The organism is Corynebacterium sp. BF-R-2, from assembly GCF_024586525.1.
Taxonomy (GTDB): domain Bacteria; phylum Actinomycetota; class Actinomycetes; order Mycobacteriales; family Mycobacteriaceae; genus Corynebacterium; species Corynebacterium singulare.
In genome coordinates this window covers 1-56263 of record NZ_JAMFTP010000008.1, presented here as the reverse complement: position 1 = coordinate 56263, position 56263 = coordinate 1, and the positions used below count along the sequence as shown (strand labels likewise).

General features: G+C 60.1%; 56 protein-coding genes, 2 tRNA genes and 1 pseudogene (1 of these 59 cut by a window edge). 38 read left to right on the top strand and 21 right to left on the bottom strand.

Annotated features, from left to right (window positions below):
• Both M5J09_RS06890 and M5J09_RS06885 read right to left on the bottom strand, forming a co-directional pair.
• Positions 1–634, bottom strand: the 5' portion of a protein-coding gene (locus tag M5J09_RS06890) for an MFS transporter (protein ID WP_257157378.1). 596 nt of this gene lie to the left of the window's left edge; 634 of the gene's 1230 nt are visible here — the first part of the coding sequence; it begins with the start codon at positions 632–634; its stop codon lies off the left edge, out of view.
• Positions 628–993, bottom strand: coding sequence for a VOC family protein (locus M5J09_RS06885; RefSeq protein WP_257157377.1), 366 nt, complete (start codon positions 991–993; stop codon positions 628–630). The genes M5J09_RS06890 and M5J09_RS06885 overlap by 7 nt, the downstream gene beginning before the upstream one ends.
• A gap of 167 nt (positions 994–1160) precedes the next feature.
• On the opposite strand from M5J09_RS06885, the pseudogene M5J09_RS06880 reads away from it, so the two are divergent.
• Positions 1161–1391, top strand: a pseudogene (locus M5J09_RS06880) (transposase); the annotation flags it as partial.
• 982 nt (positions 1392–2373) lie between these two features.
• On the opposite strand, the gene M5J09_RS06875 reads toward M5J09_RS06880, so the two are convergent.
• A tRNA-Gly gene (locus M5J09_RS06875) sits at positions 2374–2448 on the bottom strand.
• A gap of 155 nt (positions 2449–2603) precedes the next feature.
• Between M5J09_RS06875 and M5J09_RS06870 the strand changes: the two genes are divergently transcribed.
• From M5J09_RS06870 to tig, 3 genes are all read left to right on the top strand, one after another.
• The gene (locus M5J09_RS06870; protein WP_257157376.1) at positions 2604–3404 is read left to right on the top strand and encodes a DUF1542 domain-containing protein; all 801 of its coding nucleotides are present in this window, start codon (positions 2604–2606) and stop codon (positions 3402–3404) included.
• 156 nt (positions 3405–3560) lie between these two features.
• Positions 3561–3634: transfer RNA gene (locus tag M5J09_RS06865), tRNA-Pro, on the top strand.
• Positions 3635–3708: 74 nt separating this feature from the next.
• On the top strand, positions 3709–5067 hold the full coding sequence (tig, locus tag M5J09_RS06860) for a trigger factor (protein ID WP_042532001.1): 1359 nt from the start codon (positions 3709–3711) through the stop codon (positions 5065–5067).
• Positions 5068–5240: 173 nt separating this feature from the next.
• On the opposite strand, the gene M5J09_RS06855 is transcribed toward tig, so the two are convergent.
• The 6 genes from M5J09_RS06855 to M5J09_RS06830 all read right to left on the bottom strand — a co-directional run bounded on the left by M5J09_RS06855 (position 5241) and on the right by M5J09_RS06830 (position 10705).
• Positions 5241–5822 carry an NADPH-dependent FMN reductase gene (locus M5J09_RS06855; protein ID WP_005324045.1) on the bottom strand — a complete coding sequence of 194 codons (582 nt, stop codon included), beginning with the start codon at positions 5820–5822 and terminating at the stop codon, positions 5241–5243.
• 39 nt (positions 5823–5861) lie between these two features.
• Positions 5862–6134, bottom strand: a complete 273-nt coding sequence (locus tag M5J09_RS06850) for a hypothetical protein (protein ID WP_034655492.1) — start codon at positions 6132–6134, stop codon at positions 5862–5864.
• On the bottom strand, positions 6118–7143 hold the full coding sequence (nrdF, locus tag M5J09_RS06845) for a class 1b ribonucleoside-diphosphate reductase subunit beta (RefSeq protein ID WP_023020918.1): 1026 nt from the start codon (positions 7141–7143) through the stop codon (positions 6118–6120). Before nrdF ends, M5J09_RS06850 begins: the two co-directional genes overlap by 17 nt.
• Positions 7144–7195: 52 nt before the next feature.
• Entirely contained in the window at positions 7196–9391 is a 2196-nt protein-coding gene (gene nrdE / locus M5J09_RS06840; RefSeq protein ID WP_042531998.1) for a class 1b ribonucleoside-diphosphate reductase subunit alpha, read from the bottom strand.
• Positions 9392–9441: 50 nt separating this feature from the next.
• Entirely contained in the window at positions 9442–9909 is a 468-nt protein-coding gene (gene nrdI, locus M5J09_RS06835; protein ID WP_257157375.1) for a class Ib ribonucleoside-diphosphate reductase assembly flavoprotein NrdI, read from the bottom strand.
• Between the two features lie 115 nt (positions 9910–10024).
• Positions 10025–10705, bottom strand: a complete 681-nt coding sequence (locus M5J09_RS06830; protein ID WP_042531996.1) for a metal-dependent transcriptional regulator — start codon at positions 10703–10705, stop codon at positions 10025–10027.
• Positions 10706–10843: 138 nt separating this feature from the next.
• Between M5J09_RS06830 and M5J09_RS06825 the strand changes: the two genes are divergently transcribed.
• Together M5J09_RS06825 and M5J09_RS06820 are read left to right on the top strand one after the other, a co-directional pair.
• Positions 10844–11443, top strand: coding sequence for an ATP-dependent Clp protease proteolytic subunit (locus tag M5J09_RS06825; protein WP_042531994.1), 600 nt, complete (start codon positions 10844–10846; stop codon positions 11441–11443).
• Between the two features lie 21 nt (positions 11444–11464).
• Complete coding sequence (locus tag M5J09_RS06820; protein WP_257157374.1) at positions 11465–12088, top strand: ATP-dependent Clp protease proteolytic subunit; 624 nt, start codon at positions 11465–11467, stop codon at positions 12086–12088.
• A gap of 64 nt (positions 12089–12152) precedes the next feature.
• Here M5J09_RS06820 and fabG read toward each other — a convergent pair whose 3' ends face one another.
• Both fabG and M5J09_RS06810 read right to left on the bottom strand, forming a co-directional pair.
• Positions 12153–12923: a 3-oxoacyl-ACP reductase FabG gene (fabG, locus tag M5J09_RS06815; protein ID WP_257157373.1), complete on the bottom strand. Its 771-nt coding sequence runs from the start codon at positions 12921–12923 to the stop codon at positions 12153–12155.
• 42 nt (positions 12924–12965) lie between these two features.
• Positions 12966–14270 (bottom strand): MFS transporter, encoded by a 1305-nt coding sequence (locus M5J09_RS06810; RefSeq protein WP_257157372.1) that lies wholly within the window; start codon positions 14268–14270, stop codon positions 12966–12968.
• Positions 14271–14484: 214 nt separating this feature from the next.
• Here M5J09_RS06810 and clpX point away from each other — a divergent pair, with 214 nt between their 5' ends.
• Positions 14485–15780 carry an ATP-dependent Clp protease ATP-binding subunit ClpX gene (clpX, locus tag M5J09_RS06805; RefSeq protein WP_042531987.1) on the top strand — a complete coding sequence of 432 codons (1296 nt, stop codon included), beginning with the start codon at positions 14485–14487 and terminating at the stop codon, positions 15778–15780.
• Positions 15781–16026: 246 nt separating this feature from the next.
• Here the strand turns inward: clpX and M5J09_RS06800 are convergent, their stop codons facing one another.
• Positions 16027–16779 (bottom strand): TetR/AcrR family transcriptional regulator, encoded by a 753-nt coding sequence (locus tag M5J09_RS06800; RefSeq protein ID WP_070538244.1) that lies wholly within the window; start codon positions 16777–16779, stop codon positions 16027–16029.
• 192 nt (positions 16780–16971) lie between these two features.
• On the opposite strand from M5J09_RS06800, the gene M5J09_RS06795 reads away from it, so the two are divergent.
• Positions 16972–17934, top strand: a complete 963-nt coding sequence (locus tag M5J09_RS06795; protein ID WP_257157371.1) for a malate dehydrogenase — start codon at positions 16972–16974, stop codon at positions 17932–17934.
• Here the strand turns inward: M5J09_RS06795 and panC are convergent.
• Positions 17931–18752 (bottom strand): pantoate--beta-alanine ligase, encoded by an 822-nt coding sequence (gene panC / locus M5J09_RS06790; RefSeq protein ID WP_257157370.1) that lies wholly within the window; start codon positions 18750–18752, stop codon positions 17931–17933. The genes M5J09_RS06795 and panC overlap by 4 nt on opposite strands.
• 11 nt (positions 18753–18763) lie before the next feature.
• Positions 18764–19573, bottom strand: coding sequence for a 3-methyl-2-oxobutanoate hydroxymethyltransferase (gene panB, locus M5J09_RS06785; RefSeq protein WP_257157369.1), 810 nt, complete (start codon positions 19571–19573; stop codon positions 18764–18766).
• A 57-nt stretch (positions 19574–19630) separates the two neighbouring features.
• On the opposite strand from panB, the gene M5J09_RS06780 reads away from it, so the two are divergent.
• The 6 genes from M5J09_RS06780 to ndk are packed head-to-tail and all read left to right on the top strand — an operon-like array spanning position 19631 to position 26013.
• Positions 19631–22369, top strand: a complete 2739-nt coding sequence (locus tag M5J09_RS06780) for a valine--tRNA ligase (protein WP_257157368.1) — start codon at positions 19631–19633, stop codon at positions 22367–22369.
• Positions 22369–23898 (top strand): folylpolyglutamate synthase/dihydrofolate synthase family protein, encoded by a 1530-nt coding sequence (locus M5J09_RS06775; RefSeq protein WP_308937011.1) that lies wholly within the window; start codon positions 22369–22371, stop codon positions 23896–23898. The genes M5J09_RS06780 and M5J09_RS06775 overlap by 1 nt, the downstream gene beginning before the upstream one ends.
• Positions 23895–24341 (top strand): DUF4233 domain-containing protein, encoded by a 447-nt coding sequence (locus M5J09_RS06770; RefSeq protein WP_144790982.1) that lies wholly within the window; start codon positions 23895–23897, stop codon positions 24339–24341. Before M5J09_RS06775 ends, M5J09_RS06770 begins: the two co-directional genes overlap by 4 nt.
• A 50-nt stretch (positions 24342–24391) precedes the next feature.
• Positions 24392–25237, top strand: coding sequence for an alpha/beta hydrolase (locus tag M5J09_RS06765; protein ID WP_257157367.1), 846 nt, complete (start codon positions 24392–24394; stop codon positions 25235–25237).
• Between the two features lie 5 nt (positions 25238–25242).
• Positions 25243–25554, top strand: coding sequence for a hypothetical protein (locus M5J09_RS06760; RefSeq protein ID WP_042531971.1), 312 nt, complete (start codon positions 25243–25245; stop codon positions 25552–25554).
• A 48-nt stretch (positions 25555–25602) separates the two neighbouring features.
• Positions 25603–26013, top strand: a complete 411-nt coding sequence (ndk, locus tag M5J09_RS06755; RefSeq protein WP_039676402.1) for a nucleoside-diphosphate kinase — start codon at positions 25603–25605, stop codon at positions 26011–26013.
• 119 nt (positions 26014–26132) lie between these two features.
• Here the strand turns inward: ndk and M5J09_RS06750 are convergent, their stop codons facing one another.
• Positions 26133–26483 carry a metalloregulator ArsR/SmtB family transcription factor gene (locus tag M5J09_RS06750; protein ID WP_070538260.1) on the bottom strand — a complete coding sequence of 117 codons (351 nt, stop codon included), beginning with the start codon at positions 26481–26483 and terminating at the stop codon, positions 26133–26135.
• A gap of 112 nt (positions 26484–26595) precedes the next feature.
• Here M5J09_RS06750 and arsB point away from each other — a divergent pair, with 112 nt between their 5' ends.
• Positions 26596–27660 carry an ACR3 family arsenite efflux transporter gene (gene arsB, locus M5J09_RS06745; RefSeq protein ID WP_257157366.1) on the top strand — a complete coding sequence of 355 codons (1065 nt, stop codon included), beginning with the start codon at positions 26596–26598 and terminating at the stop codon, positions 27658–27660.
• Here arsB and M5J09_RS06740 read toward each other — a convergent pair.
• A complete protein-coding gene (locus M5J09_RS06740; protein WP_257157365.1) occupies positions 27657–28460 on the bottom strand; it encodes a hypothetical protein in 804 nt (267 codons plus the stop codon). The two genes, arsB and M5J09_RS06740, sit on opposite strands and share 4 nt — an antisense overlap.
• A gap of 162 nt (positions 28461–28622) precedes the next feature.
• Here M5J09_RS06740 and M5J09_RS06735 point away from each other — a divergent pair, with 162 nt between their 5' ends.
• The 22 genes from M5J09_RS06735 to M5J09_RS06630 all read left to right on the top strand — a co-directional run bounded on the left by M5J09_RS06735 (position 28623) and on the right by M5J09_RS06630 (position 49453).
• Positions 28623–31838, top strand: coding sequence for a translation initiation factor IF-2 N-terminal domain-containing protein (locus tag M5J09_RS06735; protein WP_257157364.1), 3216 nt, complete (start codon positions 28623–28625; stop codon positions 31836–31838).
• A gap of 201 nt (positions 31839–32039) precedes the next feature.
• Complete coding sequence (rplU, locus tag M5J09_RS06730; RefSeq protein WP_042531962.1) at positions 32040–32345, top strand: 50S ribosomal protein L21; 306 nt, start codon at positions 32040–32042, stop codon at positions 32343–32345.
• A gap of 43 nt (positions 32346–32388) precedes the next feature.
• Complete coding sequence (rpmA, locus tag M5J09_RS06725; RefSeq protein WP_042531960.1) at positions 32389–32667, top strand: 50S ribosomal protein L27; 279 nt, start codon at positions 32389–32391, stop codon at positions 32665–32667.
• 121 nt (positions 32668–32788) lie between these two features.
• The gene (gene obgE / locus M5J09_RS06720) at positions 32789–34315 is read left to right on the top strand and encodes a GTPase ObgE (RefSeq protein ID WP_257157363.1); all 1527 of its coding nucleotides are present in this window, start codon (positions 32789–32791) and stop codon (positions 34313–34315) included.
• A gap of 19 nt (positions 34316–34334) precedes the next feature.
• Positions 34335–35567, top strand: a complete 1233-nt coding sequence (gene proB, locus M5J09_RS06715; RefSeq protein ID WP_257157362.1) for a glutamate 5-kinase — start codon at positions 34335–34337, stop codon at positions 35565–35567.
• Complete coding sequence (locus M5J09_RS06710) at positions 35567–36496, top strand: D-isomer specific 2-hydroxyacid dehydrogenase family protein (RefSeq protein ID WP_257157361.1); 930 nt, start codon at positions 35567–35569, stop codon at positions 36494–36496. The genes proB and M5J09_RS06710 overlap by 1 nt, the downstream gene beginning before the upstream one ends.
• 13 nt (positions 36497–36509) lie before the next feature.
• Positions 36510–37415 (top strand): D-isomer specific 2-hydroxyacid dehydrogenase family protein, encoded by a 906-nt coding sequence (locus M5J09_RS06705; protein ID WP_257157360.1) that lies wholly within the window; start codon positions 36510–36512, stop codon positions 37413–37415.
• Positions 37415–37921 (top strand): DUF1707 domain-containing protein, encoded by a 507-nt coding sequence (locus M5J09_RS06700; RefSeq protein WP_257157359.1) that lies wholly within the window; start codon positions 37415–37417, stop codon positions 37919–37921. The genes M5J09_RS06705 and M5J09_RS06700 overlap by 1 nt, the downstream gene beginning before the upstream one ends.
• A 48-nt stretch (positions 37922–37969) precedes the next feature.
• A complete protein-coding gene (locus tag M5J09_RS06695; RefSeq protein WP_168162218.1) occupies positions 37970–38128 on the top strand; it encodes a hypothetical protein in 159 nt (52 codons plus the stop codon).
• Between the two features lie 33 nt (positions 38129–38161).
• The gene (locus M5J09_RS06690; RefSeq protein ID WP_257157358.1) at positions 38162–39430 is read left to right on the top strand and encodes a glutamate-5-semialdehyde dehydrogenase; all 1269 of its coding nucleotides are present in this window, start codon (positions 38162–38164) and stop codon (positions 39428–39430) included.
• Between the two features lie 103 nt (positions 39431–39533).
• A complete protein-coding gene (locus M5J09_RS06685) occupies positions 39534–40925 on the top strand; it encodes an ATP-binding protein (RefSeq protein WP_257157357.1) in 1392 nt (463 codons plus the stop codon).
• 190 nt (positions 40926–41115) lie between these two features.
• Positions 41116–42021 carry a cutinase family protein gene (locus M5J09_RS06680; RefSeq protein ID WP_239179411.1) on the top strand — a complete coding sequence of 302 codons (906 nt, stop codon included), beginning with the start codon at positions 41116–41118 and terminating at the stop codon, positions 42019–42021.
• Between the two features lie 10 nt (positions 42022–42031).
• Positions 42032–42877 carry a cutinase family protein gene (locus M5J09_RS06675; protein WP_257157356.1) on the top strand — a complete coding sequence of 282 codons (846 nt, stop codon included), beginning with the start codon at positions 42032–42034 and terminating at the stop codon, positions 42875–42877.
• A complete protein-coding gene (gene nadD / locus M5J09_RS06670) occupies positions 42870–43487 on the top strand; it encodes a nicotinate-nucleotide adenylyltransferase (RefSeq protein WP_239179415.1) in 618 nt (205 codons plus the stop codon). Before M5J09_RS06675 ends, nadD begins: the two co-directional genes overlap by 8 nt.
• Before the next feature lie 106 nt (positions 43488–43593).
• Positions 43594–44061: a ribosome silencing factor gene (gene rsfS / locus M5J09_RS06665; protein WP_042531948.1), complete on the top strand. Its 468-nt coding sequence runs from the start codon at positions 43594–43596 to the stop codon at positions 44059–44061.
• Complete coding sequence (locus M5J09_RS06660; RefSeq protein WP_257157355.1) at positions 44058–44756, top strand: histidine phosphatase family protein; 699 nt, start codon at positions 44058–44060, stop codon at positions 44754–44756. The genes rsfS and M5J09_RS06660 overlap by 4 nt, the downstream gene beginning before the upstream one ends.
• Complete coding sequence (locus M5J09_RS06655) at positions 44756–45544, top strand: DegV family protein (RefSeq protein WP_257157354.1); 789 nt, start codon at positions 44756–44758, stop codon at positions 45542–45544. Before M5J09_RS06660 ends, M5J09_RS06655 begins: the two co-directional genes overlap by 1 nt.
• Positions 45545–45626: 82 nt before the next feature.
• Entirely contained in the window at positions 45627–46253 is a 627-nt protein-coding gene (locus tag M5J09_RS06650) for a ComEA family DNA-binding protein (protein WP_257157353.1), read from the top strand.
• On the top strand, positions 46250–47500 hold the full coding sequence (locus M5J09_RS06645; protein WP_257157352.1) for a ComEC/Rec2 family competence protein: 1251 nt from the start codon (positions 46250–46252) through the stop codon (positions 47498–47500). Before M5J09_RS06650 ends, M5J09_RS06645 begins: the two co-directional genes overlap by 4 nt.
• Positions 47497–48435 carry a DNA polymerase III subunit delta gene (holA, locus tag M5J09_RS06640; protein WP_257157351.1) on the top strand — a complete coding sequence of 313 codons (939 nt, stop codon included), beginning with the start codon at positions 47497–47499 and terminating at the stop codon, positions 48433–48435. The genes M5J09_RS06645 and holA overlap by 4 nt, the downstream gene beginning before the upstream one ends.
• Before the next feature lie 11 nt (positions 48436–48446).
• On the top strand, positions 48447–48815 hold the full coding sequence (locus M5J09_RS06635) for an ankyrin repeat domain-containing protein (protein WP_257157350.1): 369 nt from the start codon (positions 48447–48449) through the stop codon (positions 48813–48815).
• Positions 48812–49453, top strand: a complete 642-nt coding sequence (locus M5J09_RS06630) for a LysE family translocator (protein ID WP_042531934.1) — start codon at positions 48812–48814, stop codon at positions 49451–49453. Before M5J09_RS06635 ends, M5J09_RS06630 begins: the two co-directional genes overlap by 4 nt.
• Here the strand turns inward: M5J09_RS06630 and M5J09_RS06625 are convergent.
• The 4 genes from M5J09_RS06625 to M5J09_RS06610 form a co-directional block, all read right to left on the bottom strand.
• The gene (locus M5J09_RS06625; RefSeq protein WP_257157349.1) at positions 49450–50634 is read right to left on the bottom strand and encodes a type II restriction enzyme; all 1185 of its coding nucleotides are present in this window, start codon (positions 50632–50634) and stop codon (positions 49450–49452) included. The genes M5J09_RS06630 and M5J09_RS06625 overlap by 4 nt on opposite strands.
• Positions 50627–51436 (bottom strand): DNA adenine methylase, encoded by an 810-nt coding sequence (locus tag M5J09_RS06620; RefSeq protein ID WP_257157348.1) that lies wholly within the window; start codon positions 51434–51436, stop codon positions 50627–50629. The genes M5J09_RS06625 and M5J09_RS06620 overlap by 8 nt, the downstream gene beginning before the upstream one ends.
• A complete protein-coding gene (rpsT, locus tag M5J09_RS06615; RefSeq protein ID WP_042531928.1) occupies positions 51437–51700 on the bottom strand; it encodes a 30S ribosomal protein S20 in 264 nt (87 codons plus the stop codon).
• A gap of 119 nt (positions 51701–51819) precedes the next feature.
• Positions 51820–52341 carry a type II toxin-antitoxin system PemK/MazF family toxin gene (locus M5J09_RS06610; RefSeq protein ID WP_070538294.1) on the bottom strand — a complete coding sequence of 174 codons (522 nt, stop codon included), beginning with the start codon at positions 52339–52341 and terminating at the stop codon, positions 51820–51822.
• Between the two features lie 18 nt (positions 52342–52359).
• On the opposite strand from M5J09_RS06610, the gene lepA reads away from it, so the two are divergent.
• Positions 52360–54207 (top strand): translation elongation factor 4, encoded by a 1848-nt coding sequence (lepA, locus tag M5J09_RS06605; RefSeq protein ID WP_257157347.1) that lies wholly within the window; start codon positions 52360–52362, stop codon positions 54205–54207.
• A 6-nt stretch (positions 54208–54213) separates the two neighbouring features.
• Here lepA and M5J09_RS06600 read toward each other — a convergent pair whose 3' ends face one another.
• Entirely contained in the window at positions 54214–55854 is a 1641-nt protein-coding gene (locus M5J09_RS06600) for an ABC transporter ATP-binding protein (protein ID WP_257157346.1), read from the bottom strand.
• Positions 55855–56263: the final 409 nt, after the last annotated feature.

Sequence of the window (56263 nt, the reverse complement as noted above, 5' to 3'; positions counted from 1 at the left end):
TGCTTTTTGGCATCGACTGCAGGGTGTGTCTCATTTTTTCATTGGAGGAACTATCTTTCGGCAAGGAAAAGAGCAGAAAAGTTGATACCAAAAACGTTGCCGAATTAACGAAAAGAACGAAAACAAGGCCAAACTGCGTGTAAAGAAACCCTGCTATAACAGGTCCTAGTAGAGAGATGACCGTTTTATTTCCGTAAAGTAGTCCATTCGCCTGCCCCAGGCGTTCTTTGGGGACAAGCTCAGGAAGAAGTCCGAAGCTACACGCATCGAAAAAGACGGCAAATATCGACAGTAGTGTGACCGATATGAGTAATACCGGTGAAAAAAATCCTAGCGAAAGGAGGATTACGGCAAGTAAGGCCGTAATGACTGCCGAGGCAAGTTCAGCAGCTTTCATAATGGGTACTCGTGATCGATGATCTGCAATGGCGCCGGCGGGTATTCCAAAAATCAGTATTGGTGCTAAGGCTACCGTTGTAACGAGGGCTGATAGGCTGGCAGATTCTGTAATCCTAAGGACTTCAAGCGGAATTGCAATCCGCGTTGATGTTGAACCCACAACAGATATAAGCCGCGAAAGCCAAAATCTGAAAAACAATGGGTTTTCACGGAGTAGAGAGTTCTTTTTTACCACTTGTAGAACTCCAATATGTTGCCGTCTGGATCGGAGATATATCCGGAGTAGGAGTGCCAGGGCATTTTTCGGGGCGATGATCCACTTTGCTGGTGTGCGGCCGGTAATTTATTCCAATATTCATCCACATCCTCAACCAAAAATTGAATAATCGCACCACCAGATTTAACGGGACAAGTTTTCGTAGTTTCGGCGAACTGTTCCAACTGAAATACCCCGATTACACTTTCATGGAAAGAAACTTCAAAATATCCTTCATTATTTGGTGAACTCACCTTGGCTTCCGGTAAAGTCCGATAAAAGTCCCAGGATTCTTTGAAATTAGTTGTCAAGATAGTGAGGTGATCGAAACGTATCATTGGTTGCGTCCTTTAGTGTGGTGTACCGGTTGCTGATGGTGGGCCCGGGAAATAGTGGGGCGGTCACCGTCAGGTAACCCTTCGACTCAACTACCACGTCTCACCGAAATGCACTTGACGATGATTGTGTATCGCATTCTATCGACTCGGCGACCTATTAGGATGATCTGCTTGCCCATGCTTCTCCGGATTTGATGCGCCAGATGCTGCAAGGGTTTATCAACCAGATCCTCTCTGCTCAGGTTGACGTCGTCTGCGGCACCGAATATGGCATCGCCTGCACTGAAAGGGTCAACCACCACGACTTTGACACCCGTGTCGGCACGATCGATGTGGCAGTACCGGTGCTGCGCCACGGCGCGTTCTTTCCAGACTGGCTGCTCGAATGCCGTACGCAAGGCCGTTGCCTACTGGATTGAAGTCGTCTACAACCGTCGACGCCGACACTGGAGCCCTCGGTATGGTCAGCCCTGTCGACTTTGAGAACTACACCAGTTCAACCACTAACAGAAAAGAAATCGCAGCCTAACCACTAGGTAGCTCCACTACGTGTCCACGATTTTCCGGGGGGTCAGGCCCCTTCCGTGTAGAAGTAGAGAAACAGAGGCAATAGGAAAAAGTGTCTCCAATGCCCCGGAAGAGACCGGATAAATACGGGAAGGGCGGTCGACTTTGTGATACACACCACCTATATGGTGGGGTTGTCAATATTCTTTAATGTTTGATTGTGAGGCTGGAGTACCTTCCTTATACTGAAAGCCAATATCAATTGAACCTTGCTTGATACGTCCGAAGATAGGGAGAGAACTATGCTGAGGGTTAAAGCATTATCGGTCGCACTTTTGTCGGCGGTGACAGCTTGAGGGATTGTGGCGCGTTAGCGCAGACGCCGGGCCCGGCTTTCAGGCACATTACGCGCAGGCAGGGTGGCGGGGCTTTTGTGATCCAAAATCTCCTTGCCCCCATAAACGGGAAAACTTCTCCCTGGGCGTGCATTGAGATGAAACCATAGGAGGGGAAATGAGCTTTGGCATATTTGAGCTATTGCCATTAATCATTCTGTTGGTAATAGTAGGGATCGTGTTCTTTATTTTTCTGCGTCATAAGGGGGATAAGAACGAGAAGCGTAGCTTCGACGCTTAAGTAGCCGAAAGAGGTATTGAAACCCGCGTTTCTATCTTGCTGGGACATGCTCTTTGGTGCTTCCTTGGGGAATCGTTTGAGAGTTTCGTCGTTTCAGTACTACCCCCCATCGTTACACTGGACGGTGGTAAATTCACACGACGCGGTCATCCAGACAGGCGAGCAGCCGGCATGCGAATTAAAAAATGAGCAAAGCCGCACTGATACCTAAAATAGGTGGTCAGTGCGGCTTTTTCTTGGAGGGAATGACGGGAATCGAACCCGCGTCTTCAGCTTGGAAGGCTGAGGTATTAGCCACTATACGACATTCCCACAACCCCGAAACTCGACGCGCTGGGCGCGTGAATCGGTGCGGAACCTACTTTAGCGCACACCCGCCAGTATGCGAAAACGGGAACTAGAGCAGGGGCTGAGGCGTTAATGTGGGTGAGAATACAAACCAATTTTGTGATGGAAGTGATGCACACGTGAGCCCCTTGTTGCTCCTCATCATCGTCGTCGGTGGCGGTGCCTGGTTCCTGTCCTCGCGAAACGGAAAGAAACAGCAGGAGCTGCGAGAATCCCAGCGCTTTGAGGACGCGATAGCCGATGCGCGCCGCTGGACTGAGCGCCTCGGCGGCCAGGTGATGAACGTCAGCGGAACGGATACCGCTTCTCAGCAAGCTATGGCGGATGCATCTGAGCGCTTTACTGCCGCAAACTCCGCGATTTCTCAGGCCACTACCGCAAAACAGGCGCATCTGGCACGCGAATCCGCGCTGGAAGGCCTGTACTATGTGGCGGCCGCGCGCGAAATCATGGGCATGGATCCGGGCCCCGAGCTGCCACCGCTGGAAGGCCAGCGGCAGGCAGGCAAGGTGACGGAGACTCGGACGGTGGAGGCCAATGGGGAGACACTGACGGCGTCGCCAAGCGCCTCGGCGCAGACTCCGAACTACTACCCAGGCGGTGTCGTTGCAGGACGCCCGGTTCCGGCCGGCTGGTACTCGCGCCCGTGGTGGGCTGACGCGCTGACCACCGGCGTGTGGATGGTGGGCTACTCCATGATGTTTAACGCCATGTTCGCCGGCATGGCCGGCGTGGGTTACTCCGCCGCAGCGGCCGAAAGTGGCGACTGGGGCGGCGACATGGGGGATGCTGGCGGCGACATGGCCGATGCTGGCGGCGATATGGGGGATGCTGGCGGCGACGACGGTGGTCTCTTCGATGGCCTCTTTGGCGGCGATGGGGGAGATGGTGGCATGTTTGATTTCGACTTCGACTTCTAACATGCAAGTGCCCTCTGAACTGGGGGAATACAGTTAAATTGGGGCCGGTGTTGGGATAGTAAAGCGCCTATCGGTACACTAGCCCCAGTATGAAGCGCAGCTGCGTGCGGCGGGCTCCACACCATAGAGTCATGGCGAACGTAGAGGCTTTCCATACGGGGCGTGGCGCAGCTTGGTAGCGCACCTGCTTTGGGAGCAGGGGGTCGCAGGTTCAAATCCTGTCGCCCCGACGTATGGGGGCCTGGACATACATCCAGGCCCCTTAATTACATTTTTAGACGATTCACAATCAGGAGAGTTTCTCGTGAAGACCACCGTAGACAAGCTGAGCGATACCCGCGTCAAGCTCACCGTCAACGTTCCGTTCGCTGAGCTGGACAAGGAAATTGCACAGGCCTACGCGGCGATCGCGCAGCAGGTTTCCATCCCTGGTTTCCGTAAGGGCAAGGCGCCGCGCCAGCTTATCGACGCCCGCTTCGGCCGCGGCCCCATCCTCGAGCAGGTTGTCAACGACATGCTGCCCTCCCGCTACGAGCAGGCCGTTGAGGAAAATGAACTCAAGGTTATCGGTCAGCCGGAAATTGACATCGCCAAGCTGGAGGACAACGACTTCGTCGAGTTCACCGCTGAGGTAGACGTTCGTCCGGAGTTTGAGGTTCCGGACTTCTCCAAGATTGCTGTAAAGGTTCCGGCCCTCGAGATCTCCGATGAGGACGTCGACAAGGCGCTCGAGGATCTTGCTGAGCGCTTCGGTGAGCTCAAGGACACCAAGCGCAAGATGAAGACCGGTGACTTCGCTGTCATCGACATCACCACCGAGGTTGACGGCACCAAGCTGGAGGAAGCATCCCACGAGGGCATGACCTACCGCATCGGTGATGACAACCTCATCAAGGGCCTCGACACCGCTCTGCGCGGCATGAAGACCGATGAGGACAACGAGTTCACCACCACCATCCAGTCCGGTGAGCACGAGGGCGACGAAGCCACCGTCAAGGTCCACGTCCAGCAGACCAAGGAGCGCAAGCTTCCGGAACTCGACGACGAGTTTGCTCAGATGGCGTCCGAGTTCGACACCATGGACGAGCTGCGTGAGAACACCAAGACTCGCGTCGAGGAGACCAAGAAGTCCGAGCAGGCTGCCAACATTCGCGATGAGGTCCTGAAGGCCGCTCTCGACGAGGTGTCCTTCGAGCTGCCGACCTCCATCGTTGATGAGCAGGTCCACGCCCAGCTGCACCAGGTCATGGGCCAGATGGCTCACGACGAGAAGGCTCTGGCACAGCTGCTCGAGGCACAGGGCACCACCCGTGAGGAGTTCGACGCTGAGGCCCGCAAGTCCGCTGAAGAGTCCGTGCGTACTCAGCTCTTCCTCGACTCCCTGGCTGAGGTTGAGGAGCCGGAGGTGTCCCAGCAGGAGCTGACCGACCACATCCTGTTCACCGCCCAGTCCTACGGCATGGACCCGAACCAGTTCATCCAGCAGCTGCAGTCCAGCAACCAGCTGGGCAACCTGTTCTCTGACGTTCGCCGCGGCAAGGCCCTGGCTATGGCCATCTGCCGTGCCGAGGTCACCGATGAAGAGGGCAACAAGGTTGACGTTGACCAGTACTTCGGTGAAATCGAAGAAGAGGACGCTGCAGAAGCTTCCGAGGAGAAGTAATCTCCCGCTTGTAACGCGCTGCTGCCACATGTGTGGTGGCGAGCGCGCATGAAACCCCGGATTCAGGTAACTCAAGGATGAGCCTGAATCCGGGGTTTGTGTCATTGTGAACGCCCTCTAGGAGTCTTTGAGTACTTCGTAGAGGGCGTGATGTGTGTTGGCTGGGGATACCGCTAGCCGTTCTTGGCTCTAAAGGCCTCGTCGGTCAACTGCAGGAAGCGCATAACGTAATCCTTGACAAAGTCTGCGGTACGTTGATTGAGATGTCCGGACTCTTCGAAAAGGGTGGGGGATTGGCCCAGAAATACTTCGGGCTGACCAGGGAGCGGCATATCGAAGTAGGACAGGGCGAGGCGAAGGTTCTTCTGTGAACTGTAGCCGCCCATGCGGCCTACAGAGTGGCTAATGATACCTGCGGGAAGGTTCTTCCACGCCACATCTGAGTTGGGCTTAGAGCCGATGTCCACTGCGTTTTTGAGGCAGGCAGGGATAGTGCGGTTGTTCTCTGGCGTAATGAAGAGGATCCCGCTCGAGTTCTTGATGGTCTCGCGAAAGGTGGTGTACTCAGCCGGAGTGGGCTTGTCCGTGACGGCGGGGTCATCGTAGTCGAAGTCATAGAGCGGCAAGTCACGGATTTCCACGATGTTTGCCTCGTAGCCTTCAGGGATCATCGTGAGCACCTCGTGTGCAATCTTGCGTGCAAATGACTCTCGGCGCAGGCTGCCGACGATAACGCTGATACGTGGGGTGGTCATGGTAAACCTTCTTTCTTAGTTGGGTGTAGGGAGACGTGGTCAAGGGAGAAAAGGCTTGCAGCCAAAGGCCGGTGGTGGGCCGGCAGCGTGGGCGGCGGTGAGGAAGCCATCTACTTTGTCTCCTTCTTCATGGCGGAAGTACAGTTCGATGAGTCCTAGAAGCCCCCCGAGGACGGCCTCTCGTGCGGCGGATGTATTCAACAGCCGCATGGCTGCGGGTTGGTTTCCTTCGCGGATGGCTTCAAAAAGCGCGATGGTCTCAAGCCAGCTTCCTTGGTCTGGTCGCGGAAAAGGTTTAGAAATCCCAGTCATCATCACTCGTTTCTTCAGCAGTACCAATGACATAGGAGGAACCAGATCCGGAGAAGAAGTCATGGTTCTCATCTGCTCCGGGGGCTAGGGCCGCGAGGATTTCTGGGTTCACTTCCGTTTCTTCGGGCGGGAAATAATCCGGGTAGCCCAAATTCATGAGTGCCTTATTGGCGTTATAGCGAACGAACACGGCTACATCATCCATGAGTCCCAAAGGCTCATATAGCTCGCCGGAATAGTCCAGCTCTAGTGCATAAAGCTCTTCGAGCAAAGAAATGGTGAAATCATGCATCTCCTTCTGCCGTAGCGGGGTCGTGGATTCCAGACCGCGCTGATATTTGTAACCCGAGTAGTAGCCGTGCACTGCCTTGTCACGCAGAATGAGGCGAATCATGTCTGCCGTATTTGTCAGGGTGGCGTGGACAGAAAAGTGCAAGGGAAGATAGAAACCCGCGTAGAGAAGCAGCGAGGAAAGCAGCGTCGATGACACCTTGCGTTTGAGTGGATCCGGCCCAAAATAGTGCGCGAGCACTTTCTTGGCGCGTGCCTGGAGAAGGTCGTTATTCACCGCCCAGCGGTATGCTTCATCAATTTCCTTTGTACTGCTCAGGGTAGAAAACACTGAAGAGTATGAACGGGCATGGACTGACTGCATGAAGGCGATATTGGTATACACGGCCTCCTCGTGTTCGGTGCGGGCATCTTGAATCTGACAGATTTCACCCACGGTGGCCTGGACAGTATCCAGGGTGGTGAGTCCCGTGAACACCCGCATGGTGAGGTTGCGTTCCTCGGGTGTCATCTTCTGCCACGCCGGGAGATCATTAGAAAGCGGGACCTTCTCTGGCAACCAAAAGTTGGCGGTGAGACGGTTCCACACTTCAAGATCCTTGTCATCGCTCACGCGGTTCCAATTGATGGCGCGGATGCGGGCTGAAGGATCATGCCGGTAGCTCGGCGGAGTAACTGAAATGCTAGTTAGTTCAGCACTATTCGATGTTGAAGACATAGCTTCTTTCTTTCTGAGTGAATGGTTGTGGACAAGGGGGAGGACCGTGCTCCTACAAAGCACAGGAGACGCAGCCTTCGACCTCGGTTCCTTGGAGCGCGGATTGGCGTAAACGGATGTAGTAGAGGGTCTTGATTCCGGCTTTCCAGGCATAGATTTGTGCCTTGTTGATGTCCCGCGTGGTGGTATCAGCGGTAAAGAACAAGGTCAGGGAAAGCCCTTGGTCCACGTGTTGGGTGGCCATGGCGTAGGTGTCGATGATTTTTTCGTATCCCACGGCGTAGGAGTCATCGAAATACTCCAGGTTGTCGTTGGTCATTTCCGGCGCGGGGTAGTACACGCGCCCCAAGCGGCCCTCCTTGCGTATTTCAATTTTGGAGGCAATTGGGTGGATGGACGCGGTGGAGTCATTGATGTAGGAAATTGATCCAGTGGGTGGAACTGCCTGCAAGTAGGCGTTGTAGATGCCGTCGCGCATCACTTGATTCTTGAGCCGTAGCCAATCCTCGCGTTGAGGAATCTGCACGCCTGCTTCATGGAAGAGCTGTTTTACGTGTTCAGTGGCTGGCGCCCAGTCTTGGTCGATGTATTTGTCAAAGTAGGCGCCAGTGGCATAGGTGGATTCTTCAAAGCCTGTGAATCGTTGACCTTTTTCAACCGCGAGTGCATGGGATGCGCGGAGCGCATGGTAGGTCACCGTGAGGAAATAGATATTTGTAAAGTCCAGTGCCTCGGCGCAGCCATAAGGAATACGCTGTGAAGCAAGAAAGCCGTGGAGATTCATTTGGCCCAGACCAATGGCATGCATGGAAGCATTTCCGTGAGCGATGGAGGGAACAGCTTCGATATTCGTCAGGTCTGACACCTTCGTGAGGGCACGCACTGCGGTTTCGACGGTCTCCCCGAAGTCCGGCGATTCAAAAGCCTTCGCAATGTTAAGCGAACCTAGATTGCAGGAAATATCCTGGCCAACGGTGGTGTAGTCACCCGAAGCTCCGTAGGTCGATGGCGTGTTGACCTGGAGGATTTCGCTACACAGGTTGGACATATTGATATGTCCTTTGAGGGGATTAGCGCGGTTGACCGTATCTTCAAAGAGGATGTAGGGGTATCCGGATTCAAACTGAAGCTCAGCCAGCGTGGTGAAAAACTCGCGGGCCTTAATGGTCGTGTGAGAGATTCGCGGATTGGCAACCAGCTCGTCGTAGTACTCGGTGATGGACATGTCAGACATGGCTACGCCGTACTCGCGAGCGATGTCATACGGGCTAAAAAGATGCATATCCTTGTTCTCTTTGGCCAGCCGGAAGGTTATATCTGGAATAACAACCCCCAGCGAAAGAGTCTTGATGCGGACTTTCTCATCGGCATTTTCCCGCTTGGTATCCAGGAAGCGAAGAATATCTGGATGGTGCGCATGCAGGTAGACGGCTCCAGCGCCCTGCCGGGCGCCCAATTGGTTGGCATAGCTGAAGCTATCTTCGAGAATCTTCATGACTGGGACTACGCCGGAAGCCTGGTTCTCAATCTTTTTGATCGGGGCTCCGGATTCGCGCAGATTGCTCAGCAACAGGGCCACTCCACCACCGCGCTTTGATAGTTGCAGTGCAGAGTTCACGCAGCGGCCAATGCTCTCCAAATTGTCTTCGATTCGCAGGAGGAAGCAGGAGACCATTTCGCCGCGCTGGGCTTTGCCTGCGTTGAGAAAAGTAGGGGTGGCGGGCTGGAAGCGTCCGGTCATGATGTCATCCACCAGCTTTTCTGCGAGCTCTTCGTCGCCCTGTGCAAGGTATAAAGCTGTGGTGGCGACGCGTTCTTCGTAGCCTTCTAGGAATCGGGAGCCATCAAAGGTTTTCAGTGCATATGAAGTGAAGAACTTAAATGCGCCGAGGAAGGTGCGGAACTGGTGCTTAGCTCGATGAGCTCTGTCATACATGGCGCACAGAAAGGCGTCATCATAAAGCTCAAGGAAATCCCGCTCGTAGTACTCATTATCAACCAACCATTCCAAGCGTTGCTTGGTGGAATCGAACTGATGCATGCGGGGAGCGACATGGTGCGTGACATAGTCTTGTGCTGCCTGAATGTCCTTGTCAAACTGGATTTTTCCAGAAGCGTCGAACAAGTTCAGCTGCGCGTTGAGTGCGTGGTAGCTCTTGCGCTTGCCGACACCGCCGGCATTGTCTGCTGAAGCGGTGCGGGGCGTAGCGCCATTAGTCTGTGTGGGGGTGGCATCGAGAGGCCACATTGTGTTTTCCAATCTGTGTGATGCGGATGTGTTCTTCATCTTGTGGGGGATTAATGGGGTGTCATCGTTAGCTGCTTTTGCTGCTCCCAAAACTTGTGAAGGCCCTGCTTTACGGCGGCAATGTCTCTCTGGGTGCCGAGAAGCTCGAAGTGATACAGCTCCGGTACGTGGCACTTGGCGGAAATGATGCGTCCGGCGACGCAGTAAGCACTTCCGAAGTTGGTATTCCCTGAGGTAATAACGCCCCGGATAAAGGAGCGGTTGATTGGGTCATTGAGGAAGTCGATGACCTGTTTGGGGACTGCGCGTTTGAGCGAGCCGCCGCCGTAGGTGGGAACGATGAGTACGTACGGGTGTGATACCTGGATCATCCCGGTTTTCTTGGGGCGCAGTGGAATGCGCACCGCGGGTCTATCTAAGCGTTCGACGAATCTTTTCGTGTTTTCTGAAACGCTGGAAAAGTACACCAAATCTGGTGAGTCTGACATGGCAATCCTGCTCATCCTGGCCTTAGCCATAAGTGGGATAGGTGATATTCGAAAAGACTAACTACGCAATGCCGTAGTTGCAACTACGGTCTAACGTAGTTTTGAAAAGGGCAGGTGAGAGCAGGATTAATGCAAAGGGGAAGGTCTAAAGGTTGTGGTGTGCTACAAACACTGCGTCGGTAGCTGGGCGTCCAAGTACTACCCACTGAGTGCTGCCGGCCACCTGTATTTCGAGAGAATCTGAAAAGGGCGCTCCCTCGCGCGTGCTAAGAACAGCCCCAGTGACAATGCCGCGCTCTTCAAGGAACTTCAGCAGTTGTGGGTCGGAATCAGAAATGCGTTCCACGGTCACCTGCGATTGTGCACCGCTGTCGGTGAGGCGATGCGCACTGGGGATTGTGATCTGTCCGTCAACCGTAGGGATAGGATCGCCGTGCGGATCCCTAGTGGGGTAATCAAGGAACTTATCCACACGTTCTATGAGCATGTCAGACACCGCGTGTTCGAGATTTTCGGCTTCATCATGGACTTCGTCCCAGGTGTAGCCCAATGCTTGAACCAAAAAAGACTCAAGCAATCGGTGACGGCGCACCATGACCAATGCGTACTGCCTGCCAAGTTCGGTTAACTCCACAGAGCCATAGGGCGTGTGTGACACGAGCCCTTGCTTCGCCATTTTGCGCACTGCATCGGAAACCGAGGAGAGCTTGAGTCCCAGCTGTTTCGCTATAAGTGTGGCGGTAACGGGCTCGGATGACCATTCCTTTAGCCCCCAGATAGCTTTCAAATAGTTCTGGGTACTGGTGGACAGCTCAGAAACAGACATGAGTAAATGTTAACCCAGCTTCCGTATGTGCCTTTGGCGCTGTGCCCCAACGCTCATAGCGAACAGAGGCCAAGTTTGAGAGGAATGCCGGTAAGGTGGGGCCAGTTAAAGCATTCTTCACTTGAAGGAGAACCACTAATGTCTGAGAAGATTTCAATGAACTCGTCGTCTACGGGTATGAATCTGAGCGATAGCGTGTACGAGCGGCTGTTGCGCGAGCGCATTATCTTCCTGGGAACCCAGGTCGATGATGAGATTGCGAACAAGCTTTGCGCCCAGATCCTCCTGCTGTCTGCCGAGGACCCCACTCGCGACATTTCGCTTTATATCAATTCGCCGGGTGGCTCTGTCACTGCGGGCATGGCCATCTACGACACGATGAAGTACTCGCCGTGCGATGTGGCTACGTATGGCATGGGCCTGGCTGCCTCCATGGGTCAGTTCCTTCTCTCCGGCGGCACCAAGGGCAAGCGCTACGCTCTGCCGCACGCGCGCATCATGATGCACCAGCCTTCCGCTGGTGTCGGTGGTACCGCAGCTGACATCGCCATCCAGGCTGAGCAGTTCGCGCAGACCAAGCGTGAGATGGCTGAGCTCATCGCTGAGCACACCGGCCAGACCTTCGAGCAGATCACCAAGGACTCTGACCGTGACCGCTGGTTCACCGCCCAGCAGGCCAAGGAGTATGGAATCGTCGACCACGTCATCGAGTCCGTCAACGGTCCTATCAGCAACTAGGGAACAAGGAGCCTTATTACAATGTCTAACCTTCAGATGCCTTCTTCCCGCTACGTTCTGCCGGAGTTTATTGAGCAGAACGCGCAGGGATCCAAGACCACCAACCCGTACTCCAAGCTGTTTGAGGAGCGCATCATCTTCCTGGGCACCCAGGTCGATGACACCTCCGCCAACGACATCATGGCGCAGCTGCTGGTTCTGGAGTCTCAGGACCCGGACCGCGATATCACGATGTACATTAATTCCCCGGGTGGTTCTTTCACCGCCCTGATGGCCATCTATGACACCATGCGCTACGTTCGCCCGGACGTGCAGACCGTGTGCCTGGGCCAGGCGGCCTCGGCTGCCGCAGTGTTGCTGGCCGCTGGTGCTCCGGGCAAGCGTGCTGCCCTTCCGAACTCCCGCGTGCTGATTCACCAGCCGCGCACCCAGGGCACCCAAGGCCAGGTCTCGGACCTTGAGATCGAGGCTAACGAGATCGAGCGTATGCGCCGTCTCATGGAGCAGACCTTGGCTGAGCACACCGGCAAGACCGCAGAGCAGGTCCGCATCGATACCGACCGTGACAAGATCCTCACCGCCCAGGAGGCAGTGGAGTATGGTCTCATCGATACCGTCTTTGATTACCGCAAGCTCAACGCCTAATTGCCAGCGCTAAGCCCCGCCTTCCGGAGGATTCCGGGGGCGGGGCTTCGTCGTGCGGGGAGGCTTAGTCCTCGTAGGGCGGCAGGATAGCCTCGGGGGATTCGGGGAGGATTTGGCCGCCGTCGATGATGAGCGTTTGACCAGTGATGTAGCCAGCTTCGCGGGAGGCGAGGAAGGCTGCGGCGTTACCGATGTCACGCGGGGAGCCCAGACGGTGCATGGGGACCGAGCGCGACATCTGGTCGAGGTACTCCTGGCCTTGGTCCTCAAGGCCTTCGGTGAGGATATTGCCGGGTAGCACTCCGTTGATGGTGATGCCATCGCGGGCAACTTCTAATGCCGCGGAGCGCATGAAGCCCTGCTGCGCGGCCTTGGAAGCGCCGTAGTGTGCCCAGCCGGGGTAGCCGGTGTGGGAGCCGGTAATGGAGGTCGTGATGACGATGCGCCCGTATCCTGCCTTCTTCATGTACGGCAGCGCCTCTTGCACCACGGTGAAGGTGCCGTGCGTGTTGATGGCAAACATGGCATCCCACTGTTCATCCGTCATATCCTCGAGCGGGCAGTTGGGGAAGACGCCGGCGTTGGAGCAGACGATGTCGATGTGGCCATATCGCTTGACGACGTCCCGGTAGAGGGTGCGGATGGAGTCGCGCGAGGTGACGTCGGCAAGCAGGGCGTCCGCACCCAAGTCCTCGGCAGTTTTCTGTGCGGCCTCGAGGTTGAGGTCCGCGATGACAACGGTGGCGCCCGCCTCACGCAGCGCGCTGACAATCCCCCGGCCAATGCCGGCCGCGCCGCCGGTGACGATGGCTACCTGATCCTGAAGGTCAAACATGGTGCTGCTCCTATGAGGTGGCTACGGAATCTACCTCCCAGTCTAGGCAGCGACAGGCTGGGGTGCAGTTGCTGTAGCGGAGGCCGTGTAAGCGCGCACGCCGATGAGCGAGACGGCCGCTAGGAGCGCTGTGACGCCGGCCAGGGTGTACAGCCCGGTTGGGGTCCAGCCGCTTTCGAGCAGGTAGCCGGCCAGGATGGGCGCGAGGGTAGCACCCACACGGGCGATGCCGATGGCAGCACCGGTTCCAGTGGTGCGCAGCGCCGAAGGATAAGCCTCCGGGGCGACAGTGTAGAGGCCGGAAATGCAGGCATTCAGGGTAAGGCCAACCCCCACGCCGAGGGCAAACATGAGGGAAGGAGCGGAGGAGGAATAAATGAATCCCACGAGTACGCCGGAGGAGACGACGCAGAAAGCGATGAGGAGGGGACGGGCGTCGATGCGCGTGGTGAAAAGGCCATAGATAACGGCGCCGATGGCACCGCCGAAGGAGAGCATGATGCCGCCCAGGATGCCCTGCTGTGCGGTGAGGCCCTCAGCTGTGAGCAGCTTCGGGGTCCACTGCGAGGTGAAATTGAACGCAAACATGATAAGACTAAACGCCAGCCACAGCTTGATGGACGTGCGGAGGAACTGCGGCGACACCAGCTCCTTGTAGGAAGTCGTGTGCTCAGTGCGTGGGCGCACGCTGACGTCGCCCTGCAGACCGAGGGCAGCGGCGATGCTGCGGACTTTGTCCATGCGGCCGCGAGCGGCGAGGAAATCAGCGGATTCCGGAACCGCAGCGATGGTGAGAACCAGCGCAAGGACAGTGAGCGCTGCACCGACCCAGAAGATGGGTTGCCAGGTGTCGAAGGAGGAAGCGATAACACCGCAGAAGGAAGCACCCAGTCCATAGCCGGAGGCATAAATAGCCACGGCGAGGCCGCGGAATCGATTGTTGGAGTATTCGCTCACCAACACGGTGACGCAGACGAGTACGCCGCCGACGCCAATACCGGTGATGAGGCGGAAAAGGATGAGCAGGCCAAAGGTAGGCGCGAGGGCGGTGAGGACGAGACCTGCGAGATCAATGATGAGGGAGACGGTGATGAGCTTGGTGCGGCCAAGGCGGTCAGCAAGCGGAGCGAGAAACAGGGAGCCCAGGCCGATGCCGATGAGTGTGGAGGAGAGAAGCCAGCCCAGCGCGGAATCAGACAGCGCAAAGTCTTGCGCGACAGACCCTGCGCCGAAGGCCATCGCCACCATGTCGTAGCCGTCGAGGGCATTGAGGTAGAGCGCGATGGCAATGATGAACCATTGGCGTGCGCTCATGGGGGAGTGGTCAATAAGTTCGCGGATGTCCATGTAAAACTTTCTGGTGTTGGGGAATCCCGAAGTAAGTTAATGAACCGCTCTGTCTATGTCTATTAACTGGTGCTTTAAATTCAATGGCGCGCCGTCTCGCTGGGAATGACGCCGGGGTCCGAGTGGTTTACTAGAGTGGAACAAAGGCTGCGGGGAGGATGGAGTAGAATCGCCACCCGCACACACCCCAGAGAAAAAGAGTTGAAAGGCCTTCATGGCACGTATGCAAGAAAGCGCTGACCTGCTCAAGTGTTCCTTCTGCGGAAAGAGCCAGAAGCAAGTGAAGAAGCTTATCGCCGGCGGCGGCGTCTACATTTGTGACGAATGCATCGAGCTCTGTAACGAGATTATTGAGGAAGAGCTCGGTGCAGCTCAGGCCGAGGCGGATAGTGAGAAGGAGATGCGCCTGCCGCGTCCCTCAGAAATTTCTGCCTTCCTGGACAAGTACGTCATTGGTCAGGATCAGGCCAAGCGAGTGCTGTCCGTGGCGGTGTACAACCACTACAAGCGCATCAAGGCGGAGGAAGCTGCGGGCTTAGACAGTCGCCGTAAGAAGGCGCAGGATGAAGACGTCGAGATTGCCAAGTCCAACATCCTCATGCTGGGCCCCACAGGATCCGGTAAGACCTACCTGGCGCAGACCCTGGCACGGCTTCTCGATGTCCCCTTCGCCATCGCCGATGCCACGAGCCTGACCGAGGCCGGCTATGTCGGCGAGGATGTTGAGAACATTCTGCTCAAGCTGCTGCAAGCTGCAGACTTTGATGTGGAGCGTGCACAGCACGGCATCATTTACGTCGATGAGGTGGACAAGATTTCCCGCAAGTCGGAGAATCCATCTATCACGCGCGACGTATCCGGTGAGGGCGTGCAGCAGGCTCTTCTGAAGATCCTGGAGGGCACCGTAGCGGCCATCCCGCCGCAGGGCGGCCGTAAGCATCCGAACCAGGAGTTTATTCAGCTGGATACCTCCAACATTCTGTTCATCGTTGCTGGCGCCTTCGCTGGTTTGGACAAGGTGATTTCAGAGCGCGTGGGTAAGAAGGGCGTGGGCTTTGGGGCCAAGCTGGAAACCAAGGATGAGAAGGAGTCCGTGGACTTCTTCTCCCAGGTGCGCCCGGAAGATTTGGTCAAGTTTGGTCTCATCCCAGAGTTCATCGGCCGCCTTCCCGTGGTGGCCACGGTGGATAACCTGGACCGCGAGTCCCTGGTCAAAGTACTCGTGGAGCCCAAGAATTCCCTGGTCAAGCAGTACCAGCGCCTGTTCAGCATGGATGGCGCGGACCTGCACTTCGAGGACGAGGCGTTGGAGGCCATCGCCGAGCTTGCGCTGGAGCGCAAGACCGGTGCGCGTGGCCTGCGCGCCATCATGGAGGAGCTGCTGGTTCCGGTCATGTATGACTTGCCTGACCGCGAGGATATCTCCAGCGTTCACATCACCGAGGCTTGTGTGAAGGGCGAGGGAGAGCCGGAGTTCGTCTACTCGGATGAGGCGAAGGAATCCGCTTAGGCGCTCATCTGCCACAGGGCATCTTCTACAAGGCATCTTCAGTTGTGAAGATGCCTTTTATCCTCTCTAGAGGGCGTTTTCACGCCTGAAAGTGCCCTTTGGCGGATTCCATCTAAGTGATGCCGAACCCCTTAGCGTAAAGAGACCAGAGTAGTAGGGCTCTATGTGCGCAAGGTTGGGTGGCTGCCTGGTGTTTTAGGACAAGCTGAGCGCAGAGGATCTCTTTACTGTGGTCCTGATGGGGTGCTAGTCCTCATAAAGCCCAGCGGAGACGTTGAGGTTATCGTCCGCCTCGGTTGAGTAGATGTCCTGCGGGGTGGCCTCGGTACCGACTTCGGCCTCGGTCTGTGTGAGATAGGACTGGTGGCCCGAGTCGGGGATGTTGGCGGTGAGAAAGGCCAAGACAGCGTCGACCGCCATGCGGTGCATGCCCTCGGTGTTGGTGGGGCTTTGCATGTCGATGTCCAGCAGGTTGTTCATCATCGAGTGATTGGTCACACGATACATCGTCAACGCCGCAATCAACGTGAAGATGTCATTGGCGGTAATCCCCGGGCGGAAGGCGCCTGAATCCTGACCCAAGAGGAGGAGTTTGTCCAGGTGGAGGGAAATCTCAGAGACATCAATAACCGCCTGCGAGGAATCCAGCACACTATGTGAGGACTCCATGGTCATCATTTTGATGGCTTCGGGGTTCGCTACGTGTTGGGTAAACATCCATTCCACGAGCGTGCGTACGCCTTCCACGGGGACTGCAGAGTCAACGGCGAGGCTGCCCTCCGGCGGGTTGAGGCGCTTGGCAGCGGCGGCGAGGGCCTGCTGGTAGAGGCCCTTCTTGTCGCCGAAGTGGTAGTGGATCATGCGCTTGGACATGCCAGACAGCTTCGATACGGACTCTAGCTTGGTCTCGGCAAAGCCGTGCTCCGAAAACTCCGCGATCGCAACATCGATAACGCGCTCGACAGAGCCGGAGTTGACCGATGAGGTTTCAGTGGTCATGAAAGTCCCGTCCTTGTGCGCATAGGAAATGGTGGCTGGTTATGCCCGCTCTCTACCACTATGCCGAAAAACTATGTAGGCGGAGCTCAAGTACAGAGATCTTGGGTATTTCGGGGGTGAAATCACACCCCATGGGGAAGGCAAACGGGACTAGGGTGGGAAGGTGAGTACCCCGTCGAAAGGATGTCACACATGACTGCATCGCAACCCGTGAAGATCACCGTAACCGGCGCCGCCGGCAACATCGCTTACTCGCTGCTGTGGCGTATCGCCGCTGGTGATGTCTACGGCAAGGACACCCCAGTGGAGCTGGCCCTGCTGGAGATCCCGCAGGCCATCGGCGCGGCTGAGGGCGTGGCCATGGAGCTCAATGACTCCGCCTTCCCGCTGGTGCGCGGCATCACCGTCACCGATGATCCGAACGTGGCCTTCAAGGACACTAAGGCTGCCTTCCTCGTCGGCTCCCGCCCGCGCAGCAAGGGCATGGAGCGCGCTGACCTCCTGGAGGCCAATGGCGCCATCTTCACTGTGCAGGGCAAGGCGATTAATGACGTTGCCGCGCGCGATGTCCGCGTCCTCGTCGTGGGCAACCCAGCCAACACCAACGCCTACATCGCTGCCCAGAGCGCTCCGGACCTGGACCCGAGCCAGTTCACCGCACTCATGCGTCTGGACCACAACCGCACGCAGAGCCAGGTTTCCCTCAAGACCGGCACGCCCACCGCGGAGCTCACTAAGGTGGCTGTGTGGGGCAACCACTCCGCCTCCCAGTTCCCGGATCTGACCTTCTCCAACGCTGAGGTGGATGAGGACTGGTACAAGGAAGAGATGATTCCGAAGGTGGCCAAGCGCGGCGCCGAGATCATCGCAGTGCGCGGCAAGTCTTCGGCAGCTTCCGCCGCGTCTGCCGCGGTGGACCACATGCACGATTGGATCCACGGCACCGAAGATTGGCGTACGGCGGCCGTCGTCTCCGATGGCTCCTATGGCGTGGATGAGGGCCTCGTCGCCGGATTCCCCACGGTGGCTCGTGATGGCAAGTGGGAAATCGTCCAGGGGCTTGAGCTCAATGACTTCCAGAAGGAACGCATCGAGGCCTCCGTGCAGGAGCTGCGTGAGGAGCGCGAAGCTGTCGCGCACCTGCTCAAGGACTAAGCGTCTAGCACGAGATTATCGATGAGCCGCACCGGCCCCACCTGCGCTGCCACCAGCGCCAGGGCGGGCCGGTGCTGTTCATTCACGGGTTCCAGTGTGGCGGGGTCCACCACGGTGAGGTAGTCCACGGTGACGCCGGGGGAGGAGGCGAGCTGGGCGCGCGCAGCCTCCAGCGAGGTGCCATCTCGCAGCGCGAAGAGTGACTGTGACAATGCGACGGCTTGTTCGCGCTCAGTAGAGCTCAGGCGGGCATTGCGGCTGGACTCGGCCACGCCGTCTGCTGCACGGACGATCGGGGCACTGACGATGTCCACCGGAAGATCGAGATCGGAGACCATGCGGCGCAGGATCGCCACCTGTTGGGCATCTTTCTGGCCAAAATAGGCGCGGTCGGGGCGCACCAGATTAAAAAGCTTGGTGACCACCGTGGCCACGCCATCGAAGTGGCCCGGCCGTGAGGCACCTTCGAGGACCGAGCCCATCTCACCCGTGCGTACCCATACGCGGGGAGTTCCGTCGGGATACATCTCCTCCACGCTGGGAGCAAAGACGGCATCGGCACCTAGGGATTCGAGGAAGGCGGCATCGGCGTCCAGATCACGCGGATAGGCGCGGTAGTCCTCGCAGTCACCGAGGTCAGTGAACTGCAGCGGGTTGACAAAGACGGAACAGACGACGTGGTCGTTCTCCTCGCGGGCGCGACGCACCAGGGAACCATGGCCCTCGTGGAGGGCGCCCATCGTGGGAACAAAGCCTATGGAACCGGTTAATGGTGCGCGGAAGTCCCGCAGTTCAGCTTTCGTACGAAGAATTTTCATAACTATAAAGCCTAGTCCTCGAAGGATTCCTCGGCGTTAGGGAAGGAGCGGGCGCTGACATCGGCTACATACTCCTTCGCGCCGCTGAGCAGCGCGCCACGCAGGTCTGCGTAGCGGCGCACAAAGCGCGGAGCCTTAGGTCCACCCAGGCCGAAAGCATCGGTCCACACAAGGATTTGGCCATCGGTCTGCGCCCCGGCACCAATGCCGATGGTGGGGATGGGAAGCTCCTTGGTGACCTCCTCCGCCAGGGCGGCGGGGACCATCTCGAGAACGACGGCGAACGCGCCGGCATCGGCAAGCGCGCGGGCATCAGCCGAAAGCTTCTCGGCGCCCGAACCGCGGCCCTGGACCACGAACCCGCCCAGTGCGTGGACTTGCTGGGGCGTGAAACCGATGTGGGCGCAGACGGGAATGCCGGCGTCGACAAGCGCGGCGATAATCGGAGCGCGCTCCGCACCGCCCTCCAACTTCACGGCCTGCGCGCCGGTCTCCTTCATCACGCGCACCGCCGACTCCAGCGCCTGCGCGGGCCCCGCCTCATAAGTGCCGAAGGGAAGGTCTACCACCACAAACGCGCGGGAGGTGGCCGTGACCACCGCGCGGGCCAGCGGAATGATCTCATCGAGGGTCAACGACAACGTGGTCTCCCGGCCCAGCACAACGTTGGCCAGGGAATCGCCCACGAGCAGGAGATCTATGCCGGCTTCATCAAAAATCCCGGCGGTCATGCAGTCATAACTGGTCATGCAGGCAAAGGCCTGGGACTCTTCCTTGGCGCGGGCAAAATGGCGAGTTCGAAGACGTGAAATGTGCGACATGTCTTTACTCTAGCCAGGGGTCGGGTGCCAGTTGACGCACAGGGTAGAGTTGGCCAGGTGACTGATCAGAATAAAGAGCAACTCGTTGGCACCAACCGCGCGGACCAGCTTCCCAAGTCCTGGGAGCCGCAGGCAGTAGAGAAGGACCTCTACGAAGGCTGGGTAAGCGCTGGTTATTTCACCCCGGACGCGTCCTCAGAGGCCGAGCCGTACTCCATCGTGCTGCCGCCGCCGAACGTCACCGGCCAGCTGCATATGGGGCACGCCCTGGACCACACTCTGATCGATTCCATCATTCGCCGCAAGCGCATGCAGGGCTATGCCACCTTGTGGCTGCCGGGCGCTGACCACGCCGGTATTGCCACCCAGACCAAGGTGGAGGCAAAGCTGCGTGAGGAAGAAGGTAAGAAGCGCTGGGATTATGAGCGTGAGGAATTCATCCAGAAGGTCTGGGAGTGGAAGGAGCAGTACGGCGGCACCATCCAGAACCAGATGCGTGCCATCGGTGATTCCGTGGACTGGTCCCGTGAGCGCTTCACGTTGGATGATGGCCTCTCCCGCGCCGTCCAGACCATCTTCAAGACCCTCTACGACGAAGGCATGATTTACCAGGCCAACCGCCTGGTGAACTGGTCCCCGGTGCTGGAGACCGCCGTGTCCGATATTGAGGTTGTCTACAAGGACGTCGAGGGCGAGCTCGTGTCCATTCGCTATGGCTCGCTTAACGACGATGAACCGCACCTCATCGTCGCCACCACCCGTGTGGAAACCATGTTGGGTGACGTGGCCATCGCCGTTCACCCGGATGACGAGCGCTACGCCGACCTCGTGGGCAAGGAACTGCCGCACCCCTTCCGCGATGACCTGAGCCTGAAGATCATTGCTGATGATTACGTCGATATGGAATTCGGTACCGGCGCGGTGAAGATCACCCCGGCGCATGACCCCAATGACTACGCCATGGGCCAGCGCCACAACTTGGACATGCCCACCATCATGGACACCACCGGCCACATCGCCAACACGGGCACGCAGTTCGATGGCCTGACGCGCGAGGAAGCCCGCGTTGAAATCCGCGAGGCGCTGCGCGAGCAGGGCCGCATTGTCAAGGAAATTCGCCCCTACGTCCACTCCGTGGGCCACTCGGAGCGCTCCGGCGAGCCGATTGAGCCGCGCTTGAGCCTGCAGTGGTTCGTGGACGTCAAGAAGATGGCGACGATGTCCGGCGATGCCGTCCGCGAGGGCGATACCACCATCCACCCGAAGGCACTGGAGCCGCGCTACTTCGAGTGGGTCGATGACATGCACGATTGGTGCATCTCCCGCCAGCTGTGGTGGGGCCACCGCATTCCTATCTGGTACGGCCCGGAGGGCGAGGACGGCCAGCGAGACATCATCTGCCTCGGCCCCGATGAGGAGGCCCCGGAGGGCTACGAGCAGGATCCGGACGTGCTGGACACGTGGTTCTCCTCGGCCCTGTGGCCCTTCTCCACCATGGGCTGGCCGGAGAAGACCGCCGACTTGGAGAAGTTCTTCCCCACGAACGTGCTGGTCACGGCCTATGACATCCTGTTCTTCTGGGTGGCACGCATGATGATGTTCGGTACCTTTGCCGGTGCTCACACCCCGGAGCTGCTGGGCGAAGGTAAGGACGGCCGCCCGCAGGTGCCGTTTAAGGACATTTACCTCCACGGCTTGGTCCGCGATGAGCAGGGCCGCAAGATGTCGAAGTCCCTGGGCAACGGCATTGATCCGATGGATTGGGTGCGCGATTATGGCGCGGACGCCCTGCGCTTCACCTTGGCGCGCGGCGCGAATCCGGGCGTGGACCTGCCGCTGGCCGTGGATGCTGCTGCCGCTGGCCGTAATTTCGCCACCAAGCTCTTCAACGCCACGAAGTTCGCGCTCATGAACGGCGCGGGCGTGGCGGAGCTTCCGGCACGCGAGGAGCTTTCCGACGCCGACCGCTGGATCCTCGACCGCGCCGAAGAAGTCCGCGTCAAGGTGGACGCCTACCTGGATGACTACCAGTTTGCCAAGGCCAACGAGCTGCTCTACCACTACGTGTGGGATGAGCTGTGTGACTGGTACCTGGAGATTGCTAAGACCCAGATCCCGCGTGACTTCGACGCTGCCACCGCCGAGGAGCAGGCCACCGGACGCACCACCCAAATCGTCCTGGGCCGCGTGCTCGACCTAGTGTTGCGCTTGCTGCACCCGACCATGCCGTTTGTCACCGAGGTTCTGTGGAAGGCGCTCACCGGTGGGGAGACCATCGTCACCGCCCAGTGGCCGACGCAGGAGCACACCAACGGTGGCGCGGAGAAGGATGAGGTGGCCGCGCGCCGCATCGAGGATGCCGATAAGCTCATCACCGAGCTGCGCCGCTTCCGCTCCGACCAGGGCGTGAAGCCTTCCCAGAAGGTCCCGGGCCGCCTCGACTTCGCAGCGGCTGACTTGCAGAACCAGGAGGAACTCATCCGCAACCTGGCCAACACCACCGAGCCGGGCGAGGACTTTACCGCCTCTGCCTCCATCGAGGTGCGCCTGTCCCAGGCCACCGTTGAGGTCACCCTCGATACCTCCGGTGCCGTGGACGTGGAAGCCGAGCGCAAGCGCCTGGAAAAGGATTTGGCCAAGGCTCAGAAGGAGCTGGATCAGACCGGTAAGAAGCTGGGCAACGAGGCATTCTTGTCCAAGGCCCCGGAAGCCGTGGTGGAGAAGATCCGCACCCGCCAGCAGGTGGCCCAGGAAGAGGTCGAGCGTATCACTGCACGTCTGGAGGGACTCAAGTAGTGGCGGAGGAGAACAACCGCGAGGAGTACGAAATTGTCGATGCCCTCGCGGAGGGCACCGACGGCGGGCCGGTCGAAATCACGGACTCCGGCCTGACCCTTAACCTCGGCGGCGAGGGCGACTACGCGGAGGCTGCCCCGGAGCAAGCCTCCCCAGAGGAACTCGCCGAGTTAGCCCAGGTCACCGCGGAGCTCAACTCCCGCGCCCCGGAAACCATCATCGCGCCGAGCCTGGAGCGCATCGAGATGCTCATGGATCTCCTGGGCCACCCGGAGCGTTCTTTCCACGTCATCCAGGTGGCCGGCACCAACGGGAAGTCCTCGACCGCGCGCATGATCGATTCGCTTCTGCGCTCTTTCCACCGCCGCGTGGGCCTGGTCACCAGCCCACACCTGCAGTTGGTCACCGAGCGCATTGGCATTGACGGCCACCCCATCCACCCGCGCGATTTCGTGCGCATCTGGCGCGAGATCCAGCCTTACGTGGAGATGGTGGATTCCCGCTCGGACATTCCCATGTCCACCTTCGAGGTACTCGTGGGCATTTCCTATGCAGCGTTTGCTGATGCGCCTATCGACGTCGCCGTGGTCGAGGTCGGCCTCGGAGGCACGTGGGATGCCACCAACGTGGTTAACGCCGAAGTCGCTGTGGTGATGCCAGTAGGCCTGGATCACACTGACTACCTGGGCGGCACCATCACGGAGATTGCCGGTGAGAAGGCTGGCATCATCAAGGCTCGCGAGCATGACGCCGACGATGTCATCACCCCGGGCGAAAACATCGCCATTGTTGCTGAACAGGACCCCGAGGCCATGCGCGTTATCCTGCAGCGCACCGTGGACGTCGGCGCCGGTGTGGCCCGCGCCGGATCCGAATTCGCTGCGCTGGAATCCCGCATTGCGGTGGGTGGCCAGCAGCTCACCATCCAGGGCCTGGGTGGTCTCTATGAAGACATCTTCCTGCCGCTGCACGGCGAGCACCAGGCCAAGAACGCGGCCGTGGCGCTGGCGGCGGTGGAGGCGTTCTTCGGGGCGTCGTCAGGCAACCCCATCGACATCGCGTCCGTACGTACCGGCTTTGCCAAGGCTGTGTCACCGGGACGCCTAGAGCGCGTGCGCACCAGCCCGACAACCTTCCTCGATGCCTGCCACAACCCGCACGGCGCGAGGGCGCTAGCCGCAGCTCTCGACCGCGACTTCGACTTCGCGCGCCTCATTGGCGTGGTGTCCATCTTCACCGACAAGGATGCCGCCGGCATCCTCACCGCCTTAGAATCCGTGCTCACGGAGGTTGTCATCACACAGAACGCCTCGCCACGCGCCCGCGACGCCTATGAGCTGGCGGAGCTCGCTCGCGATATCTTCGGCGAGGAACGCGTCTATGTTGATCCCGATCTGCCTGGTGCCTATGCCCAAGCCGTGGAATTGGCTGAGGACGCCGACGTCCAGTCCGGTTCCGGAATCATCATCACCGGCTCGGTCGTCACCGCCGGCGATGCCCGCGCACTCTTTGGAAAGGAGCCCGCATGAGTTCCCGCAAGCCTATTCCCGAGGAGGAAATTGGCCCCCTCGGCCTTGGCCAAGCCCCCACGAAGGACCCGCTCAAGCAATTTGGAGGCATGGTCGTGGCCAGCTCCCTGACGTTGGAGCTGCTCACACTCGTCCTCGCTCTGCCCATGCTGTACAAGCTTTATGATGGCACCCTGTGGACCCCGTTCAACTACGGCGTGGTCATTGGTTTTATGGTGCTGTTGCTGGCGTCCTTCCCGTTCATGAACAAGCCGTGGATTGTCGGCGCACAGATTGTTCTTCACATCATCGGAATCGTGCTGGGCTTTATGATCCACTGGTCGGTAGCCACCATCTTCATCATCTTTGCCCTTCTCTGGGCGCTGGCAGCGTATATGCGCTCCGTCATCGTGGCCCGCATGGAGCGCGGCTACCTCACCACGCAGCACCTCAACGAGAAGTAGGGGACTAAGCGGTGTATATCCGGCCGGAACTGCGCGCGGGTGCGGCAGTCATGTCATTGTTCGATCCGACGAATCCGCTCATCCGCCGCGCCGGCCGCGTCGTCCCGGCGCTGTGGCCTGCGCCGTACATTCACGGTGTGCGCACCCGCCGCGTGAAGAACCGCGACATCCGAGCCACCATTTATGAGCCGGATAACCCCCGCGCCGTGGTGCTGTGGATTCATGGCGGCGGCCTGCTCATGGGTCATCCCCGCCAGGACGTGAAGCACCTCAAGGACACCGCCGCGCAGCTGGGCGTGACGGTGGTGGCACCGCACTATCGTTTCGCCCCGGAGCATCCGTACCCCGCTGCGCTTGACGACGTCCACTCGGCCCACCACTGGCTCCTTAACCATGCGGATGAGCTTGGGGTGCGCGCCGACCGCATCGTCATTGGCGGCCAAAGCGCTGGCGGCGGGCTTGCTGCGGCTCTGTGCCAGCGCCTTCTGGACGAGGGCGGAACCCAGCCGGTGGGGCAGTGGCTTTTCTGCCCCATGCTCGATGACCGCGCCGCGTCCGACGAGCGCAACGTCATCTGGGACGCAGATTCCAATGCGCTGGCCTGGCGCTACTACGTGCAGGATGACCCGACTGCGCCCTATGCCGTGCCTGGCCGCCGTGCGGACCTCACTGGATTGCCACCTGCCTGGCTCTACGCCGGGCACAGCGAGCTCTTTTATGGCGAGATCCTGGACTATGCTGAGCGCCTCGAGGCAGCTGGCGTGCCTACGCAGTGCGAGGTCGTCGAAGGTGGCGTTCACGCTTTTGAACTCTGGGCCCCGCACACAGCCGCAGCAAAGCGCCTGCTCATGAGCTCGCGTATGTGGCTAGACTCCACACTGAACGCGCTAGACTAGCGGGCATGCGCTACCTTCTCTACGGTCTCTCTGCACTTCTTTGTCTCGCCGCTGTCGTGGCCAAGATTGTCAATGGCGGCTATGCACTTCCGCTCGCTTTGCTCGTTCCCGCCTTCATTTTCCTTGTCGTGGGAATGCTTAAACACCAGAGTGAGCAGCGCCCAGTCCAGTTTGAGGACCTTGAGGGCTGGCACCGCGAGGAGCTCCAAGGCTTGCTCGATAACGGCCAGTTCGGCACCGCCGTGCGCCAGGTTCAGATGTGGTTCCGCGGCACCAGCCATGAGCGCGCCGAAGAAATCGTGCGACGCCTCACTTAATGGCCCTCTGCGCGGACGCGGGCACGGCTTACCTGTACTATGTGCCGTATGACTGAACGTACACTCATTCTCATCAAGCCGGACGGCGTGAAGAACGGCCACGTGGGCGAGATCATCTCCCGCATTGAGCGCAAGGGCCTGAAGCTCGTCGCCATGGATCTGCGCGTCGCCGACGAGGAGACCGCCAAGAAGCACTACGCCGAGCACGAGGACAAGCCGTTCTTCGGTGAGCTCGTTGACTTCATCACCTCCGCACCGCTGGTTGCTGGCATCGTCGAGGGCGAGTCCGCTATCGCCGCATGGCGCCAGCTTGCCGGTGGCACCCACCCAGTAGAGAAGGCCACCCCGGGCACCATCCGCGGTGACTTCGCTCTGACCGTCGGCGAGAACGTCGTCCACGGTTCCGACTCCCCGGAGTCCGCTGAGCGCGAGATCTCCATCTGGTTCCCGAACCTCTAAAGAAGTTCACCGCGTCTAGCGCGCACTAAAGCCCGAGCATTTGAACTGCTCGGGCTTTTGTCATTTCTGCTACTGAACCCCGACCTGTGTGCTTGAGCGCAGAACAGGTCAGGCGCCGGTTAGTCGAATGACAGCAGCGTGCGCAAGGCCGCAAAAGCGTCTTTGTGCACCTGGTGGGTGACGGTGCGGCCGCGTTGCTGTTTGGATAACAGGCCGGCCTCCCGCAGACGTGCTAAGTGGTGGGAGACCGTGGGCTGGCTCAGCGCAGTGAGCTCGGTGAGCTCCGTGACGCTCATTGGACCGCAGCCTTCCTCGCACAAAATGGACAGCAGACGAAGGCGGGCTGGGTCTGCGAGGACTTTGAATTGCTGCGAAAAATGCATCGCCTCGGCGTCGCTGAGTGGGCCCATGCTTAAGGAGCAGCACTCAGTGCCGGGCACACTGGTCTCGGGCGTGGAAGAGGAAGCCATGTGATCAGTATAGGAGCTATCTTCGCCCCCAGCGTCATATTGACGCCTATCAATATGTTCTGTACATTGAATGTTCGTATCACGTTCTATTCAAGCTAGAAGGAGGGAAGGCATGGCCGCTCCGCAGCGCCCGAAGTTGTCTTTTCTTGACCGATTTTTACCCGTGTGGATTATTCTGGCGATGGCCGCCGGACTGCTCATTGGCCACTTCATTCCCGGAATTGGCCAAGCCCTAGGGGCCGTTGAAGTGGACGGGATTTCCATCCCGATCGCCATTGGCCTCCTCGTCATGATGTATCCGCCCTTGGCCAAGGTCCGCTACGAGAAGACCAAGGAAATTGCCACGGATGGCCGCCTCATGGCGGTATCGCTTGTCCTCAACTGGCTGGTGGGGCCGGCGTTAATGTTTACCCTGGCGTGGCTGTTCTTGGCAGACCAGCCGGAGCTGCGTACCGGCCTCATCATTGTGGGCCTTGCGCGCTGTATTGCCATGGTGCTTGTGTGGTCGGACCTCTCGTGCGCTGACCGCGAAGCAACGGCTGTGCTTGTCGCCCTCAACTCCATCTTCCAGGTCGCCATGTTCGGTGTTCTGGGCTGGTTCTACCTTCGCGTCCTCCCCGGCTGGTTGGGACTGGATGTGACAAGTGTTGACTTTTCCTTCTGGGCCATTGTGAAGTCCGTGCTCGTCTTCTTGGGCATCCCGCTCCTGTTGGGTGTGCTGTCTCGCGTCTGGGGCGAAAAGGTAAAAGGACGGGAATGGTTTGAGAACCGCTTCCTCCCGGCCGTATCACCACTGGCCATGATTGGTCTGCTGTACACAATTGTGTTGCTATTTTCCCTGCAGGGCGAGCACATTGTGGAGCAGCCAGTAGCGGTAGTACGCGTGGCCGTGCCGCTGGTTATCTACTTCGTAGGCATGTTTGTATTGTCGCTGGGCGTGGCAAAGGCCGTTGGTATGAACTATGCGCAGTCTGCCAGCGTGGCGTTTACTGCAGCAGGAAATAACTTTGAACTTGCCATTGCAGTATCCATCGGCACCTTCGGAGCGATGTCTGCTCAAGCCCTTGCCGGAACGATTGGTCCCCTTGTTGAGATTCCAGTCCTCGTTGGTCTGGTCTATTTCATGCTGTGGATTGGTCCGAAACTCTTCCCGGGAGATGCCACTCTTCCGCGCTAGCGCGTGCGCGCGGCGTCGATGCTGCGCACGCCAGCTTCGGTCAGAGTGATGTTAAAGGTCCGCTCACCACTCCACTGGATGAGACCAGGCAGCTTCACCACGCCGGCCTTCTCGAGCTCGCGCAGTTCATCCTCGAGCCCCTCGTCGTAGCCGAGCAACTTACCCAGCGCCGGGATAGTCGTGGTATTGCCCGTGACGGCGCCGGCGGCTACGAGTCCGCTCAGCACCTCCGGGTGGGCCTGAACTGCTGCGACGCTTTCTTGGGTGACGCCCTCGAGGCTTTCTTGTTCGGTGATGGCCTTGATGCGGCGCCTGCCCACTCGGTAGGAGGTGGTACCGAAAGCGCGGCCGCCGATGATGAACGCGGGGATGGAGAGGGCAGTAAGCCCGGCGGCGCTCAGGATGGGGTTGAGCGAGATATCGCCGACAATCCCGGTGGACCTAATTCCCTCAACGATGAGAGGGGAGAAGAGAGCAAGGACGGGCAGAAAGTAGGCGAGAACGGGGTAATCGCCCGCCCGGTACTCTTCTTGCGCAGCTTGGACGAACTTCGGCTTGCTGCGAATGATGCGGATGGCGCCGTAGGCCATGGCGATCCACAGCACCGCATAGACCGGCACCGCGTAGGGGTAGGGGAAGTCAACAGCGCGAAGACCGGACGCGATGCCCGCCGGTACGGCAACGGTGATGATATCCCGCATCGCAATCTCGTTGCGGGCACGGGCCTGAGCCACCGTGCGCGGCGCAGATTCACGCCGTGCTGGGGTAGCGGGTGTGTTTCTATGTTCCAGCTCGGACATAGCGGCGATACTAACATGTGGCTTACACTGAAATCTGTGCCAGAATGGAAGGCACAGATACTCATATAACTGAATACTGAAGCAAAGAGTTTTATAAAGTCTCACCACCGTGTGGCGGCAACCTGCGCCCGGGGTGAGCAGACGTCGGGAGATTAGCCGTTCATGGCATCCAAGAAAAAAGAAGAAGTACGCAGTGAATCGACTCTGGCAGCAGCGGTAGCGGGGATTGACCGTGACGCACTTGCGCCCAAAACCCGCCTGTACGCCCTAGCTAAGCAACTGGGCGTGGCCTCCAAGGAGTTGGTGGCGCAGTTTGTGGATATGGGTATGAAGAAGTCGGCGCAGTCCTCCGCCTCACCAGAGGAGATTGGCCAACTCATCGAGTCCCTCGCCCCCACCACCCACACCAAGGCTGAGACTGTCACCGACGAAGTGGCCGCAGCCACAGAGGCATCGGCCGAGGAAAAGCCAGCGAAGACTGCCCCGAAGAAGCGGGCCAAGCGCGCGGCGAAGCGCGTTGCCAAGGCTGACAAGACGGAGAAAGCAGCGAAAGAAGCTGAGACCGCAAAGCCCCAGAAGGATAAGCCTCAAAAGGATAAGCCGCAGAAGCAGGAGCCCGCGAAGGAGGAGTTGTTCAGCCAGCCGGAGGACTCCGCGGATAACGTTGCGGAACAGCCACAACAGCTCGAGCAGCCCGAGCAGCTGAGCGAGGACGAGGAAAAGCTGCGCGAACGCGTGCGCAAGAACGTTGACAATGAAATCTCCCAGATCGTGGACAAGGTCGACGCTGAGATGCTGCACGAGGCACTCGCCGAATCCGGCGATGATTTCGACGAGGATGACCTCACCCCGCTGATTACGCCGATGCCGGAGGAGGAACCGGAGGTCTACGAGTACGCACCAGTCTTCATGGCGCCGAAGGCCGCCCCGACGCCGAAGCGTCAGAAGCCAGAGGTACTGGATAGCGCCGATGGTTCTGACGAAGACGCAGCATCGTCGCCGCAGCAGCGCGGTCGCCGCCGCGGCAGCCGCGGCACCTCACGTGGGCGCGGTGCTGAGGGCCGTGGGGCCGAGCTTATCGACGAACCCAAGGCCATCAAGGGCTCGACCCGCATCGAAGCCCAACGCCGCCGCCGCGCTGAGCTACGTGAGAAGGGCCGCGAGCGCCAGCACATCGTCTCCCAAGCTGAATTCCTGGCTCGCCGGGAATCGGTGGAGCGCACGATGGTGGTGCGCGATAAGCAGCGCACCGACGGTGCCGGAATCATCACCCAGGTCGGAGTCTTGGAAGATGACCTCCTTGTCGAGCACTTTGTCACGACCGAATCGCACCCCTCCCAGATTGGCAACATCTACCTGGGCCGCGTTCAGAACGTCTTGCCCTCGATGGAGGCTGCCTTTGTCGATATCGGACAGGGGCGAAATGGCGTGCTCTACGCGGGGGACGTCGACTGGCGCGCGCTCGGCATTGGTGGGCGCGGCCGCAAGATTGAGAACGCCCTGAAGTCGGGGGATCAGATTCTGGTCCAGGTGGCTAAGGATCCGATCGGCCACAAAGGTGCGCGCCTGACAACCCAGATTTCCCTGGCTGGTCGCTTCCTGGTCTATGTCCCGGGTGGGCGCAGCGCAGGTATTTCCCGTAAGCTTCCGGCACCGGAGCGCAAGCGCCTCAAAGGCATTCTGGAGCGCGTCATTCCGGGCGATGGCGGCGCCATTATCCGCACCGCCGCGGAAAACGTCCCGGAAGAGGACATTGCTACCGACGTCAACCGCCTGCACTCCCTGTGGGAGGACATCAGTGCTCGCGCCGCTCACGAAAAGGCCACCAAGGGTGCTAAGCCGGTGACGATGTATGAGGAGCCGGATCTGCTCATCAAAGTTGTGCGAGACCTTTTCAATGAGGACTTCAGCACGCTTGTTGTTGATGGCAAGCGCTCCTACAACACAGTGCGCGCCTACGTCGATTCCATGGCGCATGACCTGGCGGATCGCGTGGTGCGCTACGACTCCCGCGAACACGATGGAGAGGATGCCTTCAGCACCTACCGAATTGACGAACAGCTGCACAAGGCTCTCAGCCGCAAGGTGTGGCTGCCGTCCGGCGGCACGCTCATCATCGAGCGCACTGAGGCCATGACCGTCATCGACGTCAACACTGGTAAGTTCACAGGTTCCGGCGGCAACCTTGAGGAGACCGTTACCCGCAACAACCTCGAAGCAGCCGAAGAGATTGTGCGCCAGATGCGCCTGCGCGATATGGGCGGCATGATCGTCGTCGACTTCATCGACATGGTGCTGCCAGAAAACCAGGACCTCGTCCTGCGCCGCCTCAAGGAAGCCCTGGGCCGTGACCGCACCCGCCACCAGGTCTCCGAGGTGACCTCGCTAGGCCTAGTGCAGATGACCCGCAAGCGGGTGGGCACCGGCCTCATCGAAACTTTCTCAACTGAGTGTGAAGCCTGCAACGGTCGCGGAATCATCATCCATGAGTACCCGGTCGATGAGGAACCGGAGGAGGAGAACTCCAAGCCGCAGCGCCGCGGCCGCAAGGAGCGCCGTGCACCGCACCGCGATCCGAAGCAGCACCCGGCCGCCGTGCGGATGCATCGACATGATGATGACGAGGTAGAAAACACTGCCGTTCGCGACACAGACGACATCGAATCATTCGAGGGTGCGCGTGGCAGCAAGGACTCCGCACTCGAGGAGCTTGTGGCCAACGTGGTCGTCGTCGACTCAGACGACGACGCTGTCGACCACGTTGGCGGCGACGAGGTCGAAGCTGGCACACCGGACAGCGCGTCCATTGGCTATGCCGTGGCGGAGAGCATGACGCCGAAGAAGTCGAAGCGATCCCGCAAGCCGCGCCGGGCAACGCGCACGTCGCGTAAGTCCGAGGAGAAGGCTGATCGCTCCGCGTCCACACAGGACACGTCGCACGAAGAGCAGCCACAGCAGCGCTCGCGCAAGACTTACGAGGAAGCCGTCGAGGAATTCGAAAAGTCGCCACGCCGCAAGCGCCGCACGCGTGGTAACTCGCGCTCGGACGTGCGCCCGAAGCGCGAGGACTTCGACCAGGAGTCAGAGGCAACGACGAAGTCGGAGGCGCAGGCAAACAACACTGCCGCGGTCAAGGAATCTGAAAAGACTGACAGTGCGTCCGCGCGTAACACCCGCGGTCGCGGTCGTCGCCGCGCGGTGCGCCGCACGATGAGCGCCCAGCAGCCGACTATCGTGGCGGAGACTCCACAGTCCTCGGCGACCCAGAAGCGGGAGGAGACCCCCGCACGGAAGAAGGAGGCTGGGGCCAAGGGGGCGTCGGCAAGCCGCAGGGGTGGGCGTGGTAGGCGCCGTGTCACCCGCCGCAGCTCGCGCTAGAAAGGAGCGTTTTGCCTTTTCGGCACCTGACGGGGTAGTCTTTGACAGTCGCTGTTTAGACCATGAATGCGCTGGACGGGACGAATGCGGTTTTCGCGCGTCTCTCGCGGCTTGTGGTCTGAACGCAATTGTCCAATGTCCATTCGTCGGTGGCATCACCCAGCCGCTGACGAGCCGAGTTTAGATAAGGGGTAGCCCTCTATGTACGCGATCGTCAAGACCGGCGGCAAGCAGTACAAGGTTGCTGAAGGTGACCTCGTCAAGGTCGAGAAGATCGAGGGTGAGCCGGGTTCCTCCGTTGCTCTCACCCCGGTTCTGCTCGTCGATGGCGCAACCGTCAAGTCGAAGGCAGCTGACCTGGAGAAGGTCTCTGTCTCCGCAGAAATTGTCGAGCAGGGCAAGGGCCCGAAGATCGACATCCTCAAGTACAAGAACAAGACTGGTTACAAGAAGCGTCAGGGCCACCGTCAGCCGGTGACCACGCTGAAGATCACCGGTATCAAGTAAGCCTTAACCGGCTCTAATCCATCCCTGAAGGAGGGGAAACCACATGGCACACAAGAAGGGTGCTTCCAGCTCCAGCAACGGTCGCGATTCCGAGTCCAAGCGCCTCGGCGTCAAGCGCTTCGGTGGTCAGCAGGTTAAGGCCGGCGAGATCATCGTGCGTCAGCGCGGCACCAAGTTCCACCCGGGTGAGAACGTTGGTCGCGGCGGCGACGATACCCTGTTCGCTCTCGCTGCCGGCTCCGTCGAGTTTGGCACCAAGCGCGGCCGCCGCATGGTCAACATCGTGCCGGCCGAAGAGGTAGCCGCAGAGGCCACCGCTTAAGAGCTTGTAGTCTTAGGTCCCGAGCATCCCGATATGTGGAGCTCGGGATTTTGGCGTTTTCTGTCGCTCGACGGAGGAGGCTGACTAGGTTGGCATGGTCGGAACCATTACACTAGCGGGCATGGCACGATTCATTGACCGAGTGGTATTGCACCTGCAGGCAGGCGACGGCGGCCACGGCTGCGCGTCCGTCCACCGCGAGAAGTTCAAGCCGCTCGGCGGCCCCGATGGCGGCAACGGCGGTCACGGCGGAGACATTCTCCTCGAGGTCTCTACCCAGATCCACACCCTCATGGATTTTCACTACCGCCCGCACATCAAGTCGGAGCGAGGCGGCAACGGCGCTGGCGATATGCGCAACGGTGCGCGTGGCGAGGATCTGATCCTCGAGGTGCCAGCCGGCACCGTTGTCTACACCGAAGAGGGCGAGATGCTCGCGGACCTCACTGTTCCCGGTACCCGATTTGTTGCAGCCGAGGGCGGCTATGGCGGTCTGGGCAACGCGGCGCTGGCATCGGCGGCGCGCAAGGCCCCGGGGTTTGCGCTGCAGGGCGAGCCCGGTGAGGCACGTGAGCTGGTTCTGGAGTTGAAGTCCATGGCGGACGTTGGCCTGGTGGGCTTCCCGTCGGCGGGTAAATCCTCGCTGATTTCGGTGCTCTCGGCCGCGAAGCCAAAGATTGGTGATTATCCCTTCACCACCCTCCAGCCCAACTTGGGCGTGGTGGACATGGGAAACGAGTCCTTCACCATGGCCGATGTGCCGGGTCTTATTCCAGGCGCAGCCGAAGGCAAGGGCCTAGGCCTGGACTTCCTCCGCCACATTGAGCGCACCGCGGTGCTGGCGCACGTGGTGGACACCGCGTCGATTGAGCCCGGCCGCGACCCCGTCTCCGATATTGAGGCTCTCGAGAACGAGCTGGCCAAGTACCAGGAGCTGCTGGAGGAAGACAACGGCCTCGGTGACCTGCGCGAGCGCCCGCGCGTCATCATCCTCAATAAGGCCGATGTGCCGGAGGCGGAGGAGCTCGCTGAATTTGTCAAGGACGACCTTGAGGAAAAGTTCGGCTGGCCGGTCTTCATCATCTCCGCGGTGGCGCGCAAGGGACTGGACCCGCTCAAGTACAAGCTCATGGAGATGGTCAACGAGCACCGCAAGGCCCAGCCGAAGGCTAAGGCAGATAAGAACCACACCATCATCCAGCCGAAGTCCGTGGGCAAGAAGAAGGGACGTTTCGCCGACTTCACCATCACCAAGGACCCGGAGGTGGAGGGCGGCTTCATCGTTGAGGGCGAGAAGATCGACCGCTGGATCCGCCAGACGGACTTCGAGAACGACGAAGCCGTGGGCTACCTCGCCGACCGCCTGGCCAAGGCCGGCGTGGAGGCCGAGCTGCACAAGATGGGCGCGGAGGAAGGCTGCCCGGTGACCATCGGGGATATCACCTTCGAGTACGAGCCGATGGCAGGCGGCCGCGCCACGGATGCCGGCCGCGGCCAGGATGCTCGCCTCATGAGCACCGAGCGCGTCTCCGCCGCAGAGCGCAAGCGCGCTTCCCAGGCGCGCCGTGGTTTGGTGGATGAGTTCGATTACGGCACGGATGAGGAGATCACGCGCGAGTCCGCGAACCGCGATCGCTGGCAGGGCTAGGCCGGTATACTGAGCTTTTATGTCAACTGAACCAGACAACCAGCTCGACTATCCTCTCCCTCTCGAACCTTTCGAGGGGCCAACACCGGACGTGGATTATCCGGAGACCCCCACGCTCTCGGATAAATCCAGCGGCTTCTCCTCCCCGCTGCGTGATCAGATTGCAAAGGCCAAGCGCATCGTCATCAAGATCGGTTCCTCCTCGCTCACGCGCGACGATTTTGTGACCTCCACGGAGAAGATCGACAAGATCGTTGATGCTGTGTGTGCCCGCATGAATGTCTCCGACATCATCATCGTCTCCTCCGGTGCGGTGGCTGCCGGCATGGGCCCCTTGGGCCTGACACAGCGCCCAACTGACCTCGCCACCAAGCAGGCAGCGGCGGCAGTCGGCCAGGTCCACCTCGCGTACGAGTGGGGCGTGTCCTTTGCACGCTACAACCGCACCATTGGACAGGTGCTGTTGACGGCGTCGGACGTCGGCAAGCGCGAACGTGCCCGCAACGCCCAGCGCACCATTGACCGCCTGCGCCAGATGCGCACGGTGCCCATCGTCAACGAGAATGACACCGTGGCGACCTCCGAGATGCACTTTGGTGATAACGACCGCCTCTCCGCGCTCGTGGCCAATCTCGTCGGCGCGGACGCGCTCTTCCTGTTCTCCGACGTGGATGGCCTCTATGACAAGAACCCGGCGGAGCCGGACGCCAAGTTCGTCGAAGAGGTGCGCACCGGTAAGGACCTTAAGGCAGTTGTGGCCGGTGACGGCGGCAAGGTCGGTACCGGCGGTATGGCCACCAAGGTGTCCGCTGCCCGCCTGGCCACCCGTGGCGGCATCCCGGTGCTGCTGACGTCGACGGACAACATCGGGCAGGCGCTTGACGACGCCTCCGTGGGCACCGTCTTCCACACTCGTGAGGAGCGCCGCCTCTCCGCCTGGAAGTTCTGGGCGCTCTACTGTGCCGATGCCGGCGGCTCCCTGCGTCTAGATGAAGGCGCGATGGAGGCCGTGGTGCGCGGCGGCAACTCCCTGCTGGCCGTGGGACTGACTGATATTAAGGGCGAGTTCAACGCAGGCGAGATCGTCGACATTATGGGCCCGAAGGGCCAAGTCATTGGCCGCGGCGAGGTGGGCTATGACTCGCAGACGCTGCGCAGCCTCTTGGGCAAGCACACGGATGAACTTCCCGAGGACCTGCGCCGCCCCGTGGTGCACGCAGACTACCTGTCCAACTTCGCCTCCCGTATCTGATGCGCTATTACATGGGGCCGGACGTGTGGGAACCCACCGTTCGGGATATCGAGGAGGCCGGGCATGAGCGCGTGGAGAGCCTTGCTGAGGCCGAGGTCTTCATCAACACCTCTTCCGACGTGTCGGAGGTTCCGGAGCTTCCGGAGAATATCCAGTGGGTGCAGTACTGCTTCACGGGCGTCAATCACTTCATCGAAGCCGGCATCATCCAGCCTGATGGGGTGCCGTGGTGTAACTCCGCCGGGGCCTTTGCCAAACCGGTGGCGGAATCCGCGCTGGGCCTCTTGCTCTCCCAAGCACACCATCACAAGGCGTTTGCCCTGGCCAAGACGTGGTCGGTGGCGCAGGAACTTGATGAGTCCCAGGCGTGGCTCTATGACCAGCAGGGGCCGAAGCGAGTCGTGATTGTGGGCGCGGGAGGAATCGGAAAGCAGCTCATTGCGTATCTGAAGCCCTTCGGCGCGCACATCACCGCGGTGAATCGTTCGGGCCGCACAGTGGAAGGCGCGGATGCCACCCTCCCCATCGAGCGCGTGGATGAGGTGTGGGGTGACGCGGATTTCGTGGTGAGTATTCTGCCGGCGACAGCGGAGACGGAGCACTTTTTCGATGCCTCAGTTTTCCGTGCCATGAAGGACTCGGCGCTCTTTATTAACGTTGGCCGTGGAAGCACGGTCGTCACCGATGACCTCGTGGAGGCCCTGCGTACAGGCCAGATTGCCGGTGCCGGCCTGGAGGTCGTGGACCCGGAGCCGCTGCCGGATGGCCACCCGCTGTATGACCTTCCGAATGCCACAATGACGCCCCATATGGGCGCATCTTTCCAGGTGGCCCAGCACCACATGGGTGCTATCTTCAACGCCAACGCCGCTGCGTGGGAGCACGGCGAACCCATGCCCACGCGCGTGGACCCGGATGCCGGATACTAAGGGAGGACATTTCATGAAGTACGCCATTGAACCGAAGCCGTGGGAGGAGACCATCGCGGTGTTGGACGCTGCGGGGTTTGAACGCGCCGCGCTTTCCGACGCCTCCTTCCTCATCTACACCGGTGACGGCACCGATTTCCCGGACCCACTCCCGGAGAATATCGGCTTCGTCCAGATTCCATCAGCGGGCGTGGACCATGTCCTTGACGTGATGAAGGACAGTACGGTGCCGTGGTCGAATGCGGCCGGAGTTTATGACAGCACGGTGGCGGAATCCACCATCGCGCTGCTCTTGGCGCAGCTGCATGCGCACCGTCGCGTCAACGGCACCTTCGATTCCTATGCTGAGATGGAGGCGCACACTTCCTATCTCTACGACGACAAGACTGTCGCCATCATCGGTGCGGGCGGAATTGGCAAGCGGTTAATTACGATGCTCTCCGGCTTTGGCCCGCGCATCATCGCGGTCAATCGCTCCGGCAACCCCGTCGAGGGCGCGGATGAGACCTATCCCATCGCTGAGGTGGAGAAGGTCTGGCCGAAGGCGGACTACTTTGTCCTCATTGCGCCGCTGACCCCGGAAACCCGCCACATGGTGGACGCGGAAGCCTTGAAACAAATGCCTTCCCACGCGGTTGTGGTCAACGTCGGCCGTGGCCCGCTCATCAATACCGAGGACCTCGTTGCTGCTTTGGACTCCGGGGAGATTGCTGGTGCTGCGCTCGACGTCACCGACCCTGAGCCGCTCCCGGAGGATCACCCGCTGTGGCAGGACAAGCGCGTGGTCATCACCCCGCACATTGCTAATACGCAGCGCTCCGTGCGCGAAAAGATCGGTGCGCACACCGTCAAAGTGGCCAAGGCTTTCGCGTCGGGGGAGCCGCTGCCAACTTGGGTTGACCCGAAGGCAGGTTATTAATGGAGAACCCAGACATCCGCGTTGGTGATGCGGAGCGTTCCGAGGCCCTAGAGAAGTTGAGCCAGCACTTCGTCAACGGCGCGTTGGGCCCCGATGAATTTGAGCAACGTACCGGTGAAGCTGCCGCAGCGCGCACCCGTGGGGAAGTGGCCAAGCTTTTCGCAGACTTGCCGGAGCTTTCCACCCCAAACGCCACCGCACCCGCTAGCCGCCACGAGGCGGAACTGCAGGAGATGCTCTCCCGCGGCCGTAAGGTCCAAATAGCGGATTCCGTCATCTGGTCGGTAGCGATGATCGCGCTTTTCCTAGGCCTCTTCGTCTTTGATTGGAGCTATTTCTGGATTTCGCCCGTCATCGCGTTCTTCGCGTCCTGGGCTGCGCGCGGCGTGCTGAACTTTAGCGAGTCGGATGAAGAGCTCTTCGACGAGCTTTCCGAAGGGGAAAAGAAAAAGCGCGCCGAGCGCTTGCGTGCCGCGGCCGAGCGCCGCCGCGAAATCGGGTATTAAACCCCTCGTGCGCTGCGCATAGTAATAAATCGTTGTATATTCCGTTTTATGAATAAAAGAAACGGTAATATCTTCGTCATCGTCGGCATCCTTGCGGTCCTTGCATTCCTCCTGCTCGACTCTCTTGCGCACTGGTCGCAGGCGTGGCTCGTCTTTCCTGTCTTCGCGCTGGTAGGATCCTTGGTCTATTTCACAAGAAAACCCTGACGGGCTCGCGCTTCTTCCGTACGCTGGTATGGCATGAGCACTACCGAACGTGAAGAAGTTTTGTCCCAAGCCCGCGCCGCCAAGGCGGTAGCACCCCAGTTCGCGCAGCTGCCTACCCCGCGCAAGAATGAGATCCTCAACCGTGCGGCGGAGAATCTCATCGCGCACACTGAGGACATCCTCGCCGCCAACCAGCGCGATATTGAGGCCGGCCGTGCTAACGGCATGTCTGAGTCCCTCATCGACCGCCTTTCGCTTGACGCTGCCCGCATCGAGGGTATTGCTGGCGGCTTGCGCCAGGTAGCCTCCCTCCAGGACCCGGTGGGGGAGATCCTGCAGGGCCGCACCATGGATAACGGCATCCAGATGAAGCAGGTGCGCGTGCCGCTCGGCGTCATGGGCATGGTCTACGAGGCGCGCCCGAACGTCACCGTCGACGCCTTCGGCCTGGCGCTGAAGTCCGGCAACGTGCCGCTGCTGCGCGGTTCCAAGTCCGCGAAGAACTCCAACGCCAAGCTCGTGGAGCTGCTTCAGGACACCCTGGTGGAGTTCGACCTCCCGCGCGAGGGCGTGCAGCTTCTGCCCTGTGAGACCCACGATTCCGTGCAGGACCTCATCACCGCCCGTGGCCTGGTGGATCTGGTCATCCCGCGCGGCGGTGCCCGTCTCATCAACGCGGTGGTGGAAAACGCCACCGTTCCTGCTATCGAGACCGGAACCGGTAACTGCCACTTCTACGTCGATGCTTCCGCGGACCTGGACAAAGCGATCGACATGGTCATCAACGGCAAGACCCGGCGTACCTCCGTGTGTAACTCCACCGAGTGCGTGCTCATCGACGCCGCGCTTGCCGACGATGCCAAGCTCCGCATCATCACCTCCCTCCAGGAGGCGGGGGTCACCATCCACGGCGATGTGAAGGAACTCGAGGCCTTCGGCGTCAAGGACGCCGTGGAGGCTACTGATGAAGAGTGGCGCGAGGAATTCCTCTCCATGGATATCTGCGCCAAGGTCGTTGAGGGCGTCGACGGGGCCATCGCACACATCGCCGAGTACACCACCGGCCACACAGAGGCCATCGCTGCCCAGGACGCCGATGTGCTCATGACCTTTGCCAACGAGGTCGACGCAGCCGCCGTGATGCTCAACGCCTCCACCGCGTTTACCGATGGTGAGGTCTACGGCATGGGCGCCGAAATCGGCATCTCCACCCAGAAGCTACATGCGCGCGGCCCGATGGCGTTGCCGGAGCTGACTTCCACCAAGTGGATCCTTCAGGGCACCGGCCAGACCCGCCCCTAAGGACAGCTAGAAAAGCTACTCGAAAGCTACTCGAAAGGAATTTTTCGAGTCTGAACTGCGCAAAACATCCTACTCGAAAACTTTTCGAGTAGGATGTTGCTCTGTGAGCGTACAGCGAAACTTTCACGAAGAGCCGCAGCTGCTCTTGAGCGTGCCCGAGGATCAGCGGTTCGATCGTAAATCGTTCCGAATCAAACCCAAGGATTTGGCCAAGACAATCGTCGGAATGGCAAATGCCGAGGGAGGTGTTGTTGCCGTGGGGATTACTGATCGTGGGTTTGATGGCCGTCCCACAGCAGGGCAGGGCAACGATCTGCGGCAGACCGCGTTGGATCACACGGATCCGACCGTTAGAGTTCGCATCGAAACGCTTGACATTGACGGGGATATCGAGGTGCACCTCTTTCATGTCCTACCCAGCGAGCGGGTCCACTATTTAAAGTCAGGGGAGTGTTACCTGCGGGTCGGTGACAAGTCTAGGCATCTCAAGGCCGATGACATCCTTGAGCTTCGCTATACCAAGGGCGAGCAGCAGTACGACGCTACTGTGCTGGCGCAGGCTTGTCCGGAGGACCTCGATATGTCCTTAGTCGAAGATTATGCTGACACTATTGGTTCGGCCTCCGGTGTGGATTCACTCCGAGCGCGAAATCTGATTGACCGTCAGGGGAGGCCGCGGGCCGCTGCGCTCTTGCTGTTTGGAAAGAATCCGCAGGAGTTTTTCCCGAATGCTCACATCCGGGTACTTCGCTTCGCGGAAAACGAGCGCCTGCCAGGTCAGCAACAACAGTTGATGGAAGATTGTCGCTTTGATGGTCCTGTGCCGGAGCAGATTCGTGCAGCACAAGAGGTAATCGGCAGGATGCTGCCGACAGTTCGTAGACTGTCTGGGGCGGGGTTATTTGAAGAGGAAAACCTCATTCCACATGATGTGTGGTTAGAAGGATTAGTTAACGCAGTTGTGCACCGTTCATACAGCATGTCGGGTGACCATATTCGATTCGAGGTGTACCCCAATCGGATTGAGATTTCTAGCCCCGGGCGGTTTCCAGGTCTTGTTGATCCTGCTAAGCCTGAATCGATAGCACGTTTCGCGCGCAATCCCCTCATTGCACGTGTTACTGCTGAGCTTCGCATCGGCCAAGAACTGGGAGAGGGGATCCGCCGCATGTTCGCTGGTATGCGTCGTGTCGGATTTGCTGATCCCTCTTATGTGCAGACGAGCGGCAGCGTTGTTCTGACATTGAAGGCAATTCAACGATTGAACGAGCACGTTCTGAAGGACTTGCCCCGACATGCCGAAGGGGCGTTGGCGGCGTTGGAAACGAGCACACGTCCAATGTCTACGGGGGAAGTGGCGGAAGCTCTTGGTGTGTCAATTCCGTCAGTGCGTCGTGCATTGCAAGTCATGCGTGACAAGGGGCTTGTGAAATGGAGGGGTAATGGCCCGCGTGATCCACGGGCAGTGTGGTTTGTTGAGGGGCCTTTTGGATGAGCTGAGTAGAGCTAGAAAAGCTACTCGAAAGCTACTCGAAAGGAATTTTTCGAGTCTGACCTGCGCAAAACATCCTACTCGAAAAGTTTTCGAGTAGGATGTCCTCCTTTGCCACGGGGGGCGTGCTGCGCGCTGGGGCAGTACTAGGTAATCTGAAGCGCGATAATAAATCCAACCTGATAGGTGTCTAGTGTTGTCCCGCTTTGCTTCCGCTATGGCCGCCGCCGTCATGGCCGTGTCCGCCCTCATCGTCCCTCATACCGTGTCCGCGCCCGCTGCCAGCGCCGATGAGCACTGCCCCGCAGTGGTCTTCGTGGCCGCTCGTGGCTCCGGGCAAAACGGCCAGATCTACCCGACGCAGTATTCCAACCAGGGAGGCCGTGCCTCCAATGGGTGGGAAGGTGAATCCATGCGCGCCATGTTGCGCAACGCCGAATCGCACTACCAGGCCACGCACGGTGGTAACTCGATGATGAAGGACGTCTACGTCCTAGGCTTGGAGCCCAAGTACTACCCGGCGACGTACCCGGAGTACACCGTGCCGAACGTGGGGCTGCCCACCACTGCGGCGCAGGCGCTAGGCGTGGTTCTGCAGTACGCTAAGCCGGTCGTGAACACTGCTGTCTCGGCCCTGGATCAGTTCTCGCACTCCGTGCAGACCGGCAAGCGCGGCGTCATGAGCGCCATCAACGACTACGAAGGTGCTACTGGCTGCCACCCGCAGTACATCTTGTCCGGCTACTCCCAGGGTGCGATGGTCATCGCTAGCCATGAGAAGGAACTGGCCAACCGCGGCCAACTCGCTGGTGTGGTTACCTTTGGCAACCCGCTGACCCGCAAGAACGATCCCTCTGTGGTGGGCAATACCCAGGGTGCTGGCGGCCCGATGGGCTTCATGCCCTACCCGCGCGCTACCGGTAACCGCGTTGATTACTGCCTGCCGCTCGATGCCGTATGCGACCTTTCCGTAGGCACCCTGTACGCCGCAGAGCCCACTGGTGGCTCTCATGGTCAGTACTTCTTCGCCCCCCACCAGTGGGATAATCAGGTCTACGATTCTATCGGCCGCATGGTGGATGGGGTTCGTTTCCGCTAAACAAGAAAGAGTGAAGCCTTTTCTCTCGCTCCTTGCGCTGTTCAGCGCAGCACTGGCCGTGACGGCGAACCCGCCTGCTGCAGCAGGTGGTATCGACACCTGCCCAGGCACCGTGGTGCTTGTCGCGCGCGGATCGGACCAGAACGAGGCCCACGGCGAACACGTTGGTCCGCAGCGCTACGCCGAGCATGCACCGGCGTCCACCGGCTTCGAGGGGCGAAATTTCGCAGCACTCTTCCACCACGTGGAGCGCCGGCATCCCGGCACAATGGATGATGTCTTTGTGCTCGCGCTTGATGATGTCTCCTATCCCGCCACCATGAACCTCCCACCCCTCGCGCGCGAGGGGGAGGAACTCAGCCCGCGCCACATGCTGCTGCGCGTGCGTGAAATAGTGCAGGAGCACCCAGTCGGGGAACTAGTCCGCTCAGTCACGTGGGGCGCCATCCAGAGCGTGCGTACGGGCATCACCAACGCCCCGATGGTGGTGGCAGACTATGAGGACTCCACTGGCTGCCACCCGCGCTGGGTGGTGGCCGGTTACTCGCAGGGAGCTGTGGTGACCACGAGTGTGGAGGACCACCTGGCCAAGAGCGGGCGCCTCCACGGAGTCATCACAATGGGCAGCCCGCTGCACCAGCTGCCGTGGGTGCGCAACCGCGCTGGACTTCCCGCGGACCGGTACGTGGACTACTGCCTCCCCGATGATTTTGCCTGCGATTTCTCCCTCAGTGCCGCCGGCGATGCCTTGGCCACCAAAGCGCAGCGTCACGCGTCCTATTTCTTAGGAGAACTCTCCGGGCAGGACGTGCAGGTCATCGACGCCGTGGCCGGTATACTCACCACCCATGACTAGTCCGCAACGCATCGGCATCATGGGTGGCACCTTCGATCCCATCCACAACGGTCACCTTGTGGCCGCCAGCGAGGTAGCCCACCGCTTCCGCCTCGATACGGTGGTCTTCGTGCCCACCGGCCAGCCCTGGCACAAGGCCGATAAGCAGGTCACCGCCGCCGAACACCGCTACCTCATGACGATGGTGGCCACAGCGTCGAACCCGCGCTTCACCGTCTCCCGCGTGGACATTGACCGCGAGGGACCTACCTACACCATCGACACGTTGCGGGATCTGCGCGCCGTCTTCCTCGACGCGGAGCTCTACTTCATCACCGGCGCCGACTCACTCGCCTCCATCATGAGCTGGCGCGACTGGGAAGAAATGCTGGAGATGGCGCACTTCGTTGGCGTAACCCGTCCCGGCTACGAGCTCAGCAAAGACATGCTGCCGCAGGAATCTCAAGACGCCATCGAGCTCATCGAGATCCCCGCCATGGCTATTTCCTCTACTGACTGTCGCGCCCGCGCCGAACAAGGCCAGCCGGTGTGGTACCTGGTGCCGGATGGGGTCGTGCAGTACATCGCCAAGAATCACCTGTATGGCCCGCGTCCGGAAAAGCCGCTGTAGCATTCTTGCGCTGGGATGACTCACGAGCAGCTTCTGACTAGGAAATCACGCCCCCGACGTGTAAGACTAGAGGTCTTAGTACTGTACGCGTTGTGTAGGGATAGTCATGTCGATTACTGATGAAGCACGCCTCATGGCGGAAACCGCGGCCTTGGCCGCGGATGAAAAGCTGGCCACCAACATCGCCGCCATTGACGTCTCCGACGTGCTCGCCATCACTGAGGTCTTCGTCTTGGCCTCCGCCGATACCGAGCGCCAGGTGGCGTCCATCGTTGAGGAAGTGGAGGATGAGCTGACCAAGAAGGGCTTTGAGCCCAAGCGTCGTGAGGGCAACCGCGAAAACCGCTGGGTGTTGCTCGATTATGGCCCCATCGTCGTCCACGTCCAGCGTAATGATCAGCGCGAATTCTACGGACTCGACCGCCTCTACCACGACTGCCCGCTCATCGAGATCCCGGGCATTGAGGCCCCGGAGCGCCCCGGCGAGTGGGCCACCGAGGTCAACCCCCGCGAGGTCGAGTCCATTGATGAGATTCCGCTGGCCCAGCCGGAGCCGGAAGACGACGAATTATGACCCGCCGCCTCCTCCTCATCCGCCACGGTCAAACCACCTACAACGCCACCGGCCGGATGCAGGGGCACCTCGACACCGAGCTGTCTGAAGTTGGCTATGCCCAAGCCCGGGCCGCCGCCGAGCTGCTCGAGGACAAAGAGATTACGGCCATCGTGGCCTCCGACCTCATCCGCGCCCGCGATACCGCGGACGTAATCGGGCGGCAGTTGGGGATTGAGGTGGGCGTCGATAAGCGCCTGCGTGAGACCCACCTCGGTGACTGGCAGGGCATGACCTCCGCCGAAGTCGATGAACAGTACCCCGGTGCGCGCGCTCTGTGGCGCCACGATCCCACGTGGGCCCCGCCGCAGGGCGAAAGCCGCGTTGACGTGGCCCGCCGTGCCCGCCCAGTGATCGATGAGCTTATGCGCGAGCTGCCTGACTGGGATGAAGGCGCGGTGCTCGTCGTTGCGCACGGCGGCGCTATTTCCGCGCTGACCTGCCACCTGTTGGGCCTGGAGCACCACCAATACGGCATTCTTTCCGGTCTGAAGAATACGCATTGGTCGCAGCTTACTGCGCGCCCCGAATTTAACGCTTCCCAGCCGCTGTCTCCGCTGGAATTCACGCCCGACAACGTGGATCGTGCCCAGTGGTACTTCGACGGCTGGAACATGGGCGGTGCCGTCGTCGGCGGCGCGGGGGCGGACGTCTAGTGATTCGTGTCGTCACCGACTCCGCCGCGGGGCTGCCTGCGGACATCGTGGAGGAGCTCGGCATTAGCGTGGTGGATCTCCACGTTATGGAAAGCCACGGCAAGGACGGCGCAGAGCTGTCCACATCGGGGCTGACTGCGCTGGAGCTCGCGGCGCTGTATGGCCGCGAGATGGAACGCTCCGGTGATGACGGCGTGCTGGCCATCCACCTGTCCAAGGAGTTGTCGTCGACGTGGTCGGCGGCCGTAACGGCCTCGGGCGTGTTTCCCGATACCGTGCGCGTCATCGACTCGGGCACCGCCGGCATGGTGATGGGCGCGGCCGCGATGACCGCCGCAAAACTGGCCCAGGACGGGGCCTCACTCACGGAGTGCTATGAGGGCGCCCGCGACACCCTTGAGCGCGGCCACACATGGGTCTATCTCAACTCTACGGAGGATCTTCGCCGCTCTGGGCGCATGTCCGCGGCGACGGCGATGTTATCCACAGCCCTGCTGGCCACGAAGCCCATCATGGCTGTGCAGGCCGGAAAGCTCGAAATGGTGGGCAAGACCCGCACGCAGACTAAGGCTTTTACGAAGCTTGTGGATCTTGTCGCTTCCCGCGCTGAGGGCAAGCCGGCCTTTGTTGCCGTGCAGTACAACGACAATGAGGCCGCCGCACGCCGCCTGGAGGATCTGCTGCGTATGGCGCTGCCGGAGTCGTCCTTTATGCGCGTTGCGCTTACCGACGTCCTCTCTGTCCACGTCGGCCCTGGCGCCATCGGCGTCTCCGTCGTGTTCAGTTAGCTGTTGACGCCTTCAACAAGTTATCCACAGGCAGCGGCGCAAGCTCTCGACGGATGGGGAGGGGCTGCGTAGCGTCGCAGGCATGACTGCGATTGCTGACCGTCTTCGTGACCTCACCCGGCCGACCGGGGAAGAAGACCTGCTCAACGTTGACTACCCGCGCCCACGGCTGCGCGTGCCGCCGCGCCTGGCGCTCGTGGCGGCGGGGCTGGCGGCGGTGGGACTGCTCGCGTGGCTGGGCACCTCCCGCGAGTCCACTAATCCTTATGAGGTGCCCGCGCTCAGCAGCGAGGTGCCGGCGGACATCGTGGTGTCGGTGGTCGGGGAGGTGGATTCGCCCGGCCTGGTCACCCTGGCTCCGGGCGCGCGCGTCAACGATGCGCTGGCGGTCGCGGGGCCGAAGGTGCCCACGGATAACCTCAACTTGGCGCAGAAGCTTAACGACGGCGAGCAGATCACCGTCGGCGCCCCACCCGCCGCCCCTGGGGAAGACGGAGGCGCGGCCGGAACTGGTGATGGCACGGTGTCGCTCAATTCCGCGACCGCCGAGGAGCTCACGACCTTGCCGGGCGTGGGCCCGGCGACGGCCGCGGCCATCATCGCGCACCGCGAGGAAGCGGGACACTTTTCCTCGGTGGACCAACTCATGGACGTCTCCGGTATCGGTCCGGCAAAGTTCGCGCAGCTCAAGGACAAGGTGCGTCCGTGAGGGAGCTGCGGCTCGTGCCCGCGGCGGCGGTGGCGTGGTTGGCCACTCTTGCGGTGCTCTTCGGCCAGCCGTGGTTGTTGGTGGGGCTTGTCGCATGCAGTGCGCTCGTTCGGCGCGCGCCTGGGCAGGCCATCCTCTGCACCGCCAGCGGTGCCCTCTTCGCCACGGTGGCCGCTGTGCGCATGCACCGCGCCGGGCAGTTCCGCTTCGGCGCCGAGGTTACCGGACGCCTCACTGCGGATCCCATCCAGACCGCCTCGGGGTGGATGGTGCGCCTGTCCGTTCCCGGCTACCCGGCCCAGCTTCCGGTTTTCCTTAGCGAGCAACCCGAGGCCTGGTCCGGCTCGCTCGTCACGATTCACGGCCAGCCTGGCCCGGCCAACCGCGTCGGGGTAGGCCAGACCGTTTTCAGCGGCGATCTCACCGCCCATACCCACAGCTGGACCGCCGCTGTGGCGGCGAACTTTCGTGCCATCTGTGACAACGGGCTCATCCCCGGAATGGTGCTGGGAGACACCAGCCTGCAAAGCCCTGAAGACAAGCAGCTCTACATCGACACTGGGCTCTCACACCTCAGCGCGGTCTCCGGGTCGAACGTCGCCATCGTGTGCACCGCGGCAGCGTTGCTGGTGAAGGGGCAGAGGGTGCGGGTGGGGGCGTCGGCAAGCGCGTTGGCGTTGTTTGTGGCGCTGGTGGGATGGGAGCCCTCCGTCCAGCGTGCCACCGTCGCCGGCGTGGCTGGGCTGCTCGCCGTGCTCAATTCCTCCAAGATGGAACCGCTCCACGCGCTCTCCCTCGGCGTGCTGTTCCTGCTGGCCTGCGATAGCGACCTCGCAGTCAGCTACGGCTTCGCCTTGTCCGTCGCCGCCACCGCGGGCATTGTGGCGCTGACCCCGCTGCTGCTGCGCGTGTTGGGAACCGGCATCATTGCGCGTGCGGTTGCGGTGGCCATCGCCGCGGATATCGTCACCATGCCACTCATTGCGCTCATGACCGGGCGCGTTTCGGTGGTGTCCGTCATCGCCAATGTATTGGCTGCGCCCGTGGTGCCCATCATCACCGTCGTGGGGCTTCTCGCTGCCGCACTCGCCCAAATAGGCCTCGGCCGCCCGCTTGTCATCCTCATCGAACCCCTCGCAGACTGGATCCACGCCGTCGCCGCTGCCATGCCCCTGACCACGGTGGAAGCCGGGCCCATTGCCGTGCTGCTCCTCGGCGGGTGGCTCATCGCCGCGTTGCTAAGATGACAGGCATGTCCGTGCACCTCATTCTTGGCGATGACGAGTTCCTTGCTGAGCGCGCCCGCCTCTCCGTCCAACAGGGCGATGTCACCAAACTCAAGGCCTCCGAGGTCAGCGAAGGCGAAATCCTCGAGGCCACCAGCCCCTCCCTGTTCGGTGATGAGCGCTGCATCGTCATCAGTGATGTCGAGAAGGCCGGCAAAGAGGTCACGCGCATTCTTCTCGACGCCGCCGCCAACCCCATGCCCGGCATCACCCTGGTACTCATCTACTCCATCACGGCCAAAACACTGAAGAAAAAGAAGAAGCCGCCGGAAATCGTCGCCGCCCTGCGCAAGACCGGCGAGGTACACGAGGTCTTTTCCCTGTACCCGAACGAGCTGGGTCCTTGGGCCACGCGCGAGTTCGCCTCCCACGGCGTGCGCCCGACCCCCGATGTGGTGCAGGCGCTTCTCGACGGCGTCGGCTCCGACCTCCGCGAACTCGCCTCTGCCATCTCCCAGCTTGTCTTCGATACCGGCGGCAAGGTTACCCGCGAGGCCGTCCACGCGTACTACGTCGGCGTGGCTGAGGTGGCCAACTGGGATATCGCGGACGCCGCCGTGGCTGGGCGCGTGGAAGCGGCTGTGTCGACGTGCCGCCGCGCCCTCCAATTGGGCGCGAGCCCCGTGGCTATCGCTTCCGCATTGGCGAACAAGGTGGGAAACATCGCGCGGCTGTACACCGCGCGCGGTGACCAGTACTCGCTCGCCTCCCAGACCGGCATGGCGCCCTATGCGGTCAAGCTCACCCAGCCGGTGGCGCGCCGCTGGTCGGGGGAGAATATCACCAAGGCCGTCATTCTCATGGCGGAGCTCGACGGCGCAGTCAAAGGCCAGGGCGGCGAAGAGGAGTTCGCCATCGAGGCCGCCGTGCGGCGAGTGGCGGAGTTGGCGCGCTAAACTATCCCACCATGGATGAAATCCAGGACTTCGCAACCAAGCTTTTTGACCTCGCTCGCACCGGCGATACCACGCTGCTGGAGTACATTTCCCAAGGCGTCAACGTGGACATGGTGAACCAGGACGGCCAGTCCTTCATCATGCTTGCCGCCTACCACGGGCATGCCGAGCTGGTGCGCCTACTGGCCGCCGCCGGCGCCGACGTCAACCTCCTCAACGACCGCGGCCAGTCTCCGCTGGCCGGGGCCATCTTCAAAAAGGAGGACGCGGTTATTGACGCCCTCCTGGACGCCGGCGCCGACCCAACCGCGGGCCACCCCAACGCCGTTGACTCGGCCCGCATGTTCGGCCGTGAGGATCTGCTCGAGCGCCTGTCATGAGCTGGTCCGCGTTTGCGGCCATTATTCTCATGAACCTCGTGGGGGCGTCCGCGCCCGGCCCCGACATCGTGCTGATCACGCGTTATGCCACGCGCTCGCGCCGCCATGCCATCGCTGCAGCCACCGGAATTCAGGTGGGCGTGCTCTTCTGGTGCTCGCTCACCGTCTTTGGCGCGGCCGCTCTGCTCACGGCTTTTCCGGGGATCATGTCCCTGATTCAGGTCGTCGGCGGTTGCTTCTTGGTCTTCATGGGCGTGCTCTCCGTTCGGTCCGGCCTGGAATTGCGCACGCAGCCGCCGCAGGATGAGGACGACGCAGCGGCCCGACTGGGGTCGGTGCGCAAAGTCTTTCGCACCGGACTGGCCACCAACCTGTCCAACCCGAAGATCGTGCTCTTCCTCGCGGCCATGGTTGCCCCGCTGCTGCCGCCGCACCCGCCGCTGTGGCTGTCGTTGGCGCTGGTGCTGAGCCTGTCACTGTCGAGCTACGTGCTCTTTGTGGTGCTCTCAACGGTGATTTCTACCCGACCGATTCGCCGCCGCCTCCTGGCCGCGGGACCGTGGATCGACATCGGTTCCGGTGTCTTCTTTGTCGTGGCCGGCTGTGCCTTGGCGTGGGCCGGCATCCAGGCTGCTTAGCCTGCGCTGTGCGCGATAAGCTCCGCGACCCACTGCGACCATGCCACGACGGTCCCGGCTCGGCGTCGCAGGGTGCTATCGCCCAGCCCTAGCTCGGCCGCGCGCATGAGCGCCATCGCCTCATCCACCGTCAGCGCGCGCTCCGACTGCGCCACGCTCTCCAGCATCTCCCGGAACACTGGCCGGGCGGCCAGCGCCTCCACGAGCGTGAGGTTGCGCTCATCGCGGTTGCCGCGCAGCTCCTCCAGTCCCAGATACCGGGCGGCGTTGGTGTAATAATCCGCCTGCCGCGGGCTAAAACCAAAGGTTTCCGGCATGTCTGCCTTCGCCACGGGGTTCTCCAGCAAGCTGATGACGCGCGCAAAAGAATCCGCCTGGGGGAAGGGAATCTCTGGACGCTCCACGCGGGTGCGTGCGAGGACACCCGCTACCAAGGCCGGGGTGAGGGTGGAGGGGCCGAGGGTGTAGCGGTGGGCGTCGATAAGCTCAATGCTCCGAAAGTCCGCCGGGTCCTTAAACGCGTAGCGATAGAAGTGGTACACGCCGTTGGAATACACCAGATACACCGGCACCACCTCCTTCTTAAGCGCCAGCGAAAAACGGCGGAAAGGAAAGTAGAGCTGGCGGATGTTGAAGTCGGGGGAGAGGTGGTTCTTCGCCTCAACGAGCACGAGGTGCTCCGCAGATTCGAAGCCCGCATCAATTTCCATCTGCGCGCGATCCACCACGATGTCCTGGCCGCCCACCTTCATGGGCAGGCGCTGCGTGGACATCCGCCCGCTCACCGTGGGCACGTGCTGACCGCCCAGAAAATCATCGAGCATGCCGCTCAAACTCGCCGCCGTGAGCGCCGCGCTTTCCGAGGTCACATTCTCAAAATCGATCGACTCAATATCCTCCGGCACTGGCACCGACGTCAGTGGCCCTGCGTCGTCCGGGAAAGGCTGATACAGGTCGAAGTGGCCGATGAAGTACGCGTCACGGCGAATGGGTAGCATCGACAAACCATGCTCGCGAAAGACCGCCGGGCGAGCGGCCGAGAAATCGTGCTTAGCCATGAGCCGCGGCTCGCGCCCGGACAGCGCTTTGAGCCGTGGGGCCTCGAGGATGGCGTAGCCAAACGTGGCCAGTTCGGTCTCGAGATGGGGGAAGATGCGGTCCCAGGCGGCGTCGTTAAGCATAATTGCGCACGAGCACCTCATCGACCTTGCCGCGCTTCGACGCCACGGAATTCACCGCGCGTGTAGCCCCCACAATCTCGATGCGATAATCCGCGTAGAGCTCCTTGATGAAATCCGTCGCAGAATTCGAGAGCAGGAACTTCACCCCGCGCGCATCCAGCGCATCGCAGGTCTCCTTGAGGCGAATCTGGTCGGCGCGGCCGAACCCTCCGGACTGGTAACCAGTGAAATTGCTCGTCGGATTCACAGGGTCATAGGGCGGGTCGAAATAGACGACATCCCCCTCGTTCGCCTCCAGCGAGGCATAATCCCCGTTGGAAAAGACCACGTCATTCTCGGCCAGATACGCCGAAACCGCCCGCAGATTGAGCTCATCACAAATCGTGGGGTTGGCGTAGCGGCCAAACGGGGCGTTGAACTGACCCGAATTGTTCACGCGATAAAGACCGTTGTAGCAGGTCTTGTTGAGATAAATCGTGCGCGCGGCACGCTCAACGGCGCTTAAGTGCGCGAACTCCGGTGACCGGTCGCGGGCGCGCATCTCATAAAAGAAGTCCGATTCATTCGGATACTCCTTGAGCAGCGCGATGAGCTCGTCCACATTATCGCGGACCACCTCGTAGACGGTGATGAGCTCGGTGTTGAGGTCATTGACCCGGGCGCGCTCGGGCGCCAAAGAAAAAAGAACCGCTCCGCCGCCCAAGAAGGGCTCGACGTACGTGTCGAAGCTCTCAGGCAGCATGGAGTGGATGGCGGGAAGTAACTGACGTTTTCCTCCCACCCACTTCAGGAGCGGTTTCATTTAGGCCATCTTGTTGAAGGCGGTGGCCATACCAGACTTCTTGTTGGCCGCATTGTTGCGGTGGAAGACGCCCTTGGACACGGACTTGTCCAGTGCGCGGGATGCAACGCGCAGCTGCTTCTCGGCGGCAGCCTTGTCGCCAGCCTCGACGGCAGCGCGGAACTTGCGGATCTCGGTGCGTACGGCGGAACGCACGGCCTTGTTGCGCTGACGGGACTTCTCGTTGGTGAGAATGCGCTTCTGCTTGGACTTGATGTTTGCCATTGTTATACCTCTTACAGTCGTAGGAAATGTTTACCGAGGAAGGCGGACCCAAGGTCCTGACCGCCACACATGCCTCGGCATCCCAGAAAATCTATCAGGAGCAGCCTCGAATCCCCAAATCACGCCCAGTGATAACGCGAGCGCAAGCGGTTAGCAATGCGCTCGAAGCGCCGTTCCGGAAAAAGCGTGCCCTGGCGGCGACATTGTTCCTCTGAGATTTCCAGCACACGGTCTATGCGCACCCAACATTGGCGGCCGGATTCGTCCCATTCGCCGGTGCCAATGTCGAGCCATTCTTCCTTATTGGCGTGGCCCGGATTAGCGGAGATGAGCAGTCCCAGCACGGTGGTGCGGGTGCGGGAGACGATGAGGACGGCGCGTTCGCGCGGTGGGGACTGTTTGCCGTCGGACGGTGCCCAAACCCACACGACCTCACCGGAGTCGGCCTGCCCATCCATGTCGGGGGTGAAGAAAACACTGCGGGGATGGTCGGCAGCAGCCTCGATCCGGATATCGGCTGCTTTACGCGGTTCTGTGACGGAATCACTCTGGTTCATGCCGAGGCGTTCGGTGATGCGCTGGAGGCCGTCATCGACCGGCTCGGGGCGTCCGAAGCCTAAAATGCGGGCCAACCTAGTCATGTCGTCTATTCTAAACCCATGTCTAGAAACTTTGCGGCCACTACGTTTACGGATCCGTCCAAGATCCGAAACTTTTGCATTATCGCCCACATCGACCACGGCAAGTCGACGCTGGCTGACCGCATCCTGCAGTTGTCGCAGGTGGTGGAGGAGCGCGATATGCGCGACCAGTACCTCGACAACATGGATATTGAGCGCGAGCGCGGCATCACCATTAAGGCTCAGAACGTGCGCCTGCCGTGGATTCCGCAGTCCGGCGCGTTCAAGGGGGAGGAGATTGTCATGCAGATGATCGATACCCCCGGCCACGTCGACTTCACCTATGAGGTTTCCCGCGCGCTGGAGGCGTGTGAGGGAGCCATTTTGCTTGTCGACGCCGCCCAGGGCATCGAAGCCCAAACCCTGGCCAACCTCTACCTGGCCATGGAGAATGACCTGGAAATCATCCCGGTCCTCAACAAGATTGATCTGCCTGCGGCGGATCCGGAGAAGTACTCCCTAGAAATCGCCAACATCATCGGCTGCGAGCCGGAAGAGGTGCTGCGCGTGTCCGGCAAGACTGGTGAGGGCGTGCCGGCGCTGCTCGACAAGGTGGCAGAGCTTGTCCCGGCGCCGACCTCCGAGTTCGGCGAGGATGCCCCGGCCCGCGCGATGGTCTTCGACTCGGTCTACGACACCTACCGTGGCGTGGTGACCTACATCCGCATGATGGATGGCAAGCTTACCCCGCGCCAGAAGGTCTCCATGATGGCTACGGGTACTAACCACGAGCTGCTGGAGGTGGGCATCGTCAGCCCCACCATGCAGAAGTGTGAGGGCCTGGGGCCGGGTGAGGTGGGCTACCTCATCACGGGCGTGAAGAACGTGCGTGAGACCAAGGTGGGTGACACGATTACGTGGGCGTCGAATGGCGCGAGCGAGCCGCTCAAGGGCTACGCCGACCCGAACCCCATGGTCTACTCCGGCTTGTTCCCCATCTCCCAGGCCGATTTCCCGGATCTGCGTGATGCGCTGGAGAAGCTGCAGCTTAACGACGCCTCCCTCACCTTCGAGCCCGAAACCTCTGTTGCCCTGGGCTTCGGTTTCCGCTGCGGCTTCTTGGGCCTGCTGCACATGGAAATTACCCGCGACCGTTTGGAGCGCGAGTTCGGCCTCGACCTGATTTCCACCGCCCCCTCGGTGACCTACCGAGTGGTGGCCGAGGACGGCGAGGAATCCGTCGTGCACAATCCGTCTGACTGGCCCAGCGGCAAGCTGAACGAGGTGTATGAACCGATTGTGAAGATGACCATCATCGTGCCTGAGGAGTTCGTGGGCCCGACGATGGAGCTGTGCCAGGCTAAGCGCGGCCAGATGGGTGGCATGGACTATCTCTCCGAAGACCGCGTGGAGCTGCGCTACACCATGCCCTTGGGCGAAATCATCTTCGACTTCTTTGACATGTTGAAGTCCCGCACCAAGGGCTACGCCTCGCTGAACTACGAGGAGGCAGGCGAGCAGCTGGCGGACCTGGTTAAGGTGGATATCCTCCTCAACGGCGACCCGGTCGATGCCTTCTCCGCCATCGTGCACCGCGAGTCCGCGCAGTGGTATGGCAACAAGATGACGAAGAAGCTCAAGGAGCTCATCCCACGCCAGCAGTTCGAGGTACCCATCCAGGCGGCCATTGGCTCGAAGATCATCGCGCGTGAGAACATCCGCGCGATGCGCAAGGACGTGCTGGCCAAGTGCTACGGCGGCGATATTTCGCGTAAGCGCAAGCTGCTGGAGAAGCAGAAGGCTGGTAAGAAGCGCATGAAGTCCTTGGGCTCCGTCTCGGTGCCGCAGGAAGCTTTCGTGGCAGCGCTGTCTACGGATAGCGATTAAGAGAAACTAAGCTTCACTGGGATACTCTTTTGGTTTTGATAACGGTGCTCCATTGGCATTGGCTAATTGAAGCACCGTATCGTCTTGACGGATAGGTGCTGAGGCATCGTGCGTTGAAACAATGACCGTTTTTTCGCGTGCAAGATCTTCAATAATGCCCCACACCAATGCCCGTGAATTCTTGTCTAAGCTACTGGTTGGCTCATCGAGGATCACAATTGACCCAGGCTTAGCGATCAATGCTCGTGCCAAGGCGATTCTCTGTTTTTCCCCACCGGATGCCCCACCGTCTTCACCCGCTACATCGGAGTTCTTCTTGCAGCCCGTTGAAGAAAACTTGTGTAGTCCTACTGCTGTGAGTAACTCGTCAGCTTTGCACACGGCTATTGATCTGCCAAAAACAACGTTGTCTATGGCGTTGGCATTTAACAGGCTTGCGCTTTGAGGCGCATACGTTGAATTTTCCCTTATCTCACGAGATCCTTGTTGCAAGGGTAACGAATATTCATTTAGATTTAGGAACCCTTCCAAAACCGTCGTTTTCCCTGAGCCGCTTGGACCAAGAACCCAGATTGGTCTTTGTTCATGTCGCTGGTGTGCCGAAGCTGCCATGTCAGACAGACGCAGTATCTGTTCTTTCCACAAATCCACGTTTTGGCTTGTTGCGGAGACAATTCCCGTTGGGCGAATCTTGTCGCTTGCTTCACTCGCATGGGAAACTGAAACAGCGAGTGTGGACACTCCAAACCCGACGGATTGTAGAGGCGTAATGGCTGCAATGGCGATTCCTGTAGACGAAATAATTGATCCGATTGCCTGCGCATCTCCATTATTTGTTCGAAGGATAATGGCTATAATGAGAACGCAAATCGTTATTGCTAAAACGATTCCTTGGGCAACATACAGCCGCCGCGTCATGGTATAGGAATAGACTCCAGCGCGTTCTACAGTGCTTCGATCCTTTCTATAGCGAGATTCCAAAAATGCTTGGGTAGAAAACACTGTCGCTTCTTTCCAGAGAGACAAAGAATTCCCAAGGACGCCGAAACTGCGCATGCTCTCTTTGAAAAACTTTGTCTGGGCGTTCTGGTGGCTTTGAATTAGCCGGTAGCTGACCACACAATAGGTCACAATGGCTGCTGTGAGGATTATTCCTTCTAACCAAGTGCTGGCAATAACGACTAGGAAAATGCCGGAGGCTAAAGAAATGGTTGCCGGCAATATAGACAGGTAGATGCTGGATAATGTGTCACGATATGCGGAGGCCTCGCTATCAATGGCAAATGAGATCTCTCCATTATCAGCATGTGATCGTGCGCCAGGGCTGGCATCGATGCTGTCGGTGAGGGAACTAGCCATTCGATCTGACTGCAGCTTTTGCTCAATTGTTCCATAGATTGGAAATAATATGTATCTGGAGGATGTTCCTAAAAACCAAATCAGAGAATAGAGTATGGAAAGCTTTAGGCCAATTGTAATGAAGTCCTCTCTGTTTGAACTATTAAGGAGAAAGTTGACTCCACTACCGAGAACATACGGGGCAATAACTGTAGAAATTGACGAGATTACAATGGAGACGAGGACTAAAAAGTTGCCCCAAGGTGATAGTTTCCAAGATTGGGTGATGACTAGTCGTACAAATTGCATTTAAAATCCATTCTTAAAACGACTTGCGTTTATCGTGATTTTAGAAGTATCTATCCGAAGGGGACGGGTCCGGCTCTGAATTCTTTTCCGAAGTAGGTGCTTAGAGTTTTTAATGCATCAGGTCTATCGTCCTGCAGTCCCGAGGGCCAATCGTTACTAAGAAGCCGGGCTATATACCAAGGCGAACCATCGTAAGCGTAAGAGAGACTATCTACTAGCATTAATGGTGGGTTTGCTGTGTGTGCTAGCAATTCTAAAGCGTTATTAGGCGTTCGTCGTAACTGCGTGCCGTTTCGGCGTAGTTGGTAGGGGCAATCCGCGTAGTTGGTCGGGGTTTTCCGGATAGGTGGTAGGGCTCTCTGTTTTCGGTCATTGTATAGGTGGCGTTGGCACAACTTGTGTCGGCGCG

Bases quoted from the DNA above. Each gene is read 5' to 3' on its own strand.
- arsB (WP_257157366.1), top strand. From the start codon at position 26,596: ATGGCCGCTCCGCAGCGCCCGAAGTTGTCTTTTCTTGACCGATTTTTA.
- fabG (WP_257157373.1), bottom strand. From the start codon at position 12,923: ATGTTTGACCTTCAGGATCAGGTAGCCATCGTCACCGGCGGCGCGGCC.
- proB (WP_257157362.1), top strand. From the start codon at position 34,335: ATGTCAACTGAACCAGACAACCAGCTCGACTATCCTCTCCCTCTCGAA.
- nrdI (WP_257157375.1), bottom strand. From the start codon at position 9,909: ATGGCTAAGGCCAGGATGAGCAGGATTGCCATGTCAGACTCACCAGAT.
- M5J09_RS06695 (WP_168162218.1), top strand. From the start codon at position 37,970: ATGAATAAAAGAAACGGTAATATCTTCGTCATCGTCGGCATCCTTGCG.
- M5J09_RS06885 (WP_257157377.1), bottom strand. From the start codon at position 993: ATGATACGTTTCGATCACCTCACTATCTTGACAACTAATTTCAAAGAA.
- holA (WP_257157351.1), top strand. From the start codon at position 47,497: ATGACAGGCATGTCCGTGCACCTCATTCTTGGCGATGACGAGTTCCTT.
- M5J09_RS06690 (WP_257157358.1), top strand. From the start codon at position 38,162: ATGAGCACTACCGAACGTGAAGAAGTTTTGTCCCAAGCCCGCGCCGCC.
- M5J09_RS06800 (WP_070538244.1), bottom strand. From the start codon at position 16,779: ATGACCACTGAAACCTCATCGGTCAACTCCGGCTCTGTCGAGCGCGTT.
- rpmA (WP_042531960.1), top strand. From the start codon at position 32,389: ATGGCACACAAGAAGGGTGCTTCCAGCTCCAGCAACGGTCGCGATTCC.
- lepA (WP_257157347.1), top strand. From the start codon at position 52,360: ATGTCTAGAAACTTTGCGGCCACTACGTTTACGGATCCGTCCAAGATC.
- panB (WP_257157369.1), bottom strand. From the start codon at position 19,573: ATGTCGCACATTTCACGTCTTCGAACTCGCCATTTTGCCCGCGCCAAG.
- rplU (WP_042531962.1), top strand. From the start codon at position 32,040: ATGTACGCGATCGTCAAGACCGGCGGCAAGCAGTACAAGGTTGCTGAA.
- M5J09_RS06630 (WP_042531934.1), top strand. From the start codon at position 48,812: ATGAGCTGGTCCGCGTTTGCGGCCATTATTCTCATGAACCTCGTGGGG.
- M5J09_RS06600 (WP_257157346.1), bottom strand. From the start codon at position 55,854: ATGCAATTTGTACGACTAGTCATCACCCAATCTTGGAAACTATCACCT.
- obgE (WP_257157363.1), top strand. From the start codon at position 32,789: ATGGCACGATTCATTGACCGAGTGGTATTGCACCTGCAGGCAGGCGAC.
- M5J09_RS06740 (WP_257157365.1), bottom strand. From the start codon at position 28,460: ATGTCCGAGCTGGAACATAGAAACACACCCGCTACCCCAGCACGGCGT.
- M5J09_RS06625 (WP_257157349.1), bottom strand. From the start codon at position 50,634: ATGCTTAACGACGCCGCCTGGGACCGCATCTTCCCCCATCTCGAGACC.
- M5J09_RS06700 (WP_257157359.1), top strand. From the start codon at position 37,415: ATGGAGAACCCAGACATCCGCGTTGGTGATGCGGAGCGTTCCGAGGCC.
- clpX (WP_042531987.1), top strand. From the start codon at position 14,485: ATGGCACGTATGCAAGAAAGCGCTGACCTGCTCAAGTGTTCCTTCTGC.
- rpsT (WP_042531928.1), bottom strand. From the start codon at position 51,700: ATGGCAAACATCAAGTCCAAGCAGAAGCGCATTCTCACCAACGAGAAG.
- ndk (WP_039676402.1), top strand. From the start codon at position 25,603: ATGACTGAACGTACACTCATTCTCATCAAGCCGGACGGCGTGAAGAAC.
- M5J09_RS06810 (WP_257157372.1), bottom strand. From the start codon at position 14,270: ATGGACATCCGCGAACTTATTGACCACTCCCCCATGAGCGCACGCCAA.
- M5J09_RS06825 (WP_042531994.1), top strand. From the start codon at position 10,844: ATGTCTGAGAAGATTTCAATGAACTCGTCGTCTACGGGTATGAATCTG.
- M5J09_RS06850 (WP_034655492.1), bottom strand. From the start codon at position 6,134: ATGACTGGGATTTCTAAACCTTTTCCGCGACCAGACCAAGGAAGCTGG.
- nadD (WP_239179415.1), top strand. From the start codon at position 42,870: ATGACTAGTCCGCAACGCATCGGCATCATGGGTGGCACCTTCGATCCC.
- M5J09_RS06635 (WP_257157350.1), top strand. From the start codon at position 48,447: ATGGATGAAATCCAGGACTTCGCAACCAAGCTTTTTGACCTCGCTCGC.
- M5J09_RS06765 (WP_257157367.1), top strand. From the start codon at position 24,392: ATGTCATTGTTCGATCCGACGAATCCGCTCATCCGCCGCGCCGGCCGC.
- M5J09_RS06795 (WP_257157371.1), top strand. From the start codon at position 16,972: ATGACTGCATCGCAACCCGTGAAGATCACCGTAACCGGCGCCGCCGGC.
- M5J09_RS06760 (WP_042531971.1), top strand. From the start codon at position 25,243: ATGCGCTACCTTCTCTACGGTCTCTCTGCACTTCTTTGTCTCGCCGCT.
- M5J09_RS06610 (WP_070538294.1), bottom strand. From the start codon at position 52,341: ATGACTAGGTTGGCCCGCATTTTAGGCTTCGGACGCCCCGAGCCGGTC.
- nrdF (WP_023020918.1), bottom strand. From the start codon at position 7,143: ATGTCTTCAACATCGAATAGTGCTGAACTAACTAGCATTTCAGTTACT.
- M5J09_RS06830 (WP_042531996.1), bottom strand. From the start codon at position 10,705: ATGTCTGTTTCTGAGCTGTCCACCAGTACCCAGAACTATTTGAAAGCT.
- panC (WP_257157370.1), bottom strand. From the start codon at position 18,752: ATGAAAATTCTTCGTACGAAAGCTGAACTGCGGGACTTCCGCGCACCA.
- M5J09_RS06750 (WP_070538260.1), bottom strand. From the start codon at position 26,483: ATGGCTTCCTCTTCCACGCCCGAGACCAGTGTGCCCGGCACTGAGTGC.
- rsfS (WP_042531948.1), top strand. From the start codon at position 43,594: ATGTCGATTACTGATGAAGCACGCCTCATGGCGGAAACCGCGGCCTTG.
- M5J09_RS06770 (WP_144790982.1), top strand. From the start codon at position 23,895: ATGAGTTCCCGCAAGCCTATTCCCGAGGAGGAAATTGGCCCCCTCGGC.
- M5J09_RS06710 (WP_257157361.1), top strand. From the start codon at position 35,567: ATGCGCTATTACATGGGGCCGGACGTGTGGGAACCCACCGTTCGGGAT.
- nrdE (WP_042531998.1), bottom strand. From the start codon at position 9,391: ATGTGGCCTCTCGATGCCACCCCCACACAGACTAATGGCGCTACGCCC.
- M5J09_RS06705 (WP_257157360.1), top strand. From the start codon at position 36,510: ATGAAGTACGCCATTGAACCGAAGCCGTGGGAGGAGACCATCGCGGTG.
- M5J09_RS06820 (WP_257157374.1), top strand. From the start codon at position 11,465: ATGTCTAACCTTCAGATGCCTTCTTCCCGCTACGTTCTGCCGGAGTTT.
- M5J09_RS06660 (WP_257157355.1), top strand. From the start codon at position 44,058: ATGACCCGCCGCCTCCTCCTCATCCGCCACGGTCAAACCACCTACAAC.
- M5J09_RS06735 (WP_257157364.1), top strand. From the start codon at position 28,623: ATGGCATCCAAGAAAAAAGAAGAAGTACGCAGTGAATCGACTCTGGCA.
- M5J09_RS06620 (WP_257157348.1), bottom strand. From the start codon at position 51,436: ATGAAACCGCTCCTGAAGTGGGTGGGAGGAAAACGTCAGTTACTTCCC.
- M5J09_RS06650 (WP_257157353.1), top strand. From the start codon at position 45,627: ATGACTGCGATTGCTGACCGTCTTCGTGACCTCACCCGGCCGACCGGG.
- M5J09_RS06855 (WP_005324045.1), bottom strand. From the start codon at position 5,822: ATGACCACCCCACGTATCAGCGTTATCGTCGGCAGCCTGCGCCGAGAG.